Source organism: Flavobacterium sp. ZB4R12, from assembly GCF_048276375.1.
GTDB lineage: Bacteria > Bacteroidota > Bacteroidia > Flavobacteriales > Flavobacteriaceae > Flavobacterium > Flavobacterium gawalongense.
This window is the reverse complement of record NZ_JBLNKS010000010.1, coordinates 57,672-115,172: the sequence shown is the minus strand read 5'-3', so window position 1 is coordinate 115,172 and position 57,501 is coordinate 57,672. Positions and strand designations below refer to the sequence as shown.

Below are 57,501 nucleotides of genomic sequence, written 5' to 3'. Positions count from 1 at the left end.
AATAGCAGTAAATTTTGTGAAAGTATTTAGTCTTCTCTTTTTCTAATTTTGAAATAGTAATAACACTAAATATCCGAACAATGGAAAAGAATGATAAATCAATGACACCAACAATGGTTCCTACAATGACGCAAAATAATGCCCATAAAGATATCCCAGGGAATCCATCAACAGCAAAATCCAGTACATCAAAATTAAATGATCGTTCCAATGGTAAACCTTTGCGGTTGCTTACAGAGGAAGATTGGAAATTTTGGATTGAAAATGGATACATTGTAATAAAAAATGCTGTACCAAAAGAAAATGCTAAAAAAATGGGTGATTTTTTATGGGAATTTGAGGAAAAAAATCAAAATGATCCTGAAACTTGGTACGCTCCGCCGAGAGCCGAAATGCAAATGAAAGAGCTTACTAATAGTGGCATGGTTGAAGTATACAATCATCAATACCAATGGGATAACCGACAAATGCAAAAAGTGTATGATGCGTTTGTTGACATTTGGGGAACCGAAAAATTATGGGTAACTATTGATAGAGCCAATCTCAATTTGCCAATTAGACCCGGTTATGATTTCAAAGGATTCATACATTGGGATTATGACCCGGAAACAAAACCTCAAAATGTACAAGGAGTTCTTGCATTGGCAGATCAAACTGATGAAAATATGGGAGGTTTTCAATGTATTCCTGATTTATATCGAAATTATGACACTTGGAAATTAACGCAGCCCGAAGATAGAAATCGTTTCAAACCGGATGTTACAGGACTGGAAGATAAATTTGTAAAAGTAAAAATGGAAGCCGGTGATTTATTAATTTTTAATAGTACACAACCTCATGGTATACGTCCAAATATTACAAAAGATAAAGTAAGAATGGCACAATATATTTCCATGATGCCCGCTGAAGAGGATAATGAAGAATTACGTCAATGGCGTATCAATTCTTGGCAAAACCGAATAGCACCGGAAGGATATGCATTTCCTGGAGATCCTCGTAATTGGGAACAAACTAAATATGAAACAGCCAAACTGACTGAATTAGGTAAAAAACTATTGGGAGTGACAAAATGGTAATAAAAAAGGGATACTTAGTATCCCCTTTCATTTTGTAATTATATTTCTTTAGAATATTATATTAAGTTTTTTTCAATATAATTAAAACTTATGGCTGCGGATTCTATTGGATTGGGTTTGTAATTACTCTCATGTTCTAAAAAGAAACGTTTCATTCCAGAAAGTTCAGCTTCAGCAAAAATAGCTTTAAAATCTATCGAACCAGTTCCAATTTCTGCATTAAAATTTGGATTAATTTTATCCATATCTTTCACATGCCACATTTTAAAACGTCCTGGATGTTCTTTGAATAATTGTAATGGATTATTTCCAGAACGAACTACCCAATACAAATCCATTTCAAAATCCACTAAGTTTTTATCTGTATTATTTAATAAAATCTCATAACCCGTAGTAGACTCAAATTTTTCAAATTCAAAATCATGATTGTGATACGCTAATTTTAAACCCGAAGCTTTGCAAATTTCAGCTGCTTGATTTATTTTTAACGCTAATTTTTTATAATCATCAATACTTTTTCCTCTTAAGTTTTGTACTATATAAGGTACTGTAACGTATTCGCTTCCTAAAATATTAGCAGTCTCAATATAAGACTTAAGAGATTCTGTTGAACCGTTTTCTATATATCCATTGAAATCAAAATGATTACTGGTCGCCTTTAAACCATTATCACACAGCATCGATTTAAAATCCTTTACAGAAGTACCAAAAAAACCATTCTTTGGGGAATAACCAAAAGTTTCTACTTCATTAAATCCCACTTTTCCAACTTGAGCTAATACCCCTTTGACATCTTTAGGTAAAGTGTCTCTTAGTGTCCATAATTGAATTCCAATTGGTCTCTTTTTTGTAGTAAATGCAAATGAAGGAGCAATAACTAATGCTCCCAATGCCAAACCGCTGTTTATTAAAAAATCTCTTCTTTTTATCATCAGTTATTTTTTTAAATTAGTTAAATATCACATATTATAATAGCCTGTTTTAAGGAAGCTAGTTTGTTTGGATTTTTAGGAATAAATTCTTGGCCTACAAATCCTTTGTAACCTGTTTTGGCAATCGCTTTCATTATTGCCGAGTAATTTAATTCCTGTGTTTCGTCTATTTCATTTCTACCAGGAACGCCTGCAGTATGATAATGCGCGATATAATGATGGTTTTCATTTATGTTTCTAATGATGTCACCTTCATCAATTTGCATGTGATAAATATCGTAAAGCAGCTTGAAATTTTCAGAATTCAAACGCTTTGCCAATTCCACTCCCCATTGTGTTCTATCACATTGGTAATCTTTGTGATCAATTTTACTATTTAAGAGTTCCATTACCAGCGTTACATTATGTTTTTCAGCCAATGGAATTAGTTTTTGCAAACCAATTATGCAATTATTCCAGCCTTCTTCATCCGTTTTACCTCTTCTGCTCCCGCTAAAACAAATTAGATTTTTATAACCTGCTTTTGCCACAAGCGGAATCATTTCCGTATAATTTTTTATGAGTGTCTCATGAAATTGGATATCATTAAAACCATCAACCAAATTTATTTCCGCTCCGTTGCACATAGTAGAAACAAGATCATATTTCTTCAATGTTGGCCAATCTTTAGGACCAACTAAATCAATTCCGGTGATTCCTATTTTTTTTACTTCGATGCAAAGAGTTTCTAGATCAAAATCGTTAAAACACCATCGAGCAACAGAGTGATTTATATTTCCTTTTAGCATACCTAATTGTGTTTCTGTTTCGTTTTTTGGCATAGCCAAAGCAGAAAACCCAGACGGAATCCCTAAAGCCGCTGTTCCGGCGAGAATTCCTTTTATTGCAGATCTTCTATTTAAGTTAGTACTCATTTTTTTGTTTTTAAATTGCTGAAACTTCTTCTTTTTCAATTTCAGTTTTACTTTTATCATTAAATAAAAGAGCAAAAAGTAAAAATACCCCGAATGCAATACCTGCTGGGATGATCCATACCATTTCCCAGTTTACAGTTTTTTCATTAATTCTGTAATTATCAGTAATCCAACCTGCAATAGCAAAACCAATTAACATTCCTACACCATAAGTAGCTAGTGTAATCAAACCTTGTGCAGCACTTTTATATTTTTCTCCTGCTTTTGAGTTGGTGTATATTTGACCAGATACAAAAAAGAAATCATAGCATATACCGTGTAACGCAATACCAATAATAAGCATAAAGCTCAAATCACTTCCGTTACCATAAGCAAACAATACATAACGAATAGCCCAAGCCAACATACCTACCAGAATAGTTTTCTTAAATCCAAAACGAGTAAAAAACACGGGAATTAGTAATAAGAATAATGCTTCCGATATTTGACCAATAGCCATTTTTCCTGTTGGATTTTCCACTCCCGCTTCTGTTAAAAATGGATGTGCATTTTGATAATAGAAGGCTAGGGGAATACAAATAAGAATCGATGATATAAAAAAGACAGCGAAATTTTTATCTTTCAAAAGTTTTAAAGCATCAAGACCGATAATATCACCAATTTTAATTTTTTCGGTTGCAGCAACTTTAGGTGGTGTTTTAGGTAATGAAAAACTAAACAGCCCTAAAATTAAAGCAGCAATTCCTGCCAAAAGAAATGTATTTTTCAGTAATCCCTGTGTAACACCTTCTGCAGAATCCCAATGAAATAAGAAGCTTATCGATAATCCCGCTAAAATCCAACCAATAGTTCCCCAAACTCTAATATTTGCAAATTCTTTTTCAGGATCATTCATTTGATTGAAAGAAACTGAATTCACAAGTGCCAATGTTGGCATATATAAAATCATATACCCTAAAACATAAGAATAAAAAATGCTAACATCATCCGAAACATACATTTGATACATCAAAAATGCTCCAATAAGATGAAGAATACCTAAAATTTTCTCGGCATTAAAATAGCGGTCTGCAATCAAACCAATAATAAAAGGAGCAATTATGGCACCCCAAGATTGTGTTGAAAAAACAGAAGCAGTCTCTGAACCTGAAGCATGCAAATTACTGGATAGAAAAGTGCCTAGTGTTACAAACCATGCGCCCCAGATAAAAAATTCTAGGAACATCATTACAGATAATTTAATTCGGATTTTGGTATTCATTGGTTATAGGTTAGTTAATATAAATGGTTTAATAGTTTTTATTTTTAAATTAATTCGGAAGAAATAATCTCGTCGAATTACAATTCTTTAATGACAATATTTCTGTACCAAACAGTATCGCCATGATCCTGTAAGGCTATTTTTCCTGTTTTGAATGTTGCAAAATCTTTCCAGGCTTTGAATTTACTTCCTGCAACAAGTGCTTTCCAGTTGTCATCCCAAAGTGTCGTTTTTACAACTATAATACCATTCAAAATAAAAGTTAATTCGCCATTATCACTGATTATTTCAGCTGTATTCCATTCGCCAACAGATTTTACGGGCTCAATATCGCTTTTTATCAAATCATATAAATTTCCTGCTCTGTGTTTGGTTATTTTTCCGTCAGGATGTCCGTCATTATCCAAAACCTGCATTTCCAAACCTGTTTCATAAGTGTTTTTGTATTTTTTAGGATCTTCATGAATATAGAAAATAATTCCACTATTAGATTTTGGTGCTACTTTCCAATCTATTTTTAAATGAAAATTAGAATATTCTTTATCAGTCACAATATCGCCACCTTGACCGTTTTCTTTTGCGGTTGGATCAAAATATAAGGTTCCGTCTTCAATTTTCCATGCTGCGCCTACAGTAGTTTTTCCGTATGTATGCCATCCCTCGGTAGTTTTACCATCAAATAGTGGTTTAAATTCTTTTTGGGCATTTGCTATATGTACCATCGCAATGAGAATTAATAAGGTTACAATATTTTTTATCATTATTTAATGTAATTAATTATAAAGTTAAATTTTTCCAACCTTGGCGGTATTCGCGTTTTACAAATTGATTTACGTCATCAAAATTGGTGATTTTCATATTGTCATTATCCCAAAGTAATTTTACTGATCGACCTGGATATTTAGTTTTTCCGATTACTTCTTTTTTAATATCATACCCTCTTATGGCCAAATTTGCCATTAATAATGCCTCGGTCAATGGACCGGCAATTTCAAAAGGAGAACTTAATTCATGTTTTCCATGTCCGGCAATAGAAGCTTCAACCCATTGTTTATAATGACCATTAGATCCGTCACTTACTCTCGCGTATTTTTGTGCCACATTGATGTTTTCATTTCTGCTAAGAGGGAGTAAACGAGGATTTAAACCGTAAGTATCACACACCATTTTTCCTTTTGTGCCAATAAATAAAGTGCCATTTCCTCCATCTCCAAAAATTTCGTTTGCCCCTAATTCTAAAGGTCTTTCAGGTTGAATACCCCCATCCATCCAATGTAAAGTCACATCACCATTGGTTTTATTTGTTTTGGGAAAGGTTAAAGTTACATGACTAGAAGGCGGACAACTTTCAGGGAAATAACCGCGTTTAAATTCGTCAACATATACAGACCCAACACTACATTGTACATCTTTAGCATATTTTAAGTTCAATACACTAAAAGGAGCTTCTATGAGGTGACAACCCATATCTCCTAGTGCACCTGTGCCATAATCCCACCATCCACGCCAGTTGAAAGGTACCAATTTATCTACATAATCTCTTTGAGGAGCTGTTCCCAACCATAAATCCCAATCTAATTCTGCAGGAATTTCTGCTTTTGTAGTAGGCCAGGGGATACCTTGAGGCCAAACTGGGCGATCTGTCCAAGTATAAACAGTATGTACATCTCCAATTAAATCGGCTTCATACCATTCTTTCATTATTCGGGTTCCATCGTTTGAAGCACCTTGATTTCCCATTTGGGTGACTACCTTGTATTTCTTTGCAGCCTGAGTTAAAATACGGGCTTCATAAATATCATGCGTTAATGGTTTTTGAACATAAACATGCTTACCCAATTGCATCGCAGCCAAAGTCTGTATAGCATGATTGTGGTCTGGAGTTGCTACTGAAACTGCATCAAATTTTTTGTGTTCTTTGTCAAACATTTCTCGCCAGTCTTTGTAATATTTGGCTTTAGGAAATGCAGTTACACTTTTTGCAGCTCTTATATCATCAACATCACATAAAAAACCAATATTTGCTTTTCCACTCTTATCAAACATGGCAATATCAGATTGTCCTTTACCACCCACACCAATACTGGCAATTATTAAACGATCACTGGGAGCGACAAAACCCCTTCCTAGAACATGTCTGGGAACAATCATAAATGCAGCAGCAGCCAAAGCACTTGTTTTTATAAAATCACGACGATTCGTTATGATTTTATTTTCTTTATCGTCTTCTTTTTTCATACTCATTATAAGATCTTTATTGTGTTTTATTATGAAATACAGAAATTTGCTATTGGTGCTCTAGATTTTACTAATGTCTAAGTTGAGTGAGGCCTTGGATTGTTTTTATAATCCAAGATTCTTCATATTAAAAGCTTTATTTGTTTCGACGGCTGCAAAATCATCAAAAGCTTTGTCTGTTACTTTTATGATATGATTTTTTATAAATTCAGCTCCTTCACGGGCTCCATCTTCTTGATTTTTAATACAACATTCCCATTCCATAACGGCCCAACCTTTATAATCGTATTGTGCTAATTTGCTGAAAATAGTTTTAAAATCAATTTGACCATCGCCTGGTGAACGATAGCGTCCTGCACGATTTGCCCAACTTTGGTAGCCTCCAAAAGTACCTTGTTTTCCTGTTGGGTTAAACTCGGCATCCTTAACATGGAAAGCTTTTATTCGTTCATGATAAAAATCGATATATTGAATGTAATCTAATTGTTGTAAAACAAAATGCGAGGGATCGTACAGGATACAAGCTCTGGAGTGATTATTTACAGCTTTTAAGAACATTTCATAGGTTTCACCGTCAAATAAATCTTCTCCGGGATGAATTTCGTAACAAAGATCAACACCATTTTGATCGAATTCATTTAAGATGGGTAACCAACGTTTGGCTAATTCCGCAAAGCCATCTTCAACCAAACCTGGTGGTCGCTGAGGCCACGGATGGAAATATTGCCATAGTAAAGAACCGCTGAAAGTTGCATGCGCATTTAAACCTAAATTATTAGATGCTTTCGCAGCATATTTCAACTGTTGAACAGCCCATTCTTGTCTTGCTTTTGAATTTCCATGCACGTTTTTGGGTGCAAAAGCATCAAAAAAATCATCATAGGCAGGATGAACCGCTACTAATTGGCCTTGTAAATGTGTTGATAATTCCGTGATTTCTAATCCGTATGATGCAATTGTGCCTTTTAATTCATCGGCATATGTTTTGCTTTCTGCTGCTTTTTGTAAATCGATGAATCGAGTATCTAATGTTGGCATTTGAATACCTTTAAAACCTAAATCAGCCGCCCATTTGCAAATTCCATCCAAGGAGTTAAAAGGAGCTTCATCGCCAATAAACTGAGCTAAAAATACTGCAGGACCTTGTATTGTTGTCATTTATTTATTTTAATTTTTTTATGAATTACCTTTTACTACAAAACGTAAGGAGTCCATTTTTTATCTGAATGTGCTGAAGTTACTACGTTATCAATAAACGCCATTCCTCTTAATCCATCTTCAATAGAAGGGAAGTCTAACATTTCAGGAGTAGGTTCTTTACCTTCTAATTTACAACCAAGTGTTAATGCAAAATTGCGATAGATATTAGCGAATGCTTCTAAATACCCTTCCGGATGTCCTCCCGGAGTCCTGCAATTATGCGTGGCAAATGATGATAAATGTCCGCCATAATTACTACCGGCTCTTAAAATTTGTGTTGGTTCATCTAACCATCTTACAAGTAAAGTATTGGGGTCATGTTGCAGCCATTCGATACCCCCTTTTTCACCATATACTCTAATTTTTAAAGCATTTTCCTCACCAGCAGCAACTTGCGATGCCATTAAAACACCTTTAGCCCCATTATCAAATTTCAGCATTACTGCTCCATCATCATCCATTACACGTCCTTCAACTAATGTATTTAATTCCGCACAAACATCTGTAATGTTAGCTCCAGTAATATATTCCGCTAAATGAGCTGCATGAGTTCCAATGTCTCCCATTACGGAACTTTTTCCTGCCTTTGTTGGGTCTGTTCTCCAAGCCGCTTGTGCATTTCCTTCTCTTTCTGATAATTTACTCAACCATCCTTGTGGATATTCTACCCAGACTTTTCGAATCTTTCCCAGTTTTCCCTCTCTCACCATAGCTTTCGCTTGCTTTACCATTGGGTAGCCAGAATACGTATGTGTCAAACAAAGTATTAATCCTGTTTCGTCTAATTTTTGTTTTAATAACTTCGCTTCTTCCAATGAAAAAGTAATTGGTTTTTCGATTACAACATTAAAACCATAATCCAAAGCCATCATGGCTGGTGCAAAATGCGCAAAATTTGGGGTAACAATAGTAACAAAATCGATTCGTTCGCCAGCAGGTAAAGTTGCTTCAGCTTTAATCATTTCTTCATAGGTCAAATAAGTTCTTGATTCAGGAAGAAACAAGGCTTTCCCCGATGCTATCGCTGTTTCTGGTTTTATACTCAATGCACCACAACTTAATTCTATTAGTCCATCCATATTGGCGGCTAAGCGGTGAATGGCACCTATAAAAGCATCTTGGCCACCACCAATCATACCCATTTTTAATTTTCTAATCATCTTTTTATACTAAATATTTCCTTTATTTAATTCTTTTACAGCATAATCACATGCACGTGCCGTCAATGCCATAAAGGTCAATGATGGGTTCTGACAAGCAATTGAAGGCATACAAGAACCATCTGTAACAAATACATTATTTACTTCATGCATTTGATTCCATTTATTTAAAACTGAAGTTTTAGGATCATTACCCATTCTGGCAGTTCCCATTTCGTGAATTGCCATTCCAGGATAACAGTCATTATCATACGTTTGTACATTTTTAATTCCTGACGCTTCAAGCATTTCTGCAGCATCATTCATCATGTCAATACGCATTTTTTTCTCATTTTCTTTATATTCGCAATCAATGGCTAATACCGATTGACCCCATTTGTCTTTTTTATTATGGTTGATATAAACCTTATTTTCATAATAAGGCAACATTTCTCCAAAACCGCCCAATCCCATATTCCATGTATTAGCCGGAAGACTCATTTTATCTTTAAAATCACCACCAAAAGCTAATTCAGCAACTTCTTCATGCCAAGGATTTCTACTGGCTCCACCTTGATAACCAAAACCTCTCAAATAATCTCTTTTATCACCGCTGACATTTTGATATCTTGGAATATAAATACCATTTGCTCTTCGTCCATAAGTGTATTTATCTTCAAAGCCCTCTGCACTTCCTGAAGCACCACAACGGAAATGATGATCCATCAAATTATGTCCCAATTGACCACTAGCATTACCTAATCCTTCCGGATGTGCTTCTGAAGTTGAATTTAATAAAATAAATGTTGAGCCTAAAGTAGAGCCATTTACAAAAACAATTTTAGCATAAAACTCCATTGTTTCATTTGTTTCAGCATCAATCACCATAACCCCTTTAGCTTTTTTGGTATCTTTATCATAAATGATATGATTGACAATAGAGTAGGGTCTTACAGTTAATCGTTTAGTTGCCATAGCAGCAGGAAGGGTAGCCGATTGTGTACTGAAATAAGCTCCAAACGGGCAGCCACGGCTGCATAAATTTCTATATTGACAACTCCCACGACCATTATGAGGGATCGTTAAGTTTGCGGTACGCCCAATAGTAAGAATTCGTGTTCTGTTATAATGCTTTTCCATTCTTTCCTTAACTGACTTCTCCACACAGTTCAAATCCATTGGTGGTAAAAAAACACCGTCTGGCAAAAGAGGCCAGTTTTCTGCCTGTCCGCTTATTCCTGCAAATTTCTCTGCATAATCATACCATGGAGCGATATCTTTATAGCGAATAGGCCAATCGTTACCATGACCATCTTTGGCATTATCTTCAAAATTATGGTCACTAAAACGGTAACTTTGGCGCCCCCACATTAAAGACTTTCCACCTACATGAAATCCTCTGTACCAGTCAAAACGTTTGTCTTCGGTATAAGGGCATTCTAAATCATTTACCCACCATTTTTCGGTTGCTTCATTATAAGGATAATCTCTTGTTTGAACTGGGTGCGTTCTTTTTTGTTCTTCTGTAAGTTTACCGGCATGTTTAAACTCCCAAGGGTTTTTCATCGCGGATTCATAATCTTTGATATGTTCTATGTTCATTCCTCGTTCTAACATCAAAACTTTTAGTCCTTTTTCAGTCAGTTCTTTTGCGGCCCAACCACCACTTATTCCTGAACCTACAACAATCGCGTCATAAGTATTTTCTTCTTTTAAATTTGAATTTATATTCATTCTAGGTGCGTTCTATTTGGTTAATTTGAAGATAATATTTCGAAAAAATTAATGCGATAAAGTCCCATAATAATTTATAAAAAAGGATTTTATTTCGCCAATTGATTTCTTAAGTAGCCCAAGCTTTTTGTCCAGGTTTGTAATCAGCATTGCCATCGTATCTACCAGGGACAGGAAGGTATTCACGCGCTTGTGTACAACCAATTTCTGATGAGAAATACCCCAATATAGTTAAATCTCTGGCGAGAATAAAAAAGGAAGGCTTTTTAATATCGACAAGTGATTCGGTTCTTAGTTCTTCCATTATTTTAACACGTAGCTCGGGAGACAATGCGGTAAAATTCTTATTATATTGTTCTTGACATTTTTCCTCCATTTCTTTCATTCCCGTTGCAAAAGTCTGTTGCAAATCGGCAGGATAGCATTCTTTAATCATCATAGGAATAAAAGCTCCCAAACCAGCCGCTTTAGCTCCTGGTGCTGCTTTTGTAGTAGGAATAATAATATCAGCAAATTCGGCTAAAAGTTCTTCGTCGGTAGCTGAAAATGATACATTACTATTTTCGTTGTCAGGAATTATAATGTCTTTAATTAAAATTCCAACTGTTGTTGCTGAGATGACACCTCCTAGCACCAACGCCAAGTTTTTGATTGCTCTACGTCTATCCATTTACTAAAATTATTAAAAGTATTAATGATTATTGAATATTATGCATTTATTATAACAATACAATAATAAATAAAAATAAGATAGATTCTTTTTTTTAATGTTAAATTATTGATAGAATTCAATAATTTGCAAATTATTAAGGGAATCACTTTTAAAAATTCATTAAACACTATCTGTTATCAATTAAAACAAGAAAAAAAATAGAATTTGAGATTAACAGTAAAATAAAAAATACTTCTAAAAGTTATTTTAATGTTAATTTAACATGTTTTATACTACAAATTAAAATTAGATTTTCATTTCACAGCATGTCAATGCGTTAAAATGACATTTTATAAAAAAACTAATCATAAAAAATGTTTTAAATATTGGAAATAATATCAATGCAATTTATTGCAAAAAGATGTTTCTACAATAAGTAATGGAATTTAAAAATTCAATGGTTTGAAATCAAAAAAGATTGTATTGATAGAAATAAACATGAAGTGACATTCTATTCTATAAAAAAATACTATCTACCTTTCAAATAATCCAAGTGTCCCGCCAACCCAATCCTTATCTTTATTGAATTTTACGCCGATCATTTCACCGCGACTCAATCGGACTAAGTTACAAAGTAGAGTAGGAGCGGCATCATCTTTTTTCCAAACACAAAGCACACGAACTTCTGCTTTTACTTTTCCATCAGGAGATTGTACAATAGGAATATAGTTTACCTTTTTTTGGAGGATATAAAGTTCTTTTTCAATTACCGCTTCAATATCTTCTTTTTTTACATGGAAAATAACACCCGTTCCTGAAAAAGAAAATAAAGGTTTCAAAACATAATTTTCTAAATCCTCTGGAATTTCGGTTAATTCACTCAATAATGTAGTTTCTATAAAATACTTCCCTTTTAAGAAAGGCAAAATAAATTTACTTATTCTGAAAAACCAATTAGGATGCCCTGCCCATTCTACATCAAGTTCATCTGAGAAATGGAAATTTAATTTTAAATCGGTTCGCAAATCTAATTCATCAAAAATAACCCGATTATAGATTCGTTTTACTAAAATTTCATCGCCTTTTTCGTTTTTATAAAATAATTGTTTGCCTTTTTTTATGAGTTCAGTAACGCAAACTATCGGAATACCAATATCTCTTCGGCAATAATAAAAATCGATTTTTGTATTTTGTTTTTCTGGTTCAATTTCAAGAAGAATAACATTTTCTTTGGGATGATTATTACAAATCGCTTCTTCAAGAATATTGAGATATTCTTGTGGTTCAATGTTATTGATGAATGGTGTTAATTCGCTGAGAAAAGGATACTGATTCTTAAACTTTTCATACAAATTAACTTGATAATTATATAAAGAGGGAAATCCTTGCACTTCAATTAGTTTAGGAATAATCACTCCGTCTTCTTCGCAAATTCCAAAATCAATAGCTAAAAAAGTGGTGTGTTCATCTTCATTTGGAACTTTGTAATTTAGTTCTAATGATTTATTTGTAAGGGATTTAAAGTCTTCTTTTTGAATTAAAGCTATAACCTCATTACTACCTTCAATCAATTGTGATTTTAGTTCATTGGAAATAAAAAGTGGAGTTTCACCTAATCGAAAAGTAGGTATGTAATTAAAATCGGAAGCAATATCATCTTTAAGTTCTTGATATTTTTTTTCTGTAAATTGAGTATTAAATAACTCCCGATATTTTGAAATCATCTCGAAATGAATTTATTAATTAGAAAGCATTTTCTTTGTTTTCATCAAGTCATTAATCGCTATTCGAAGGAAATTTGGAATCAACGTTTCATTAGTTCTGTATATTTTGTCATCATCCAATAAATCTTCGAGCATATTCCTAAACTTTCTTTTCCCTTTCATATTTCTGATTTTTTCTTTTGCCTCTTTATTTCTCAAATGAGAGACAAAGCTTATCGGATCAGCTTCCGGGTGAAATTGAGTACCAACAAAATAGTCCGTAAAACGAACAGCCATGATAGCGCGTTCATATTGTATATGATCTCTTATTTTCTCTAAAGAAATAATTTTGGCTCCTTTTTTAGCAAAAATACTCAGCTTTGGCTGAATAACTTGATAATCCCTGGAGTCGATAGCATAAAAAGGATCCGCTAATCCTTCGAAAAGAGGATCAGTAAGCCCTTCTTTAGTTTTATGAATGGTCATAACGCCAAAAGAAGTATCGTTTCTTTTCGTAACAGTCGCTAATCCAAAATGCAGGCAAGCCATTTGAAAAGAGTGACAAATAAACAATACATGTTTTTTAATTGCATTTTCATTATTCCATTTGTTCAATGAATCGATAAATTCATAATATTTTACATCCCAATTCCCATCTCCAATTAATGGATTCCCGGGTCCTCCAGTTGAAATATAAATATCAAACTTGTTAATATCCGGCAATTCACACTTTACCCGAACATCAAATATTTCGAAACTCACAACCGGACTAAACCTATTGACAACATCAATGATACAACGCATCCCTTGATTAGGTTCACCGTTATACATATCTAAAAGGGCTATTTTTATAATTTTACTGGACATAAACTATTTTTAAAAAACAATGTACAAAGGTAATTTATATTTTATAATCCCTTGGTAAATTCACCAGTTATAAAGTCTACGACTCTGCAAAGATCTCCCGTTTCTTCAAAAACAGCTAATTGTTTATCTGCTCCAGTTCCGTTTTTCAAAATTTTATGCACATAATTAATATCCTCGCGACTTCCTAATTCATCTACAACATCATCAATGAAATCAAGTAATTCCAGGATAAGCATCTTAGTTTCCACTTCCTTTTGCAATCCAAAATCAATCATATTATTATCAATTCCATAGCGAGCTGCGCGAAATTTATTCTCTTTTATCAAAGCCAATCGATAGATGTTAAAACTGGTATTATTCATGTTCAATTTGTAGAGTTTGGCTACAATTGCCTGAATAATTGCAACAATACAAATTGTCTCATCAACCGTTAAACACATGTCACAAATCCTGAATTCGATAGTATTGTAAAAGGGATGCAAACGTAAATCCCACCAAATTTTCTTTGGATTATCGATACAATTGGTCTTTACCAAAGTCTCTAAATAATTCTCATACGATCCCACCGAATCAAAATATTCCGGCAATCCCGTTCTTGGAAATTTATCAAAAACTTTCGTTCTAAAGGATTTATATCCCGTTTGTCTGCCTTCCCAAAAAGGGGAATTCGTAGAAAGCGCAAAAATATGAGGCAAGAAATACGTTGCCTGATTCATTAATTGCAACCCAATTTCACGGTTTTCAATCCCCACATGACAATGCATTCCAAAAATTAAATTCGAACGTGCCGCATCCTGCAATTCATTTACAATATCGTGATAACGGGGATCATCAGTAATAGGCTGGTCCTGCCATTTCGAAAAGGGATGCGTTCCGGCGCCACCCACAATCAAATCTTGTTTATCGGCTAATTCAACGATTTTGGAACGCAAAAATTTTATTTCGTTTTTAGCATCATTGACACTATTACAAATATTTGTCCCCACTTCAACTACTGATTGGTGCATTTCGGCCTTCACCTGTTCATTTAAAATTATTTTGGCACCATCTACAATTTTAGACAAATGCGAACGCAAATCCCTTGTTACAGGATCAATAATTTGATATTCTTCTTCTACACCAAGTGTAAAAACTGGTAATTTTTTCATTATTTTTTTTTTAGGAGCTATTTCCAGCTTTTCGTTTCAATCTTTCTATTCCTGAAAAAAATCAGGAATAGAAAGGATTTTCTCTACAAACGAAGTTCACTGAACTCCGATGAAAATGAAAATTAAGTGAAGTAATCGGGGCTAGGCAATTCCATTGATCTATAATTTTTATTTTACAGCTACGGCGTCTTTAATAAAAGTTCCCCAAGTAAGATTGATTTTACCTGGCTTTTGTTTTTTTGCGGCAGCGATAGCCATTTTTGCCGCTTCTTCAACCACCCATTCAAAATTTTCAGCACCCACCGAAGTCAATTCAGCGTCAGGAGCAGGATTTCCAAAATCTATCGCATAAGGAATTCCATCACGAACGGCAAACTCAACTGTGTTGAAATCATATCCCAATCCTTTACAAAGGCGTAAAGTGTAATCTTTTATAGTTGCTAATAGCTTTTTATCAACCGGCGGTCCATCAATTACATAACGCAAATGATGTGGATTTCTTGGTTCGTATTGCATAATCCGAACCGCTTTACAACCCAAACAATACACTCTGAAATATTCCGTAAAGACAATTTCTTCTTGTAACATCATCACTAATTGCCCAGTTTCCTGATGTTTATCCCAAAATTCTTCTTTGTTTTCCAATCGGTACACATTTTTCCAACCACCTCCGGCATACGGTTTCATATACGCTGGAAATCCAATGTATTCAAAGATTCCTTCCCAATCCATTGGGTATTTTAAGTTGCGGAATGATTTTTCGGTGGTATCCGTAGGATGTTCCGCTGAAGGAAGAATCACTGTATTTGGTAATGGAACTCCAAGCGTATCCGCCAAAGCATTATTGAAAAACTTATCATCTGCACTCCACCAAAAAGGATTGTTAATAACGTTAGTTCCTGTTAAGGCAGCATTTTTTAAATAAGCACGATAAAAAGGAACATCTTGTGAAATTCGGTCAATAATTACAGCGTATTCGCCATCTTGATTTTGAACTACTTTATCAATAGCAACTGCTTCGGCAATGATTCCTTTTTCGTTTTTTGAATTTACGCGATCTATAAATGCTTGTGGAAAGGTGTCTTCCATTCCAAATAAAATTCCTATTTTTTTCATCTTGATACGTTTATAATTTTAAAAAAATTTAATTCTTGATAAATAATGTGGAAACATTTCTTGCCAAACAGACCAATCGTGTTTTCGCTCCTGACGAATATCCAGCCAGTGATGTATATTTCTGTCACTTAAAACTTTGCTTAATTTTAGATTCGCATCAAAACAAATATCCCAATTTGAAGTTCCAAGAACGATATCCATATTCCACAATTCATGATCATCGAGTCCGTATAAATAATCTTCAGGACTGTTGTAAAACACATCATCATTATGAAAACCATCCAAAAAACTCTTAATGTTGAAAGCGCCACTCATGGAGAACATATGACTTACATAACCAGGATGACGAAAAGCGAAATTAGCGGCATGATACCCGCCAAAACTGCAACCAGCAACAACAACTTTTCCGGAAGAGGTATTGTTTTTTACTTTTTCAACGATTTCATGACAAATCATTTTGTCATATCTAACATGATTTTCTATGCGATGTACGGGGTGGATTTGTTTATTGTAAAAACTGTCTTTGTCGATACTGTCTGGACAAAATATTTGGATTAAACCTTGTTCAATATACCATTTTGCAGAATCAATCAACCCCATATCCTTATTTTCATGGAAACTCCCCATAGAAGTAGGAAATAAGACGACAGGATATCCTGCATGTCCAAAAACCAGCATTTCAATATCCCTGCCCAGATTTGGTGAATGCCATTTGAAATATTCTTCCTTCATAACTTTATTTTTAACAATTATAATGAAAAAATCCGAGCAAATAGCATAAATAATTTTACTTAACCAATATTTATTATAAAAAACATTGCGATTATTAAATCGTAATTAAATTGTAATATTTATATCAATAAGCGTCTATTTTTTCAATTATACACAACAAAACAAGTTGATTTAACATATCGTCATTTTTAAAAAAAGTATTTGAATTAACTAAAAAAAATCCAAATCAGACTATATACTTTGATTAATTTCAAACAATTGGACTTGACTTTTTAATCTTTCAATAAGCATACTCATCATCCTTTTGTTGATATTGGAGGAATTTTTTATATACTCAGCATATTCATCGGCTGTAAATAATGCGATTATCATTCCTTTTAAAGCATTTCTAAACTTGATGTCTTTTTGAATAGCATTTTCTATAACCGATAATTTTTTTTCGACACTATGACTATAAAAATCCGCTTTGTTTTTTGCAACATAATTAATAAATGAAGCAATAAATAAATCGTTTTGTAATTTCAAAATTGGCCTAAGCACTTCATTTTGAAATGATTCCTCCGATGAGGATTGTGTTGTTACTGAGCCTATGGTTTGTCCTCGGAATTCTTTTAAGAAAGTATCTCTTTGATTCATCTTTTTTTTCTTAAAAATAAAGAAAATAGCCATAAGAAAAGTTTATTTTTGCAGATATAAAGAAAAATTATGAGATTTCACACTAGAAAATGGGTAAAACCGGAAGATTTAAACCCAAACGGAACCTTATTTGGAGGTAAATTATTAGCTTGGATTGATGAGGAATTGGCTTTGTACACTATCATTCAATTAGAAAATGCAAGAATTGTCACTAAGCATATGTCTGAAATCAACTTTAGAAGTTCAGCAAAACAGGGGGATATTATAGAAATTGGTATTGATGTTGTAAAATTTGGAAATTCTTCGCTTACGCTAAAATGTGAGGCTAGAAATATGATGACACGGGAGACAATTATCACAATTGATCATACTACAATGGTAAGTTTGGGTGAAGATGGAAAACCAAAAGCACACGGGAAAACTGAAATTGAATTTGTTAAGGATCGTTTGTAATTAGAGTAGATTTTTGCTTTTAATTTGAAAATTAGTTAGGAGCGGATTTAAATTCCTTTATTTTTATTTATATGACAGTCCGCAATATGTTCCAAAGGATAAAATATGGCACACAGATAACACGGATTGAACGGATTTTGCACAGATTTAAATAACAGTTTGATTCACCAAGTAAAAAAATCCGTGTAAATCGGCATAATCTGTACAATCTGTGGGCTAATATTTATGCTTTATAAATGTACAAACGACGAAAATTGTATTCGAAATGATTTTAGTCCGCATTACGGATAGTCATAATTTATTTATTACACTTTCATTGATTCCTTCAAAAATTTCCAAATCGAAATATTTTACTGAAGCAATGATATGATCAAATATGTCAGACATTATGTATTCATAATTTTCAAATCGTTTGTCATGAGAAAAAGCATAAACTTCAAGAGGAACTCCATGAGAAGTAGATTGCAATTGACGACAGAGTGTAATCATATCTTTATTTAATCCCGGATAATGATGAAGATATTGCGTAATGTATTTTCTAAACAAACCTAAATTAGTCAAATTCCGACCATTGATTGCCAATGACTTATCGATTTTATGACTAGAATTAAAATTGTCAATTTCTAATTTTCTAGTATCAATATAATCCGAAATCAGTTGTATTTTCTTTAACTCATTTAATTCCGCTTCTTCTAAAAACCGAATACTGCTTGTTTTAATAAGGATGTGTCTTTTTATACGTCGTCCATCAGAATTAAGCATTCCGCGCCAGTTTTGAAACGAATCAGAACTCAAACTGTACGTAGGGATAGTGGTAGTGGTATTATCGAAATTTCGAACTTTTACTGTGGCGAGATTTATTTCGATTACATCTCCATCAGCTCCATATCGATCCATTGTAATCCAATCACCTATACGAACCATATCGTTTATAGCGACTTGAACACTGGCAACAAACCCTAAAATAGTATCTCTGAAAATCAAAATAACCACAGCAGAAACCGCTCCCAAAATGGTTAGAAGATCTTTTGTTTTAATGCCAAATATTTCAGAAATAATAACAACGACTCCAACCATCCAAAACACGATCATGATAATCTGAATAAAACTATCTATGGGCTTATCACTGTATCTTGGGATTTGTTTAAAATAATCACGTAACGCATTGAATATCGTGCGAATAATCCACAAAATTAGCAATACAATATAGACTCCTACGGCTGGTCTAAAAATGTCTTCCCAATATTCGTAGCGGTCCAGAATTATGGGTACTGATTTGTAAATAAATAAAAACGGAATTAAATAGGCGATGTATTTCGCTGTTTTATTGGTAACTAGTAAATCATCAAATTTAGTTTTGGTTTTTTTCGCAACAATGGCCATAACCGTTACTAATACAAGACGGAAAATTACATAAATAACATATGCAAGTACACACAGCAAGGCAATATTTATAATCAAACTCAGATAAGAAGCAAAGCTGCTTCCCAACCCCCATTTTCGGAAGATAGGATATAAAAAAGTGAATATTTTTTCTATGAATTTATACATTTTTCAAGTATTTCTTTTCCATGTAAAAAGTCCCAAAAGGAATTATTGATGCAAGACAAATAATTCCAAATTTTTTGTAGTCCCAATTTTCTTTAAATTTTAATAGTACTGCCAATATAATATAGGTAATAAACAACACTCCGTGAGCCATTCCTATTGGAAATAAAAGTGTTTTGTAAAGAACTAAATTTGTAGGTTTTACAATAAGCATATTTGAAAATAAAACCAAATAGGAAATTCCTTCGAGAATAGCAACAATCTTAAAAAATCTAAGCATAAAAATTAAATTAGTGTATAAAAGTAAAAAAATAGGTTTTGAAAAACTGATTTGCCTATTTATTTATGCCAAAATTAAGGATTATCATTGATTAAGGATGTATTCATTCCTAAAGTAATTTACTTTTGTATTCTTAAACTTTGATAATGAGCAAACGTGATTTAAAAAAATATTTGGCTGAACTTAATAAAGAACAACTCGAAGAACAGATTATCGAATTGTACGAGAAATTCAGTCCCGTAAAAGTCTATTATAATTTTGTTTTTAATCCAAAGGAAGAAACACTTTTGCAGGAATGCAAACTCAAAATTTCAAATGAATATTATCCTTTAAAAAAGGCAGGAAGACGCAGCAAACCAAAAATGAGGCGTTCTGTTGCTCAAAAATACATCAAGCATTTCACGCTTTTGGGAGTAGATCCCTTTATAATTGCAGATGTGATGCTTTATAATATTGAAATTGCACAAACATTCTCATCGGAACATATTATAAAACAAGACTTATTTTTCAAAAGTATGTTCAATTCTTTTGAACAAGCAATCATTTTCTTGATTGCAAATGGAATCCTTAACGATTTTAAAACAAGAATAGTAGCGATTTATAACGAAACTATTCTGCAAAAATGGTATAATGAACCCGAATTCAATGCCATTATAGAGCGATTTGAATATTAAGTTGCTGTATAATTCAATTTTATTTAATCAATCGTATTTTTTTTAATTAAAATTGACAATTAAACTGTTTTTTAGGCGTATTTTTGCAAAAATCCAACAATAAGCAATGTCCCAAAACACTTTAGAAATAGAAATAGAAGACAAAAAAGAACTTTATGCATATCAAAAAGGCGACATCGACGCCATATTTGAACGCATAGATAATGCTCCGCCACAACATCATTTGTTATACCAATTGCCTACTGGTGGTGGGAAAACAGTAGTGTTTTCAGAAATCGTGCGTCGTTATTTATCACAACACGATAAAAAAGTGGTTGTTTTAACGCACCGAATTGAGTTGTGTAAGCAAACTTCAAAAATGTTGAAGGGTTTTGACGTGAAAAACAAAATTATCAACAGTAAAGTAAAAGAACTTCCGGATCAAAACGATTATTCTTGTTTTGTTGCCATGGTGGAAACTTTGAAAAACCGAATCAATGATGAAAAATTACATTTAGATAATGTAGGATTGGTAATCATCGATGAGGCGCATTACAATTCATTCAGAAAATTATTAAGCTCATTCAAAAATGCCTTTATATTAGGCGTTACAGCAACGCCTTTAAGTTCGAATATTAAATTACCAATGCATGAAAGCTATGATGAATTAATCGTAGGAGACACCATTAGCTCTTTGATTGAAAATGGATTTTTGGCAAAAGCAATTACCTATAGTTATGATGTTGGTCTGACCTCATTAAAAGTAGGTATCAATGGTGATTACACCGTGAAATCATCAGATGATTTATACACCAATATGGCTATGCAAGAAAAATTATTGCATGCCTATACCGAAAAATCTTTAGGCAAGAAAACCTTGATTTTCAATAATGGTATCAATACCTCTTTATATGTATATGAAACTTTTAGAGAAGCCGGTTATGCGATTCGTCACTTAGACAATACCAGTAATAACGAGGAAAGAAAAGATATTTTGCATTGGTTTAAACATACGCCTGATGCTATTTTAACTTCGGTTGGGATTCTTACAACCGGTTTTGATGAACCTACTGTAGAAACCATTATACTGAACAGAGCGACAAAATCATTGACATTATATTATCAAATGATTGGTCGTGGTTCAAGGAAACTACCTAATAAAGATATTTTTAGCGTTATTGATTTAGGAAATAATGCAGCACGATTTGGACTATGGAGTGAACCGGTAAACTGGCAACACATCTTTAAATCCCCTGAGTTTTATCTGGAAAATTTACGTGACGATACCGAAATTGAATTGTATTTCAAATACAACATGCCACCGGAAATACGCGCTAAATTCAGTAAAACGGAAGTCGTAACTTTTGATGTCGATGAAGAACATAAACTCATCATTAAACAAAATTTACGCTCAAAAGAAGTGCTGGAAAAATCGTTGGACCAGCACGCTGCCATGTGTGTTGATAATTCTGAAACCTTACAAGAAGCTAAAGCATTAGGGAAATTGTTAGATGATGATATCGATTGTCGCATCAAACGCTATTCAAAATGTTTGAGCCAATGCAGTAAAAATTACCGCGAGTGGCTTGTTGACGATTACAAATTAAAATTAGTATTGTTAACCGGGAAAAAATATCGTGAGAAAATCATGAACGAACCTGATGAAGAATAAAATTTCTTTTTTAAGGAGCTAATCCCGCTGTACACTATATCTGTTGTGGTGGCTCCGAAGCTTCGGTTTCGAAACTTCGGGACGCCACAACAGGATGCCTCCCGAAACTTCGGGATCATCGGGGCTAAAAATTACGTTTACAAAACAACTATTTTTATAAAAATATAAAATCCAAAAAAATGCCAAAACAATTCTCTGATTTAGGAATTTCAGCACCCATACTAAAAGCGATTACCGAATTGAAAATTGTTGTACCAACAGAAATTCAGTTAAAAACAATTCCGTTACTATTATCAAATACAACGGATTTAGTAGGACTTGCCAAAACGGGTACTGGAAAAACTGCGGCATTTGGATTGCCAATTTTACAATTAATAGATACCAATTCCCCTGTTGTACAAGCAGTAATTCTTGCGCCAACACGAGAACTGGGACAACAAATATTCAAGAATTTAGAATCTTTTGCTAAATTCCTACCTGAAGTTTCTATTGCAGCAACTTGCGGAGGAATTCCAATCAAACCACAAATAGAACGCCTTTCATTGCCTACACATATTGTGGTGGCAACGCCTGGACGTTTAATCGATTTGATTCAGCGCAAAGCCATAAACTTAAAAGAAACCAAATTCCTCGTGCTCGATGAAGCCGATGAAATGGTTACAATATTGAAAGAAGGCTTAGAAGAAATCATTGCCGAATTACCTAAAAATCATAATACTTTTTTATTCTCGGCGACCATGCCTGGAACCATAAAACAGCTGATTCAGAACTACTTAAATAAAAACGTGGTTCAAATTAGTGCAAATATGGAAACGATAGGGAATCAAGGAATTGACCATGAATATATTGTGGTAGATCCAATTGAGAAGCTCGATGTTTTGATGCATTTCTTAAATACTAAAGAAGGAGAACGCGGAATTATCTTTTGTAAAACTAAAGCTGCTGTCAATAAATTAGCCAAAAATCTTGCCATCAATAGATTTTCATCAGGAGCATTACATGGTAGTTTATCACAAGGAATTCGGGACAGAATCATGGAGCAATTCCGTGAAGGGCATATCAATATATTAGTCGCAACAGATTTAGCAGCAAGAGGAATCGATGTAAAGGAAATCTCTTATGTTGTTAATTATCATTTGCCGGATGTTTATGAAACTTACGTTCACCGTAGCGGAAGAACAGCAAGAGCGGGAGCAAAGGGACTTTCTCTAACGGTTTTACAACCAGAAGAAGTAATAGAAATTGCTGATTTCGAAAAGGAATTAGGTATTAAATTCACTCAATTTAAAAAACCAACTGTTGCCAGCATCGAAGAAAACAACACTTTGTTATGGGCAAAACAAATTTTCAAGACAAAACCCAATCACGAAGTTGACCCAGAATTGAAGACCAAAATAAAAACAGTTTTTCATCATTTGACTAAAGATGAATTAATTGAAAAATTATTGGCAAATTATTTGTTGCAAAACAAAAATGAACCTTTAGAAAAACCAGTTAAAAAACTAAAAAAGAACTAATATTTAACCCGTTGGGTGTAATTATTCAAAACGTCAGTTCGAGTGTTTTTTGTGGAGTAAAACGGAACAAAAAATGTATCGAGAACCGTTTTTAATAATAATTTTCTAGTTCTCGATATAATTTTCTTCCCGAGGCTTCGGGAGAAAATCACTCGAACTGACGAAAATTATCATCAAAAACTAATTACACCCAATGGGTTAATATTTAAAATTTTTTTAATAATTGCTATTTTAATAACATCCCTTAATAGTGTATATTTATGGATGTTTTTTTAATTTTGCACTATAAATATACGATATGGAAATTATAATAATAGGAGGAGGATTCGCAGGGTTGAATCTTGCTAAAGAACTAGTAAATGAAAAAGGAATTAATGTAACGCTCGTTGACAAAAACAATTATAATTTCTTTCCTCCACTTATTTATCAGGTTGCTACCGCTTTTTTAGAACCCTCAAGTATCAGTTACCCTTTCCGAAAGTTTTTTTCGGGTAAAAAAAATCTACAATTCCGTCTCGGAAACTTACTAAAAGTAAATCCTTCCGAAAACAAAATTATTCTCAATAATGGGGAATTAAAATACGATTACTTGGTTTTTGCAACAGGTGCTGAAACCAGTTATTTTGGAATGGAAAACGTAAAGAAAAATGCGATTCCAATGAAAACGCTGAATGATGCCATTGTAATGCGTAATACATTGTTGAAAAATTTAGAAAAAGCAGCCATTTGCAAAGACATTCGCGAACGCAGAAAGCTTTTAACCATTGTAGTTGCCGGTGGTGGTCCTACAGGAGTTGAAGTTTCGGGAATGTTTGCTGAGATGAGAAAAAACATTTTACTAAAAGAATATCCGGAATTAAGTACTACAGCAAGTAATATTTATCTGGTTGATGGGTCTAATGCCTTATTATCTCCAATGAGTAAAGCTTCACAGGAAGATACTCTGGAAGCGCTAACAAAATTAGGCGTTGTAGTAAAATTAAATACTACAGTGGTGGATTATATTGATGATACGGTATATTTTGGAAATGGCGAAACGATTCAAACCAAAAATTTAATATGGGCTGCAGGAGTTTCGGCAAAAGTTTTCGAAGGAATTCCAGCTGAAAGTTATGGTCGCGGAAAAAGAATGGCCACTGATGCTTTTAATAAAGTTAATGGTATTGAAAATATCTTCGCTATAGGAGATACTTGCATTCAACTTACAGATACAGATTTTCCTAATGGACATCCACAAGTGGCACAAGTTGCCATTCAACAAGGAATAAATTTGGCTAATAACTTTAAGCTAATGAACCAAAACAAGCCATTAAAACCCTTTAAGTATAACGACAAAGGATCTATGGCTATTATTGGAAAAAATAAGGCTGTAGTTGATTTACCTAAACCAAAAATGCATTTCAAAGGATTTTTTGCCTGGGTGATATGGCTATTTATCCACCTCATTTCATTGATAACGTATCGCAACAGGATAAAAACATTCTTCAATTGGATGATCGCTTATTTTGCAAAAGATCAATCTTTACGTATGATTATCAGACCTGATAAAAAAGTAAAATCAGAAGCAAAACAAGAATAAATTAAACCCATAATTAACCCGTTGGGTGCAATTATTCAAAACGTCAGTTCGAGTGTTTTTTGTGGAGTAAAACGGAACAAAAAATGTATCGAGAACCGTTTTTAATAATAATTTTCTAGTTCTCGATATAATTTTCTTCCCGAGGCTTCGGGAGAAAATCACTCGAACTGACGAAAATTATCATCAAAAACTAATTACACCCAACGGTTATAATTAATGAACTATTGCAATTCCTTCATCATGAGAAGTTGCAATAGTTTTTTTTATGGTTCGTTTTCCAAAAATCAAAATGATTAATGCCAAAATTGTTGTAACGGTCATAATCACCACCATAGGCAACATAGAGTCTTTTACAAAAACCCCCACTGCAAAAGATGCCAAAGCTCCCAGTCCTAACTGAATAGCACCCATCAAAGCCGAAGCACTTCCCGCATTTCTTGAGAAAGGAGCAAGAGTAAGTCCTGCTGTATTAGGATTTGATATCCCTAAACAACCTAAGAATAAGAATAGCATAGCAATCGTTTCATATAATCCCAAAAGATCATTCATTGCCAAAATAAGGAATAAAATACTAACAATTGATTGCGTAATCAATGCCCCATAAATCATTTTCTCACTTGTGAATTTTTTTAATAATAATGAATTAAGCTGACTGGAACCTATAAAGCTTAACGACATAAAAGCAAATATCCATCCGTACGTTTTAGCATCCACTTTGAAAATATCCATAAATAAAATAGGAGAAGCAGCAACATAAGTAAACAACCCTGAGAAAGCTACAGCACCTGTAAAAGCATACGTGTAAAACTGAGGCTCTTTTACAATACTGATAAAATTTGTAATTATAGGTTTTGGTTTTAATGAAATTGAAGTGTCTGGTTTAAAAGTATTTGGCAAGCCCATTTGAGCTGCCAAAAGAATTAAAACACCCATACACATTAATATAAAAAAGACAGTATGCCAACCATAATCAGCTGTGATATAACCTCCAATTGTAGGTGCTAACATTGGCGAAAGTCCAACAACTAACATCAATAAAGAAAATACTTTAGGAATATCTTTCACAGGAAATAAATCCCGAACCATAGAAACTGAAGCTACGGTCGCTGCACAACTGCCAATAGCCTGAATAAAACGCAAACCTATAAAAGTATCAATATCTGTTACAAAAACACAACCTAATGAAGCCAAAATGTAAACTATCAATCCTATGAATAACGGTTTTTTTCTGCCAAAACGGTCTAATAATGGACCATAAAGTAATTGTCCCGCGGAAATCCCAATAAAATAACTGGATAATGTCATGGAAACATTGGCAACCGAAGTATTCAAATCCTTTGCAATTCCGGCAAAACCAGGCAAATACATATCAATTGAAAATGGACCGAGTGCTGTTAATGAACCTAAAATTAGAATTAATTTTATATATTTTGTTTTTGTGATTGATTTATCGGCCATCAAATTACTTTTTTTAATTTTTTGCAAAGGTAAATATTTAAGATGCCAATCGAACCACTTTCTTAGGTAATATTACTTATTGAACCCAATCTATCATTTATTAAAAACAGCAATCTAAATATTGATTAAGTACGTTTCTTTATAAATTTTTTGGTAAACATCTTTACTAAACATAAAGAGTTGCGAAGGTCTTTTTGAAACTCCCACTTGTTTTTCATCTAATACAATAATGTATTTCTTTGTTAGCAGTTTTCTCCTAAAATTCCGATTATCTATTCCATTTCCAAGTATAGATTCATACGTGTCCTGTAACTCTTTGAAGGTGAATTTATCCGGTAAAAGTTCAAAAATGATAGGTTTGTACAATGCTTTTTCTTTTAAATCTGCATACGCTTCATTGATTATATCCCTGTGGTCAAATCCTAATTCCGGTAAATCATTTACGGGAAACCATTGCGGATTATGTTGATTATTTTCTAAAGTAACCTCTTGCGTTTTCAATAAAAAATAATAAGCTATGGTTATCGTCCGTTGATTAAAATTTTCGTTTTTGGCCCAAATAAGATCTTTTTCATTAATTAACCGATTTGGGTCTCCAAAAACTTTAAATTGTTTTTTATATACATTATCAAGTCCTGTTAACTCCTTCAAGACTCTGGCAGCAGTTTCATCAATAGTTTCATTTTCAAATGTATGATATCCGGTCAAAACATAATCGTTAACCACAGGTTCATGATTATCCTTAGATTCTAAATAACGTTTTATCAACAATACGTTTAGTGATTTTGTATTTGCGTCAAACCCAAAAACGACGCAGTCTACAGATATATTTGGAATTATTTGAGGCATCATAAGATAACAAAGAATATAATTAGTTTTTTTAAAGATTGTACTGTTTTATACAATCTTTTAATACTACAAAACTAATGATTTATTTGTAATAATATATTCGTCAAAATACACTTCATGTTTCTAATTAACCGTCACTATTACGGTTTATGCATTTTTATAACAAATTCATTTTTATTTATTAAAAAAGCATCGTATTAAGGTTAAATTTATATATATGTTAAATTTATTTACTTTTTTTTATTGTAAATTAAAAAAATATAATACATTTGAAAAATAATATTCAAAATGACGCTTAATAATTAAAAACAATAATGATAATCCCAAACCCGAATTTTATATAACAAGTCGATGAGAGTAGTAAATACTTTATAAGCACCTAAAAAACAAAACTATTTAATAAATCTATTAGATGATTTATCAACTTTTGAAATACTTAACAAACCTTTTTAATACTAATTTTTTTAATCTGCGCCTAATGCAAAATTATCCATCCGATAACGGCTGGGTAGCTGGAATTAAATATAACAATCCAATTGAAACGGCTTTACGGGTTCGTTTAATCAGTTTTCTGTTCGATATGGTTCCGGAATTGCAAATGGAGGTGATAATGGAAATACTTTTACTTGGGCAACCTATGGAGCGCTAGATTCAGAAGGAAAAAAAGACCCTTGGAGTCGCCCTCACATTCGTCTTGTTTACACGCTGGCTCACTACAACGATTACGCCCGCGATCATAATTACTCTCCTTATTTACAAGTGAACCAAAAAAGTTGGGGTTCTTTTATTGGAGTAAAAACAGAATGGTGGCTTTTTTAAAAATGCAAATCTATAAAATAGAAATAAATTTAAAATTATATAAATATGCCAATTTTTGGAACAACAATTTTATCATTTATCCCCGGATGGAGCGCCGAAAGAGGTCATTTTGCAATAGAAAAGACAGCTGAATATGGTTTTGACATGCTTGAAATTATTTTGCCAGCTTCATTAGATTTCGATGCTAAAACAACAAAAAAACAACTTGACAACAATGGCATTTTAGGACGTTGCACGTTGAATTTACCAGCAAACTGTCATATCCCTTTATATCCCGAAAGAGCAGCATCACTTATTAAAACGGCACTTGATAAAGTGGCTGAGATGGATGGTGATTTTTTAGGAGGTGTATTACATTCAGCCATAGGGACATTCACTGGGAATCCTTGTACAAAAGAAGAAAAAGTAATTATCAAGCAAGTATTTACCGAAGTTGCCCATTACGCGAACAAACGTAATATCACGATTGCTCCCGAACCAATTAATCGTTACGAAAGTTATGTATTTACAGCCGCAGATGAAGTTTTGGATATAATTGAAGCTATTGGCACTATAATATTGGTTTGCATCTAGATACATTTCACATGAATATTGAAGAAAGGAATTTCTACGACCCAATTATTCGTGCAGGAAACAGGTTGAAACACGTACATATAACCGAAAGTGACCGCGGTATGACTGGCGAAGGCAACGTTCATTGGGATGATTTTTTCAAAGCTTTAGCAAAAATAGACTATCAAGGCCCGCTAGTTCTTGAAAATTTTTCTTCACAAATTGCAGCATTAGTTGGCCCAACTTCCTTGTGGAGACCTTCTAAATACAATTCAGAAGATCTTGCTAAAGGCAGCCTCTCTTTCATGAGGAAAATGGTCGATAAATGGCACCTTTAATCATTAAACGATACTAAAATTAATTACCTAAATATATTGTTTTAAACAAAAAATAAAAAAAATGAAAAAGAAATTAAACGGTGTTTGTTTTGGAGAAATCCTTTTTGATGTTTTTCTTGAACACAAAAAAATTGGCGGAGCGCCACTAAATGTAGCTTCAAGACTAAATTCGCTAGGAGGGGAGGTTTCCGTTATCAGTGGAGTAGGGAACGATGCGAATGGTAAAGAATTAATAGATTATTTAAATTTTTCGGGTATTAACACCGATGCTATTCAGATAAAGGATAATTATCCAACGGGTTTAGTCAACGTCATTTTAAATGAAAAAGGAAATGCTTCTTATGATATCAATTATCCTTCAGCATGGGACAAAATTGAAACTTCAAGCGAGAATATTTCAATAGTTGAGAAAGCAGACTTTTTTGTTTATGGAAGTTTATCTTCAAGAGATTTAGTTTCCAGAAATACGCTGGAACAACTTTTAGATGTTGCAAAATATAAAATATTTGATGTGAATTTAAGAGTGCCTCATTATACTAAGAAAAATGTTTTGGATTTATTACATGCAGCTGATTTCATAAAGTTTAATGATGATGAGTTAAATGAAATTTGCGAAGATTTAAATTCAAATAAAAAGTCATTAGAGCAAAATATTAAATTCATTGCAAAGGAAACCAATACCGATACGGTATGTATTACTTTAGGATCTCATGGAGCGGTATTGTATTCTAATGATACCTTTTATCACAATTGTGGATTCAAAGTAAATGTAGTTGATACTGTGGGTTCCGGAGATTCTTTTTTAGCTTCATTAATCATCATGTTACTCAATGGAGAAGACCCTCAATACGCAATTAATTTTGCCTGTGCTGTTGGCGCTATTGTCGCTCAAAACGAAGGTGCTAACCCCGTAATTTCACAATCTGAAATAGAGGATTTTTTATGTGGCTTTGAACAAGTAAACTGTAAAACCAAGGAATCTACAACATTTTTAATTAAATAAGTAAAACAATGACTCAATTCAAAAAAATCCCCGTAGTTAGCAAAGAATTTGTTTTTCAATTTATAATAATAACCATATTATTTGCCCTTTGGGGGATAGCTAATGATTTAACAACCCCGATGGTTTCTACTTTTAAAAAAGTGATGCCAGAACTTTCAAATACACAAGCATCATTAGTGCAATTTGCTTTTTATTTTGGATACTTTTTTATGGCTTTACCGGCTGCATTATTCATTAGAAAATACAGCTATAAATCTGGAATAATATTAGGACTGCTATTATATGCTACAGGTGCTTTTTTATTTTATCCAGCAGCACATTACCAAAGCTACACTTTCTTTCTTGTTTCACTATGGGTAATTACTTGTGGTTTAGCCTTTCTTGAAACAACTTCAAATCCTTTAATTTTATTCTTAGGCAATAAAGAAACAGCAACGCAACGTTTAAATTTAGCACAGGCATTTAACCCCATTGGAGCAATAACTGGATTGGTCATGGCTCAGTTTTTAGTTATTAAAGAAATAAAATCAGATGACTACACACAAGAAGCCTATAAAGCTTTAAATTCAAATGAGTTAGCCAGTATTAGAGAAAATGATTTAGGTATTATTAGCATTCCTTACATTGGATTAGGAATTTTTGTCTTAATAATTTTAATTATTATTATTTTAATAAAAATGCCTAAAACGGCACACGAAGATAAAATGTCTGTATCTGAATCTTTCAAAAAGTTATTTTCTAATAAAAATTACAAACATGGCGTTATAGCGCAGGCTTTTTATGTTGGCGCACAAATTATGTGTTGGACCTTTATTTTCCAATACGTAGATAACATCAATAAAACATTTGGATTAGAATTAACTGCCACCTATTACAACATAACTGCCATGATTTTATTTTTATTAGGCAGATGGATTGGAACTGGTTTGATGAAAACCATAAATCCTTCAAAAATATTAATGGTATTTGGTATTGGAGGAGTATTATGTGCAGCTGGGGCAATTGTATTACAAGGTATGCCTGGATTAATTTCTCTAGTATGTATTTCTATTTTCATGTCTATTATGTTCCCAACTATCTATGGCATAGCACTAAAAGACATGGGAGACGAAGCAAAAATTGGATCTGCTGGTTTAGTTATGGCTATCGTTGGTGGAGCATTGATGCCTGTTATTCAAGGAAGTATTTTGGATTTAGGCGGTACAGGTTTCGCTGATATTAAATTATTTGGCTATATTCCTGAAGTAAATTTCTCATTTATATTGCCATTAATTTGTTTATCTGTTGTGACGTATTATGGTTATAGCACTTATGAATTATCAAAAAGTAAAATCAAAGAAGTCATGGATATTGCTGATGTGGTAGTTTAACTTGATTAGAATTTTTAATTTTGAAAAGAAACGAACAGTTAATCATATTGTTCGTTTCTTTTTTGTTTTAAACAAACTACTAAATGACTCAAATTTCAATGTTATAAAATGCACTATAATTTATATTATGTAAAATGGATATTTTGTTTTTAATGGTTAATACAATATCTATTCATTGATTTAGTTTTAATCACTTCTGTTGATGACATCTTAAAATCAATAAAAGTCTATAAATTTAAAAATTAAGTATAATGAACTACATTCCTTTCACTATGATTTCATTGTAATTATTTAATTTGCTATTTTTACAAACGATACTTTATTTATTTGCCGAACTATGAATACAATTGCTGAACACATTGCTGATTTTTTAAAAGAATACCCACCATTTAATCACTTGACATTTCAAGAATTATCTGAAATAGCTACAAGCATTCGCGTTGTAAATTTAGAAAAGCACAAAATATTATTTCAAATTAACGATGTTCTACACGATAGTTTTTACGTTGTGGCTTCAGGAGTTATCAATTTATCTGTCATAGCAGATGCTGAAGAAACCCTATTGAATAAATGTAATGCTGGTGACATCTTTGGTTTGCGTCCATTTTTTGCCAAAAACAATTATATGATGACGGCTAAAGCCAGAGAAGAAAGTATTGTTTACGCTATTCCTATAGCTACTTTCCGCCCTTTTGTTGCCAATAATTCTGAGGTTTTAAATTTTTTATTAGAAAGTTTTGCCGTAAATACTCGCAACCCGAAGGATAAAGAAAATTTAATTGGAAAATTAATATCTGACAATGTATTCTATTCGGATCAGCAATCAGAAATGCAATATTTTCAATCTTTATCCTATAACAATTCTCCTTTAAAGACAACAATTACAGCTATTGTAAAAGATGTAGCGCGATTGATGACAGAAACGTTAAAGAACAATGTTGTTGTTTGTGAGAATAACATTCCTTTAGGCATTATTACAGATACTGATATGCGTTCGAAAATTGCTACTGGCCGTTATCCTGTCACAGTTTCAGTAGATAAAATAATGTCATCTCCCGTTATAACTGTTGTAGAGAATATTTCGCTGGCAGAAGCGCAATTACTTATGTTGAAGTACAATGTGACACATTTATGTGTAACACAGGACGGAACTGATAAATCTGATGTAAAAGGGATCATTTCTGAACATGATTTGATAGTTGCTCAGGCCAATAACCCTGGTGTTTTGATAAAAGAAATTAAGCGTTCTCAGATCCCAAAAGAATTAAAACAAATTCGCGAGCGTTTAACCGATCTGATTCAGACTTCCATTTCTAAAAATATACCCCTTTCTCATGTTTTCAATATTGCCAGTGAAATTAATTTGGCTATTATTAAACGTTCTGTTGAATTATCAATTTTGGATTTAGGCTCACCTCCTGCCCGTTTTGCTTGGTTAAGTATAGGTAGTCAAGGAAGAAAAGAACAATTGTTGTTAACCGACCAAGACAGTATTTTGATTTTTGAAGATGTTACCCCTGATAAATATAGAGATGTGAAAGACTATTTTCTTAAACTTGGAAAAAGAACTACTGCCACGCTTGAAAAAATTGGTTATGAATTATGTCCAAACGGACACATGGGAAGCAATATGCTTTGGTGTAAATCACTGACTGACTGGACTAAACAATACGACAGCTGGATGAATACTCCAGGTGAAAACAGTAATGATTTGAGTAGTATTTTCTTTGATTATGAAATTACTTTTGGTGAACAAAGAATTGAAGATGCTATTGGAAATGTAGTTTTTAAAAACGCAAAAAACAATACTTTGTTTTTTGACTTCTTAGGAAATGATGCCTTAAGAAAAAATTCTCCGTTGACTTTTTTCAAAAATTTCAATGTAGAAGAAGAAGGTCCGAACAAAGATAAATTTGATATAAAAACACGTGCTTTGATGCCACTGATTGACGGTGCGCGTTTGTTTACAATGAGTCATGGTATAAGAGGAATTAATAATACATTACAACGATTCAAGCAATTAGCAATTTCAGATCCTAAATATGCCGAAATTTATCTTAATTGTGCCGAAGCCTTTTTGACTTTGTCAAAATTCAGAACCTTAGAAGGCTTAAAAAATGACAATTCTGGTCAGTTTATAAATTTAAATGAATTATCAAAAATTGATAAAGAAAAATTGAAAAATGCTTTGGCTCCAATGAAAGAATTGGAAGAGTTAATAAAAAGTAAATTTCAACTCACTCAATTTTCATAACTATGTTAGACTGGCTGAAAAATATTAATAAAGAATACCCTGAATTTTGGAAAACCTATCTGTCTAAATTTGATAAAAAATCAAAGCGATTTGTAATTTTATCAACAGAAACTTCGGGTTTAAATCCTGTGAAAGATGTTATTTTATCAATTGGATCCTTTGCTGTAAATGACAACAGTATTGTTATTGGAGATAGTTTTGAAGCAGTTTTATTGCAATATAAATTCCTACACGATAACGGACTTTCGAATGAATTTATAGTCGAAAGTAAAATGAAAAAACTCGCAGAACCTGAAGCAATCCAATCTTTAATAAATTTTATAGGCAATGCGGTTTTGGTTGGACATCATATTGATTTTGATGTTGAAATGATCAATGCAGCCCTTGAAAGATTAGATTGTGGCCGATTAAAAAACGAAGCTTTAGATGTTGATGTCATGTATCGAAAACTTCAAGACATCAACGATCGACAATTTTCACTGGATGAATTATGTGATATTTATAAAATTCCAAAAAGCGATAGAAATTCTTCTTCTGAAGATGCGTATAAAATCGCTTTGCTCTTTTTAAAATTAAAATCCAGACTGGGGATAAAATAATTTTATTCCCAGATAAATTATTTATTTATTGATTGAACAACGTTACACCTTCCCAAAAACGCCCATGATGACTTATGGAAACGGGTTTTATATTTTTGGTCCGTTCATCAATTATAAAAGGAATCCCGTTAGTTTTACTAATTTTATCATTATAATCTAAAGTCTTTATTGCATTTAAATATTCCTTTTTTAAGACAGCAATCGAGTGTATGAATTCATCCGTAATAACCGTTTGTGTGAAATACATATTTCCATTACAGGAAACTGTTCCAAAATTTTCATTCCCATAATAACACTCTAACTGCAAAGGAATATATGCTCTTATTTTAGTTTCTCTATTGTAGATTTTGTAGGCAGCTTCCTTTCTGCTCCATAAATTCCAAACCATCACTTCTGGATTTACAGCATTAGAAATCAATAATTGCTCTTTTGGAGTAAAGATTTTATTTAAAAATCCTTTCCGTCTCCAGTTGCTTTCTTTTTTGGCCAAAACCAAATCTACAATATCATTTCCTATCACTTTTCGGATAATTTGGTTTCAATAATATCCATTGCTGATTTTACATTAACCATTCGTTCCATCGATTCATTGTCAATTATTATATCAAATTTTTCTTCAATGTCTAAAATCACATCCACCAAATTGGCAGAATTTATTTTCAAATCGTTAATAAAATCAGTATCTTCCGTAAGAACATCAAATGCTTCTTGGTTTTGAATGTAAGGTTTTACGATGGTTTTTAATTGCTCGATTGTTTGTTCTTTATTCATAGTTTGTTTATTTCTTACCGCTAATTCGCAGATTTTTTTTAAATTTATTCCAATATAGTGATTCAATACGAAATTATTATACTAATTCAACCTGTTGGGTGTAATTAAATGATTTGTGATTTAGTATTATTTATTAGTATGTCAAAATAAGTTTATTTGAATCAATGTTAACGCTTTTACTTTTGCCAAAATTTTTGTTTTAAAACCTTCAATTCTTTTTTCCTGTTCTTTCAAACATCCAAAGGATCCATTCTTTTCGGCTTTCTTGTGGATTATCTTCAATAATTTTCAACATTTTTCTTGATGTAAATCCTTTAAAATCTCTTATTAAACCGGAAGGATCATTCAAAAAGGAACGAAAAATCAAATGCACATGACTTGGCATGATGCAATAGCCATAAAGTTCCATTCCTTTGTTTTTACGACAGTAATCTAAGGATTCTAATTACAGCAAAAATAGGCGTCTTTCGTGAATACATCTATCCAATTTACGGTCGCAAAACTTATAAAATAAGCACCAGATTTCTCTCCAAACTTATATTTTCTACTCATTTATAATTTTTACTATTGTTTGCGGGTACGAGCTAGAAGCTCGCACGAGCGATTAAAGAGATGCTCGGACCAGCGGGGGGTATAATTATTTAGTACTAAAAAAGTCCATTGCGATTTGACTTATTAATTCAGGTTTTTCCCAAAACACATCATGAGAAGTATTTGGTAAAATACAAAATTGTGATTTTTTGATTGCTTTGTGTAATTCTAATCCAAGTTCGGGCGTGTACATATCTCTATCTCCATAAACAAGTAATGTAGGTATATTTATTTCCAACAAAATGGACTTTTGAAAATAAATTTCTTCAAACCACATTTTTTTTGCTTCGGTTATATATCTTTTCCAATTTCCCGTAGGGGATTTTTCTTTATATTGTTTTATCCAAGGTTTTAGTTCTTTAGAAACCCAAACTGTGTCTGAAAATTTATTTATTTCTTCCAATGACGCTTTTGTAGTTCCTTCTAGTTTGTATGTTGCCCCAGAAACCGCAATTTTCTTAATTTTATCAGGTCTCATTTTTGCAAGAAGTAATGCTACATTTCCACCATCGCTCCAACCAATTACATAAGTGTTATCTAATTTTAATAAATCTATTGTTTGGAATAATAATCAGCCATAAGTTTATAAGTCATTATACTATCAGCGAATTCAGAACGTCCAAGTCCAGGTGCATCAAAAGCAATTACTTTGTATTTTTTTGATAGATTTGGAAGACATTTTTTAAAATCAGTAATACTTCCTAAACCTCCGTGAAGTAGAAGTAAAGGAATTCCTTTTCCATATTCTTCATAATAAAGTTTAGTCCCGCGAATTGTCAAATATTTCCCATTATTTGAGCCATATTTTATTTGAGCTATTCCACTCAAAGAGAAAGTCAATGTAAAAAGCAAAATTAAAATCTTAAATCCCATATTTTTATACGTTTCGTTTTTTGGATACTAGCACACAACTTGTATATATGTCTAACAAAATCATACCAATCCACCTATTTTAGGGCAACTTTGTATGATAAAGCTCAGCCTTTATACTTTCACGAATTTATAAAAAAACAACTGCAAATAATCAAATGCCCTTTTTATTTTCTGAAAACTTTTCTTACCTAAGTAGTAGTTATAAAACTCAATCGTTCTAGCAACTGCGTGAGGGATGGAAGCGGCATCCTTTTTCGTGTTCTCGATACTTCCGTAAAAACGGAAACTCGAACTGACGAAAAAGATACAGCGCACAGCCCGACCCAGACGGAGTTTACGGAGAATGGGGCACGCCCGGAAACAATTTCAAGATAAAAAATTCTTATCTTTGTTTAGCGACAAGGAGAACTATTGCGCGAAAAATTATCATAATATTAGCAACTAACCGTTGCGAAAAACAGTAAATTGGCACTTTCAATTACTACTTTTGAACACTTGTTACTACGACTTATGGATAAAATAAAAATACTTTGGGTGGATGATGAAATCGACCTTTTAAAGCCTCACATATTATTTCTGGAAAAGAAAAATTACGAAGTTACTACCTGCAATAACGGTCGTGATGCGGTTGATATTTTTGAGGAAAATAATTTTGATATTGTTTTTCTGGACGAAAATATGCCCGGAATGAGTGGTCTGGAAACACTTTCGGAGATGAAAGAGAAAAAATCTTCGGTTCCCATGATTATGATTACCAAAAGTGAGGAAGAATACATCATGGAGGAAGCGATTGGTTCAAAAATTGCCGATTATTTGATAAAACCCGTGAATCCAAACCAGATTTTGCTGAGTTTGAAGAAAAATTTGGATCATTCCCGATTGATTTCGCAAAAAACAACGTTGGATTACCAGAAGGAATTTAGAAAAATTACCATGGAAATGGCGATGGTGAATTCCTATGAAGACTGGATTGAATTGTATAAGAAATTGATTTTTTGGGAACTGGAATTAGAGAATATCAACGATCAAAGCATGGTTGAAATTTTAGAATCCCAAAAAACGGAAGCCAATTCGCAATTTGGAAAATTCATTGAGCGTAATTATGAAGATTGGTTTAAACCAAAAGCGGATAAACCAGTGCAATCGCATACTTTATTCAAAGAATTAGTGGTTCCTGAAATTGTAAAAAAAGATAAACCGGTACTTTTTGTGGTGATTGATAATTTACGTTACGACCAATGGAAAGCCTTTGAAAGCGTTGTTGGAAATTATTATAAACTAGAAAAAGAAGTGCCGTATTACGCTATTTTGCCAACGGCTACGCAATACGCACGAAATGCTATTTTCTCAGGTTTGACACCACTTGAAATGGAAAAACAGTTTCCGCAATATTGGAAAAATGATCCAGAAGAAGGAGGAAAAAACTTGTATGAAGCGGAGTTTTTGTCGGCACAATTGAAACGATTGGGATTGCATATTAAGGAAGATTATTTTAAAATCACCAATTTAGCCGGAGGTAAAAAGTTAGTTGAAGGTTTTAAAGCTTTAAAAAATAATGACTTGGTTACCGTGGTTTACAATTTTGTAGACATGCTTTCCCACGCCAAAACTGAAATGGATGTGGTGAAAGAACTCGCCTCAGATGATAAAGCATATCGCTCGCTGACGTTGAGTTGGTTTAAAAATTCTCCGCTGTTGGAAATTATTCAACAAGCTCAAAAATTAGGTTTCAAATTGATTTTGACTACGGATCACGGAACCATAAATGTGAAAAATCCATCGAAAGTGGTAGGTGATAAAAATACCAGTTTGAATTTGCGATACAAAACAGGACGCAGTTTGACTTACGAACACAAAGATGTTTATGCGGTGAAAGAACCAAAAAATATTGGTTTGCCAACGATAAATATGAGTAGTTCTTATATTTTTGCAAAAAATGATTTGTTTTTAGCCTACGTGAACAATTACAATCATTATGTGAGTTATTACAAAAATACGTATCAGCACGGTGGAATTTCATTAGAAGAAATGATTATCCCGTTTTTAGTTTTTAATCCGAAATAAAAAAGTGATCAGTTTGTAGTGTTCAGTTTGCAGAAAGCCAAGATAACTGAATACTAAAAACTGAACACTGAATACTTAAATTATGAATGTTATTTTTTCTTTAGACCAACTCGAAGAAGTTGCGCAAAAAATCATAGCCGAAAAACCGAATAAAGTGATTCTTTTTCATGGAGAAATGGGTGTTGGAAAAACCACTTTGATTAAACAATTATGTAAAACTCTTGGAGTTATCGGTGCAACAAGTAGTCCAACTTTTTCTTTAGTTAATGAATATCAAACAATTGATAATCAAATCATTTATCATTTTGATTTTTATAGATTAAACAATGAAGTTGAAGCTTTGGATATGGGTGTCGATGATTATTTATATTCCGGTAATTGGTGTTTTATAGAATGGGCGGAGAAGATTCCGAATTTGATTCCTGATGAACATTCAGTGATTACGATTGCCTTACTTTCAGACGGAAAACGTTCTTTAGAATTAAGTTAAAATAATACGTATGAGTTTAGAAAATAAAGTTGAAATTATTCCTTTTACAACAGCTTTAACGGAGTATATAAAAACCCTGAATATAGAATGGCTTGAAAAATATTTCAAGGTGGAGCCCAAAGATGAAATCGTATTATCAAATCCTCAAGGTGAAATTATAGATAAAGGCGGAATGATTTTTTATGCAAAATACAATGATGCAATCATTGGCACGGTTTCGTTAATAAAAATTGACAATTTAACATTTGAATTAAGTAAAATGGCGGTTAAAGACGGCATTCAAGGACTGGGAATAGGAAAAAAACTGATGGTTCATTGTCTGACTGTTGCTGAACAGAAAGGCATAAAAAAGCTTATTTTATATTCGAATAGAAAATTACTGCCGGCGATTCATTTGTATGAAAAGTTTGGTTTTGTAGAAGTGTCTTTAGAAGATGGTGCTTATGAAAGAGCCGATATAAAAATGGAAAAAAGCATCAGCTAATTTAAAGTTTACACTTCAATATGCTTTCCAGTAATTCAATTGTCTTTTTTTAAAACTTTTTCCGTAAATTGTACCCTAAATTTTACAACACTAATGTCAATAACAACTACACCATTTACTAAGCAGCAGTTATTACCTCAGGAAGAAAAACTTGAGATAAGAAGACGAAAAAGTGAGCTTTTTATTGGTATTCCAAAAGAAACCAGTTATCAGGAACGCCGTATTTGCCTGACACCTGATGCTGTAAATACGTTGACCTATCATGGCCATCGGGTAATGATTGAGGCGGGTGCTGGTGAAAGTTCAAGTTACGCCGACAAAGAATATTTTGAAGCGGGAGCCGAAATCACTAATGATACCAAAAAGGTATTTAGTTGTCCCATGATACTGAAAGTAGAGCCCGCTACCCAAGCCGAAATTGGAATGATGAATCCTGAAACGATTCTGATATCAGCAATTCAATTGAAAACCAGGAAAAAGACCTATTTTGAGGCTTTAACCAAAAAGAAAATCACTGCGCTTGCTTTTGAATATATTAAAGATGAAGATGGTACCTATCCTGCAGTCAAATCCTTAAGTGAAATTGCCGGAATTGCATCCGTTTTAATTGCAGCCGAATTAATGATTACCAACGAATTTGGGAAAGGATTATTATTCGGTAATATTACTGGCGTTCCTCCTACTGATGTTGTTATTTTGGGAGCAGGAACCGTTGGAGAATTTGCTGCTAAAACAGCAATTGGTTTGGGTGCTAATGTGAAAGTTTTTGATAATTCCATTACAAAATTACGCCGATTACAAAATAATTTGAATCAACGCATTTTTACTTCCACCATACAGCCTAAATCTTTATTGAAAGCCCTGAGACGTTGTGATGTTGCTATTGGCGCAATGAGAGGCCAAGAACGTTGTCCTGTTATAGTTACAGAAACTATGGTAGAATACATGAAAAAGGGAGCTGTTATTGTTGATGTCAGTATTGATACCGGCGGCTGCTTTGAGACTTCGGAAGTGACTTCACATGAAAAGCCAACCTTTATAAAGAATAATGTTTTGCATTACTGCGTACCTAATATTCCTTCCCGATATTCAAAAACTGCTTCGTTGTCCATAAGCAATATAATAACTCCCTATTTATTACAAATTGCTGAGGATGGTGGAATTGAAAGCGCTTTACGATGCAATAAAGGATTGAAAAACGGAGTTTATCTCTATCATGGAATCCTTACCAATAAAGCTATTGGTGATTGGTTTGATTTACCTGTTAACGACATCAATTTAATTGTTTTTTAAGCAAACTTTCTTTTACCTTTGCCAAAAATTTAAAACATGAAATTCGTACATCGTTTTGCTTATTATCTTATTGGTTTAATATTAGGATTGTTTTTTGTAGCCGCTATTTTTAGTGGAAAAGATACCCGTTGCAATTATTTTCCAAATGCAAGAGTATTAAATGATTTAAGAAATAAACCTTTTGATTATTCAGAAAAAGCATCCCAAATATTAGCTGAAAAGTGGATTGATACCGTTGACATAAAAAACACGTTACAATACGGCGATATTGATTTTGATAAAAGCAATATCGAACTCAAAAAAGGCAAGTTGTATATTATTGAAGGGAAAACCACTAAAAACGAGGAAATCACACTAAAAGTGATCAATTATTCGGACAAAGCGGTTTTAGAAGACATCATAAAAGAATAGGCACTATTGTTATTTATGGCTTAATTCTGCGAATAACAGTGTTTTAATTCGGGCGTGACCCTACGTAAAAACTTCGGGTCGTGCTGTACGTTCCCGCTTTTTTTTGAGAGGCTGAAACGCCTCTCAAAAAAAGAGCTCCACTACCATCACTCACGCGGAGCAATGTAAAAACCAAACATTTACAACTTTAAACAACATAACTAATCTGCTGAAATCCAGTTGATTATTTCTATCCCATTTTGTTTCAAATAGTCGTTTGTTTTGCTAAAATGCTTATTCCCAAACCATTTTCCCTGATTGGCGCTCATAGGCGATGGATGTCCGGATTCTAATACCAAATGTTTGTTTCGGTCAATTTTAAGCCCTTTTTTATGAGCAAAACTGCCCCAAAGTAAAAAGACGACATGCTTTTTTTCTTCGGAAATTTTCTGGATGACAGCATCGGTAAAGACGTTCCATTTTAAATGTTTATGGCTGTTTGGATTGTCTTCTCTTACAGTTAACGAAGCATTCAAAAGCAAAACACCCTGTTTCGCCCAAGCTTCTAAATTACCCGAAACGGGCATAAAAATAGTTCCTAAATCATTACTCATTTCGCGAAAAATATTGCGCAAAGAAGGCGGAATTTTAACACCTTCATTTACAGAGAAACACAAACCATTGGCTTCTCCTTTTCCGTGATACGGATCCTGACCAATAATAACCACTTTTACATCTTTGAATCTGCAATAGTTAAAAGCAGCGAAAATCAACTCTTTTGGAGGATAACAGGTGTGATTTTTATATTCATCAGTAACGGTTTCCATTAGGTCCTGAAAATAGGGTTTCTGAATTTCGTCTGATAAAATGGATTGCCATTCCGGATTGAGATTGATTTGCATACTATTCAAATTTGCCTAATTCAGTTTTCAAAACTATTTCCAATTTAGGTAAATAATTTTCGCATATTTGGTAAACAATCTCATAATCTAACATTTCATAATGATGAGAAATAAAATCTCGAAAACGAATAATCTGGTTCCATTCCATATCTGGATAATTGGTTTGTAACAAGTCATGTTTTCTAGAAGTATTTTTTAAGTTTTCTCCAATAGCCTGAAGACGAGTGACAATAGCATCTAAGAGTGTTTTTCCGTATTCTGTTGAAACAAAATCAAATGGAGTTTTAATTTCAGAAAATCTTTTATTACAAATATTGATAGGTTCTAAAATAGTCTCTAATGAATATTTATAAACATCATCATACATAAATTAAATCATTTTTAATAGTATTAAGAAATCGTTCTGATACATGCGGATCTTTTCTGACGATCTCAATTTTAGAATTTAATTTATTTTCTAAATAAGAATATAGTCCCATCAAAAAGCTATAAGATGGTTCTTTAAACTCAACAAAAAAATCAACATCACTATCAGGATTTTCAAGTCCTTTAGCATAGGAACCAAACAAAGCAATCGTTACAACCCCGTAATTATCTTTCAGGAATTGCTTTTCCGTTTGTAGAGTATTGATTATTTCATCTTTTTTCATGCGAAGCTTCTATTTGTTTCTTATTGGAACATGGTATCGCCATTTTTTCTTCTATTTGAGTTTGAATTATGGCGATTTCATTTAACAAATATAAAAATTAATTGTTTTAGATTATTACAACTTAACAAGTTTGTAACTTTGTATAAAATTTCTACTTAATTAAATGATATCCATCACCGAAAAAACATTACAAGACCTACAATTTCCAACCGTTCTCGAAACCATTTCGGCGATTTGTAATACCGATATTGGAAAACAAAAAGCATTAGAAATCACTCCTTTTAAGGATAAGGAAACCTTGATGCAAGCATTAATGCAAACATCTGAATATGTTTCCTCTTTCCAGAATAACAATGCCATTCCTAATCATGGTTTTGATGCCATAACACATGAAATTAAATTCTTGGCTATCGAAGACAGCTTTCTTGAAGTAGGCAGTTTTAGAAAAATTGCCACCATTTCATCAACTGCGAATTTTCTGTTGAATTTCCTGAAAAAATTTGAAGATTATTATCCTAACTTATACGCAAGGGCTTTACAAGTCGAATTTACCAAAGATATCATCACAATGGTAGATGAAGTAGTCGACAAATATGGTGAAATAAAAGACAATGCCTCACCTGATTTATTGGATATTCGTCGGAATATGAATCTGGTTCGTGGCAAAGTCAATCAAAGTTTTGGAACTGCGTTAACGCAATATAATACCTTAGGCTATTTAGATGACATTAAAGAAAGTTTCGTTCAAAACAGGAGGGTTTTGGCAGTTTTAGCCATGTACCGTCGTAAAGTAAAAGGATCGATTCTAGGCAGTTCTAAAACTGGAAGCATTGCGTATATCGAACCTGAAACTACACTAAAATATTCTCGTGAACTAAGCAATTTAGAATACGAGGAAAAAGAGGAAATCACCAGAATTTTAAAGCAATTATCGAATAAAATTCGCCCTTTTTTACCGTTGCTTATTGAATACCAAGATTTCCTAAGTGATATTGATGTGATTGCTGCCAAAGCAAAATATGCAAATAAAATCAATGGAATTTTACCCACAATTACAGAGAATCGCCGGCTCTATTTTAGAGATGCCTTCCATCCTATTTTGTATTTGAATAACAAACAGAAAAATGAAATTACGCATCCGCAAACTATTGAATTAAATCAGGAAAGTAGGATTATCGTGATTTCAGGTCCAAATGCGGGAGGAAAAACCATCTCATTGAAAACGGTTGGATTACTCCAATTGATGTTGCAATCCGGGATGTTGATTCCGGTACACGAACGCAGTGAAACATTTTTATTTGATCGTATTTTAACAGATATTGGAGACAATCAATCAATTGAAAATCATTTGAGTACCTATAGTTACCGATTAAAGAACATGAACTACTTTCTGAAGAAATGCAATAAAAAAACCATGTTTCTTATTGATGAATTTGGTACTGGTTCTGATCCTGAATTGGGTGGCGCATTAGCCGAAATTTTTCTGGAAGAGTTCTATCATCGGGAAGCCTTCGGGATTATTACAACGCATTATTCGAATTTGAAAATATTAGCTAACGAATTGCCTTGCGCAACTAATGCTAACATGCTTTTTGATGAAAAATCATTAGAACCTTTGTATAAATTGGTTTTGGGACAAGCGGGAAGTTCTTTCACGTTTGAAGTAGCATTAAAAAACGGAATTCCATTTAGTTTAATAAACCGTGCGAAAAAGAAAATTGAAGTAGGAAAAGTACGTTTTGATAAAACGATTGCTACACTTCAGAAAGAGCGATCCAAAATGGAGAAAACTTCGCAAACGCTGAAAGAAGAAGAAACAAAAGCGCATGAAGAAGGCAAGAAAATGGAAACCATCAATGTAAAAATCAAGCAAAAACTGGAAAGCTATCAGGAATTGTATGACAGCAATCAGAAAACAATTTACATAGGTCAAAAAATTGAAGATATAGCCGAGAAATATTTTAATAACAAAAACAAAAAAGACCTAATTGGGGAGTTTTTGAAAATTATTGAAATTGAAAACTCCAAACGCAAAAAAGCCACTCCAAAAGAGGCCAAAGCTATTATTGAGAAGAAAAAAGAAGTTATACAAGAAATCACTGTTCATGTAGAAGAAATTCGCCAGGAAAAGAAAGAAAAAAAACTAAAACCCGTAGTTGTAAAACCAAAAGCCATTCTTAAAGTAGGTGATCGTGTCCGAATGCTGGACGGAAAATCAGTGGGAAGTATTGATAAGATTGAGAAGAACAAAGCAGTAGTGAATTACGGCGTGTTTACTTCGAAAGTAAGTTTAGAGGAATTGGAATTCGTAGAAGCGGGTAAGAAGTAAGCAATAAATCATTTCGAGGAACGAAGCAATCACACTAACAGGAGTAAGCATTCTTGGAATTCCAGATTTAGATTATTTTGTACCTTGCAAAGACAAACATAACCAACATAAATAAATAACTGTGAAACCGGGATTCATCTATATCATCACTAATAAATACCAAACGGTAGTATATACAGGTGTGTTACTTCAAATCCTCCACAAAGAATTTTGGAACACAAAGAGAAAAGATATCCTAATTCATTTTCTGCTCGTCATAATGTGAATGTATTAGTATATATGAGCAATTTCAATGGATTGGTGATGCTATAGCAAGGGAAAAAGAAATAAAAGCAGGTTCGAGAAGCGAAAAATACTTTAATTCGTTCTATGAACCCAACTTGGAAAGATTTATTTGAAGAAATTAAAGAAATAATGACGGAATAACTCTCGCAATGACAAAAAAATGGAAAATTTACCTAAAGACAAAAAAATAATCCTCTTTGATGGCATTTGCAATCTCTGCAATTCAGCGGTACAATTTATAATTAAGCATGATAAAAAAGATCTTTTTAGGTTTGTGGCACTACAATCTGATTTAGGCCAGGAAATCATTAAACACATTGGAATCGATGCTAAAAACATTGACAGTATAATTCTCTACCAGCCCGGAATCGCTTATTATTATAAATCGGAAGCCGCTTTAGAAATTGCAAAAAGTTTAGATGGGATTTTTTATTTTGGAAATATTTTTAAAATAATTCCAAAAAAAATTAGGGATTCTATTTACGATTATGTTGCCAGAAATCGCTACAAATGGTATGGCAAAAAAGAAAGTTGTATGATGCCAACGGCAGCATTAAAATCTAAGTTTTTGTAAAACTAAATTTTCTAATAACAACAAATGCCATAGCCCTGATAGCAACGAAAATCCTTTATGGTTTTAAAGAAAAACCATAAAGATTGTAGTGAATAGCAGGAAATAGCTCCTTAAAAAATTAGCGCCAAAAAAAGCCTCAAATTCTACAATTTGAGGCTTCGAATTTTTTGATCTTCTTTTAACTTCTAATCAATTTTCTGTATTTCAATCGTTTCGGAGTTAAATCACCACCCAAACGTTTCTTCTTATTTTCTTCATAATCAGAGAAACCACCTTCAAAATAATATACTTCAGAGTTTCCTTCGAAAGCTAGAATGTGCGTACAAATTCTGTCCAAGAACCATCTGTCGTGAGAAATTACTACCGCACAACCTGCAAAATTTTCCAAACCTTCTTCCAAAGCACGAAGCGTGTTGATGTCCAAATCATTTGTTGGCTCATCCAGTAAAAGTACGTTTCCTTCTTCTTTCAAAGTCATGGCAAGGTGCAAACGGTTTCTTTCACCACCAGAAAGCATTGAAACTTTCTTGTTTTGATCGCTTCCGCCAAAGTTAAAACGGCTTAAATAAGCTCTTGAATTTACTTGTCGGCCACCCATCATAATCAATTCCTGACCATCACAAAAGTTTTCCCAAATAGATTTATCAGGATTAATATTGGAATGCGATTGATCTACATAAGCGATTTTTACTGTTTCACCAATTAAAAATTCTCCTGCATCTGGCTTCTCTTCACCCATTATCATTTTGAAAATAGTCGATTTACCAGCACCATTTGGTCCGATAATTCCAACAATTCCTGCTTGAGGCAATTTAAAATTCAAATTGTCATATAATAATTTATCTCCAAATGCTTTCGAAACATTTTTAGCTTCAATTACATTCGTTCCTAAACGAGGTCCGTTAGGAATATAGATTTCCAGATTTTCATCCAACTGTTTTTGATCTTCGTTCAAAAGCTTGTCGTAGTTTTGCAAACGTGCTTTTTGTTTGGTCTGACGCCCTTTTGCACCTTGACGAACCCAGTCCAACTCGCGTTCCAACGTTTTTCTACGTTTAGAAGCCACTTTTTCTTCTGATGCCATGCGTCCAGATTTTTGCTCTAACCAAGAGGTGTAGTTTCCTTTCCAAGGAATACCTTCTCCTCTATCCAGTTCAAGTATCCAACCAGCAACATTGTCCAAGAAGTATCTGTCGTGTGTTACCGCAATAACAGTTCCTGCATATTGTGCTAAATGTTGTTCTAACCAAAGTACACTTTCTGCATCCAAGTGATTCGTAGGCTCATCCAAAAGCAAAACATCAGGTTGTTGCAACAACAAACGACATAAAGCCACGCGACGGCGTTCTCCACCTGATAAATTCTTAATTGGCGTATCACCTTCTGGAGTTCTTAAGGCGTCCATTGCAATTTCCAGTTTAGTATCAATTTCCCAAGCCCCAAGTGCGTCAATTTTATCTTGTAAATCAGCTTGGCGATCCATTAATTGTTGCATCTTGTCCGCATCTTCATAAACTTCAGGTAAACCAAAACTATCGTTGATTTTGTTGAATTCATCTAATACTGCCATAGTTTCGGCAACACCTTCTTTTACAATTTCAATTACAGTTTTAGAATCATCTAAAATTGGTTCTTGTTCCAAATAACCTACGGTGTAACCTGGTGCAAAAACCACGTCTCCCTGATAATTTTTATCAGCTCCGGCAATAATCCTCAAAAGAGAAGATTTCCCAGAACCATTTAAACCCAAAATACCAATTTTAGCTCCGTAGAAGAAACTCAAATAAATATCTTTTAATACTTGCTTGTTACTGCTTGAATACGTTTTACTCAATTTCGACATTGAGAATATCACTTTTTTATCGTCTGCCATATTTTTTTGTTTAAAGTTTTTTTGTTTAAAATTTCCTAGTAAGACTGATCACTAAAATCTGATTGCTGTTTACTGTTTTAAAGTCTGCCCTTAAGCGAACTAAAAACCCATGCATTAGCCAAAAAGCCAACACCTACGGCTGCAAATCCCCAACCTGCTACGTCATCATATCTGAAAGCGCCTAATGCGATAAGCAATAAACCCATTACAATCATTATTAAAGTAGCCCAACCTAAGATAGTATTTTTATTCATTCCCATATTTAGGTAAATTATATTTTATCCCGAAGTTTCGGGAGTGCAAATATCGGTAATTTTAGTCGCTAATTAAATATTTTATAAAGCATTTCTCTTAACAAATCAGATTGTGACAACGCATTGGCACCAACACCTTTACTTTTTACATCAATATCTCTTAAAGCACCAATAATTTGACTCACTTTTTTCATGGGATAATTCTTCAAAGCCACATCATATTCTTTCAAAAAGAAAGGATTCACACCTAATACTGCTGCGACATTTTTTGGGTTTTTGTCTTTCAATCCATGGTATTTCAACAATTGTATAAAAAATCCAAAAACTAAACTCGTAGTAACCACCATTGGATTGTCTTTTGGATTTTGGGCGAAATTTTCGGCAATGGTATATGCTTTTAATTGATTGCGTTCTCCTAATGCTTTTCTCAATTCAAATACATTAAAATCTTTACTGAAACCTATATTTTCCTCGATATGCTTTGGAGTTATTGTACTTCCAGCAGGCAGGATAATCTGTAACTTTTCGAGTTCGTTGTTTATTTTACTCAAATCAGTTCCAAGAAATTCCACTAACATGGCGCTTGCCTTTGGCTCAATCGCATATTTTTTACCTGATAAAACACGTTTAATCCAGTCGCCAACTTGATTTTCATACAATTTTTTACTCTCGTAAACGACACCATTCTTTGCTAATAACTTGGTAAGTTTTTTTCGTTTATCCAAAGTTTTATATTTGTAACAAAAAACCAAAACCGTTGACGGCATTGGGTTTTCGGCATAACTTTCCAATTTATCAATCGTCCGAATCAAATCCTGAGCTTCTTTTACAATCACAACTTGACGCTCCGCCATCATCGGATACCGTTTGGCGGTCGAAATAATATCTTCTATTGAAACATCTCTTCCATATAGAACGGTCTGATTAAAGCCTTTTTCCTCTTTGGTTAATATTTTTTCTTCTATATAATCAGATAGTTTGTCAATATAATACGGCTCTTCTCCCATCAAAAAATAGATGGGTTTGATGTTGCCACTTTTTATATCATTTACAATTTTTACAACCTCGTCCATTTCTTTTTGTTTAAAGTTTGAAGTTTAAAGTTTGTTGCTTCGAATGAAACTTTAAACTTTAAATTTTAAACTTATTTAATACTTTTGCTTTATGCAAAAACTAAATTTTCAACTTTATAACTTTCGGTTCAAAAATAGCGAAAATAAAGTCTCCATTTTTGATGAAATCAGGAAAAAATTTATCATTCTTACTCCGGAAGAATGGGTTCGTCAGCATGTAGTCCAGTTTTTATTGGAAGAAAAAAAATACCCCAAATCATTGATTAATGTAGAAAAAGTTTTGAAAGTCAATGGCTTGCGCAAAAGATACGATGTTGTTGTTTTCAATCCTGATGGTTCTATTTTCATTTTAATCGAATGCAAAGCACCTGAAATAAAAATTGCACAAGCTACCTTCGACCAAATTGCCCGTTATAATATGACGATGAAAGCCCAATTTCTAATGGTAACCAATGGATTGAATCATTACTTTTGCCAAATGGATTTTGAAAATGAAAAATATCAGTTTCTGACCGAATTACCAATATATCAAATCCTATAATCAAATAATCTAAATGAAAATAGCTGTTGTCATACTCAATTGGAACGGAGTACAATTATTAGAACAATTTTTGCCTTCGATTGTAAAATATTCGCCTGAAGCTACAATTTATGTTGCTGATAATGCTTCGACAGATGATTCCATTTCATTTGTGTTGGCTAATTTTCCATCCGTTAAAATTGTAAAAAACGACATTAATTTAGGATTTGCAGGTGGTTACAATGAAGTATTAAAACATATTGATGCCGAAATTTACGCTTTGGTCAATTCCGACATTGAAGTTACCGAAAATTGGCTTCAGCCTATCCTAAAAACTTTCGAAAAGGAGCCTGAAACTGCCACCATTCAACCTAAGATATTAGATTACAAAAACAAGGAATACTTCGAATACGCAGGTGCTGCGGGAGGTTTTATAGACCAATACGGTTATCCTTACTGTCGTGGACGTATTTTTGAAACTTTAGAAAAAGATAACGGACAATACAATGATAACTGTGAAATATTCTGGGCTTCCGGAGCTTGCTTTTTTATACGAAGCTCGGTTTATAAGGAATTAAAAGGTTTTGATGCTGATTTTTTTGCCCATCAGGAAGAAATTGATTTATGTTGGCGTGCAATCAATAAAGGATATAAAATAAAATACAATTCAGAATCGGTTGTTTATCATGTTGGTGGAGCCACTTTGCAACAAGGAAATCCAAAGAAAACGTATTTGAATTTTAGAAACTCTTTATTAATGTTGACTAAAAATTTACCTAAAGATAAATTGTACTGGATTCTGTTTTGCAGAATGATCCTGGATGGAATTGCCGGATTACATTTTCTTTTACAAGGAAAATGCAATCATTTTTTAGCAATAGTAAAGGCACATGGTTCATTTTACAGTCTGTTTTCGAGTAATTTACACAAAAGAGACAAATTTCAAACTAAAAAATATTACAATACGAAAAGCATCGTTTTTTCTTATTACATTAACAATGGTAAGGTTTTTGTAAAATAATTTTAACATTAATTTATGTATAATTTCTAACTTTTAAAAACTAAATTTACAAATCAAATCTTAAAAAAAAAATTATGAGAAAAATAGTAATTGCCTTATCAGTATTGGCTGTTTTAACTTCTTGTGTTTCTAAAAAGAAATACACCGATTTAGAAGCCAGAAACAAAGAAACCCAAGATTTATTGAATTCTGCTACTGTAAAATTAAATTCTTGCTTAGAAGAAAAAGCGGGACTTTCAGCAACTGTAGCCGGTTTAAAAGAACACAATCAAACACTGATCAATACGTCTAAAGACATGACGGTATTGACCACTAAAGGGGCTGAAAATATTGAGAAAGCTTTAGAATCTATCAAAGAAAAAGATTTGAAAATCAGCAGAATGCAAGATGCATTAACTAAAAAAGACAGTGTTACCCTTGCTGTAGTTACCAGTTTGAAAAGCGCTGTAGGAATATCTGATCCGGATATTGAAATAAATGTTGAAAAAGGAGTTGTATTTATATCTATTGCTGACAAGTTGTTGTTTAAAACAGGAAGTTACGACGTAACTGATAAAGCAAAAAGTGTTTTGGCTAAAGTAGCTAAAGTGGTAAATGACAAACCTGATTTTGAATGTATGGTTGAAGGACATACTGATAACGTCCCTTACAATGGTTCAGGAGTCTTACTTGACAACTGGGATTTAAGTGTGAAACGTTCAACTTCAATAATTCGTGTATTGACAAATCAATTAGGTGTTAAACCAGAACAATTAATTGCTGCAGGAAGAAGTTCTTACGTTCCTTTAGTTGCCAATGATTCAGCTGAAAACAGATCTCGCAACAGAAGAACACGTATCGTTGTTTTACCAAAAATCGATCAGTTCTATGAAATGATTGAAAAAGAAATGAAAAAACAAAAACAATAAGAAAGTGGTCAGTTTTCAGTGATCAGTTCAGATTGCATAAAAAAAACGTCTTGAGAAATCGAGACGTTTTTTTATGTGCATTACAAATTAATATTTTTTTTTAACAAATTAAATTCGTCTTATTTTTTTACTGAAACCTGTCATCTGCCATCTAAAGAATATCCAAACTCCCTTTTCCTTCTCTTACAACAATAGGTTCATCACCAGACAAATCTATAATGGTAGATCCCATATTGTCACCATAACCACCATCGATAACCAAGTCAACAAGGTTTTGCCATTTCTCGAAAATAAGTTCCGGATCTGTTGTATATTCAATCACATCATCATCATCATGAATTGAAGTAGAAACAATTGGATTGCCTAATTGACGTACAATTTCCAGTGCAATCGAATTATCGGGAACCCGAATCCCGACTGTCGTTTTCTTTTTGAATTCTTTAGGCAAGTTGTTATTTCCCGGTAAAATAAAAGTATATGGTCCTGGCAAAGCTCTTTTTAATAGTTTAAAAGTAGCCGTATCAATTTGTTTCACATAATCGGATAAATTACTCAAATCGTGACAAACAAAGGAAAAATTAGCCTTTTCCAGCTTAATTCCTTTTATCTTGGCGACACGTTCTAGTGCTTTCGTATTGGTAATATCACATCCCAATCCGTACACGGTATCCGTTGGATAAATCACTAAACCGCCATCTTTTAAAACCTTAACTACTTTGGCAATTGCTGCTTCGTTTGGTTTGTCCGGGTATATTTTTATAAATTGAGCCATAGTTTTAGTTTAAAGTTAAAATATTTAAAGTTTAAAGTTCTTCTAACAGACAACTTTAAACCTTAAACTTGAAACAAATTTTTATCCGATAATATCCAATTTTGCAAATCGCAATAACAATTTCTTTATTCCGCCCACTTCAAATTTGATTTCGGCTTTTTTATCAGCTCCCACTCCTTCCAGATTGATCACTTGTCCTTTTCCAAAGCGTTCGTGCATAACCACATTACCTGCAACCAGTTTGTTATCAAATAAATTGGCGCTTCCAGCCGAAGGATTACCTGCAGAGACTGGTTTTAGTTTCCGAATATTTACATCCGGTTTAGGTTCGTTATCGGTAATGGATTTTGGAGGTGTTCCTCCTATTGGTTTTGCCAGACGCAATTTGGATTTATCTACATCACCAAAAACATCACTGTCAATCATAGGTTTATAACGGTAATTATTTTCAGGAGGTGTCATATATTCTAAATACTGACTGTCGACTTCCTCAATAAAACGCGAAGGTTCGCTATCCGTTAATTTTCCCCAACGATATCGGGATTGTGCGTACGTCAAATAGGCCTGATGTTCGGCTCTTGTCAAAGCTACATAAAATAAGCGACGTTCTTCTTCCAGTTCGCTTCTGGTACTCATACTCATGGCACTCGGAAATAAATCCTCTTCCATTCCTACCACAAAAACATGAGGGAATTCCAATCCTTTGGCTAAGTGAATCGTCATTAAGGCCACACGATCTTCATCACTGGTATCTTTATCTAAATCCGTTGCCAAAGCCACGTCCTCCATAAACTCAGATAATGCACCTCTAGCGCCTTCAACTTCTTTTTGACCTTCGGTGAAATCCTTGATACCGTTTAATAATTCCTCAATATTCTGGATTTTAGCCATTCCCTCAGGAGTCGCATCTTTCTTTAATTCTTGAACCAATCCCGTTTTTTTAGCAACGTGATCAGCAAGATAAAAGGCATCCTGATTTTCATTTATGGCTTGAAAACTTTGAATCATAGTCACAAAATCAAGTAGCTTTTGTTTGGTTCCCGAATTCAGTTTTAAATCAATTCGCTCAATATTCTGCATCACTTCAAAAATGGAACGTTTGTAATGATTGGCGGCAATGGTTAATTTCTCGATGGTTGTATTCCCAATTCCGCGAGCTGGATAATTGATTACTCGCACTAATGCTTCTTCATCTTTTGGATTGATAACCAATCGCAAGTAGCACAATACATCCTTAACTTCTTTTCTTTGATAAAATGAAAGTCCCCCATAAATTCGGTAAGGGATATCTCTTTTTCTCAATGCATCTTCCATAGCACGAGATTGTGCATTAGTACGATACAAAATCGCGAATGAGCCATTATGCAACTGGTTTTGCATTTTTTCTTCCCAGATAGTACTGGCTACAAATCGACCTTCCTCGTTATCGGTTAAACTGCGGTGCACTTTTATTTTTGGACCAAAATCATTGGCAGTCCAAACTATTTTATCAAGCTTGACTTTATTTTTATCGATGATGGTATTTGCCGCTTCAACAATATTTTTTGTCGAACGATAATTCTGTTCCAATCGAAAGGTTTTTACCCCTTCATAATCTTTCTGGAAATTCAGGATATTATTGATGTTTGCTCCACGAAACGCATAAATACTTTGCGCATCATCACCTACCACACAAATATTCTGAAATTTATCAGACAACGCTCTAACAATCAAATATTGAGAGTGATTCGTATCCTGGTACTCATCCACCAATATATAACGGAAACGGTTTTGATATTTAGCCAAAACTTCCGGAAAACGAGTCAGCAGCTCATTAGTTTTCAATAACAAATCATCAAAATCCATTGCTCCTGCTTTAAAACATCGGTCTACATAATTCTGATAAATTTCACCCATTCGAGGTTTTTTAGACATGGCATCGGCTTCTTGCAAATCAAGATCGTTGAAATAGGCTTTTACTGTAATCAAACTATTTTTGAAATTGGAAATCCTAGTTAAAACCTGTTTTGGTTTGTATACATCCCTGTCCAATTGCATTTCTTTGATAATTCCTGAAATTGCACGAAGTGAATCTTGAGAATCATATATGGTAAAATTCGAAGGATAGCCCAAATGTTCTGCTTCTGAACGAAGAATTCGAGCAAAAACAGAGTGAAAAGTTCCCATCCAAAGATTTTTAGCTTCGCCAGCACCTACAATATCAGAGATACGCTTTTTCATTTCTCGAGCTGCTTTGTTGGTAAAAGTTAGAGACAAAATGCTAAACGCATCCACTCCCTGATGCATCAAATAAGCAATTCTTATGGTCAACACCCGCGTTTTACCAGAACCTGCTCCTGCAATAATTATCATAGGACCGTCTTTTTGTAAAACGGGTTCGCGTTGCGCTTCGTTAAGTTGATCGATATATTTATGCATGGAAATTTTTAAATTATATTATGCAAAAATAGTGATTTTGAATGAGGTTTTAAGTACCAAAAAATAACAATTGGCTAATTCATTTTGCCATTCATTTTAATAAGATATTCTTGTATTTATTATTTGAAAAACACATCGTAGGCAAATCGGATTAATGTCCCGATTACAACAACCAAAAAGAAAATTCGAATAAAATTATTTCCTTTGTTTATGGCTAGTTTTGCCCCAATCCATCCGCCAAAAGCATTACTGGCCGCCATTGGTATTGCTACTGCCCAAATAATTTTGCCTTTCAAAATAAATAGACAAATGGAACCAAAGTTAGTCGACAGATTCACCATTTTAGCATTTGCGGAAGCATGCAAAAAATCAAAACCTATAATAGCAATAAAAGCTACCACTAAAAAACTTCCTGTTCCTGGACCGATAAATCCATCATATAATCCAACAACAAAACTGATTGCAATCGCATTTAAGATTTGTGTTCTAGGAGAGTGATTCTTTTCAATATGCTGACCAAAATTCTTCTTTGCATACGTGTAAATAACTAAAAATGAAAGAACCACTAATAATAACGGTTTCATAAAATCATTACTCACATACGTCAATAATGTAGAGCCTAAAAAAGCGGAAGGAAAAGCCAAAAGTATCATAATCCCTAACAATTTCCAGTTCATATCTACTTTTTTAAGATATTGATAGGCTGCAAAAGAAGTACCACTAAAAGCAGGAACTTTTAAGGTTCCAATAACTGTTGAAACTGGCAAATTAGGTAATAATATCAACCCCATAGGCGTTTGTATCAGTCCGCCGCCACCTACAATAGCATCTATAAATCCTGCGGCAAAAGCGGCAAAACAAAGTAAAACCAATACGTAAGTTTCCATTCTAAAAATCGATATTAAATATTCAAGTATAAATGGTAAAAATACTATTCGAATTGATTTATTGCTAATAAAATCAAGTTGATTTATAATCAAAAAAGTATATTTTTGCTTTTATAAATTTTACAAAAAAATGGAATCAATACAAATCATAGAATTACTAAGTTATACTTTACCAGCTGTTGTTACAGGGGTTGTGGCCTATTATTTTTTTGATCTTCATACCAAAAATGAAGAAGGAAGACGCCGTTATTTATTAAGCAAAGAAGCCCAGAAAAACGCATTGCCTTTACGCTTACAAGCATTTGAGCGCATGACGTTGTATATGGAACGCATCAATCCTACCAAATTATTGATTCGTATTACTCCTCTTTCGCAAGATAAAAACGATTATGAAAATCTTATAATTGCACAAATCGAACAGGAATTTGAACATAATTTGACACAACAAATTTATATGTCTGATGAATGTTGGACCATTATTGTGACAGCTAAAAATGCTACCATTCAAATGATTCGTAAAGCAAATAGGAGTGATCGTGTGGATAGCGCTGATAAATTGCGTGAAGTGCTTTTGAATGATTTAATGGAAAAACAATCCCCAAGTAATGCGGCTTTGGCTTATATTAAAAACGAAGTGGGGCAATTGTGGTAGATTATTGACACCATCAGTTTTGTTTTACTCCTACAAAATTCAATAATAACACCATTTCTTAAATGAACTTATATTCCTTATATGGTTTGTATTTATAACCATATAAGGAATATAAGTTCATTTAAGTTAAAAAAATAGTACAGTAAATTCTATGTTTAATTGACATAAACTGCTATTCCTTCAATAACCGATTCAATTGAAATTGCTCGGTTACATTTAAATTTGGAAGAATTCTTTCGAAAGAAACTCTCATCGTCGCATTCTTCAATAACCTTCTAATATTGTCTCTTCCAAATTTCGAAAATTGCCACATGTGATGTGTTGTTGCTTTTACCAAATTTTGTAATACTTCATCATTGATTATATTAAAAGCAAGCAGTTTTTCTAAAGCATCTTGACGAATAGTTGCTTCATAATTAGATGATGAATAATTAATCAATTCCTCGATTAACTGTTCTTTATTTATTGAGTAATTTGCTGTCGACAATGCTAAAGACAACCATAATGTTCGTAGATTATAATCACTGAAACCGATCCAACCTTTTGATTTATCCAAATATCGAGAGCGTTGTTCCGGAAAATTATTCCATAAATTACACAACGCTATTTCTTGTGTTTGATAGGATTTATCATCCAGTAAAGTTTCATATTGCACTCTAAAACTTTCAGGAATTTCATTTAGTGTAGTCGCAACCGCTTGACGAACTTGTACGTTTTTAGTATCCAAGGCCAAGCTTAAAAGTGTGGCTTTGTCTTCAAATTTTTGTTCTTTTAATTGATTGACTATCGCTTCTTTTACGGAAAAATAAACATTAGATTGTACTATTTTAGTAAAAAATTCTTCTTTCTCAGACAACGGTTTATTTCTTAATTTTTCTACTTCAAATAATATCCGAATTGCTTTATTTTTATACAATAAAGTATTAGCCTCTTGTGTATTAAAACTAGTTGTTTCAAGCCATACTTTACTAAAATTATTCAAATCATAATCAGATACTTTTTTAATTTCAGCAAAGAAATCCTGTGTATTTACCGTTTGAAACGAATGCTTTTTCAAATAGCATTTTACTGCTTTTTTAAAAGCCTTATCTCCTATTGTTTCATGTAAAACATGCAACGCCCAAGCGCCTTTTTG

Annotated in this window: 58 protein-coding genes and 1 pseudogene (1 of these 59 cut by a window edge); 25 read left to right on the top strand and 34 right to left on the bottom strand. The window is 33.2% G+C overall.

Annotation, left to right across the window (positions count from 1 at the left end; translation table 11 throughout):
* The first annotated feature begins 80 nt into the window (after positions 1–80).
* A complete protein-coding gene (locus ACNO7W_RS09045; RefSeq protein WP_417937900.1) occupies positions 81–1,076 on the top strand; it encodes a phytanoyl-CoA dioxygenase family protein in 996 nt (331 codons plus the stop codon).
* Between the two features lie 56 nt (positions 1,077–1,132).
* Here the strand turns inward: ACNO7W_RS09045 and ACNO7W_RS09040 are convergent, their stop codons facing one another.
* From ACNO7W_RS09040 to ACNO7W_RS08970, 15 genes are all read right to left on the bottom strand, one after another.
* A complete protein-coding gene (locus ACNO7W_RS09040) occupies positions 1,133–2,008 on the bottom strand; it encodes a sugar phosphate isomerase/epimerase family protein (protein ID WP_417937899.1) in 876 nt (291 codons plus the stop codon).
* A gap of 20 nt (positions 2,009–2,028) precedes the next feature.
* Positions 2,029–2,922, bottom strand: coding sequence for a hydroxypyruvate isomerase family protein (locus ACNO7W_RS09035; protein ID WP_417937898.1), 894 nt, complete (start codon positions 2,920–2,922; stop codon positions 2,029–2,031).
* A gap of 10 nt (positions 2,923–2,932) precedes the next feature.
* Positions 2,933–4,183, bottom strand: a complete 1,251-nt coding sequence (locus ACNO7W_RS09030; RefSeq protein WP_417937897.1) for a nucleoside permease — start codon at positions 4,181–4,183, stop codon at positions 2,933–2,935.
* 77 nt (positions 4,184–4,260) lie between these two features.
* Entirely contained in the window at positions 4,261–4,944 is a 684-nt protein-coding gene (locus ACNO7W_RS09025) for a 3-keto-disaccharide hydrolase (protein WP_417937896.1), read from the bottom strand.
* A 16-nt stretch (positions 4,945–4,960) separates the two neighbouring features.
* The gene (locus tag ACNO7W_RS09020) at positions 4,961–6,421 is read right to left on the bottom strand and encodes a Gfo/Idh/MocA family protein (RefSeq protein WP_143388283.1); all 1,461 of its coding nucleotides are present in this window, start codon (positions 6,419–6,421) and stop codon (positions 4,961–4,963) included.
* A gap of 105 nt (positions 6,422–6,526) precedes the next feature.
* Entirely contained in the window at positions 6,527–7,579 is a 1,053-nt protein-coding gene (locus tag ACNO7W_RS09015; protein WP_143388284.1) for a sugar phosphate isomerase/epimerase family protein, read from the bottom strand.
* 35 nt (positions 7,580–7,614) lie between these two features.
* A complete protein-coding gene (locus ACNO7W_RS09010; RefSeq protein WP_417937895.1) occupies positions 7,615–8,781 on the bottom strand; it encodes a Gfo/Idh/MocA family protein in 1,167 nt (388 codons plus the stop codon).
* Positions 8,782–8,790: 9 nt separating this feature from the next.
* Positions 8,791–10,494: a GMC oxidoreductase gene (locus tag ACNO7W_RS09005; protein ID WP_417937893.1), complete on the bottom strand. Its 1,704-nt coding sequence runs from the start codon at positions 10,492–10,494 to the stop codon at positions 8,791–8,793.
* 109 nt (positions 10,495–10,603) lie between these two features.
* Positions 10,604–11,164, bottom strand: a complete 561-nt coding sequence (locus tag ACNO7W_RS09000; RefSeq protein ID WP_143388287.1) for a gluconate 2-dehydrogenase subunit 3 family protein — start codon at positions 11,162–11,164, stop codon at positions 10,604–10,606.
* Between the two features lie 515 nt (positions 11,165–11,679).
* Entirely contained in the window at positions 11,680–12,870 is a 1,191-nt protein-coding gene (locus ACNO7W_RS08995) for a hypothetical protein (RefSeq protein WP_417937891.1), read from the bottom strand.
* 15 nt (positions 12,871–12,885) lie between these two features.
* Positions 12,886–13,716 (bottom strand): type 1 glutamine amidotransferase, encoded by an 831-nt coding sequence (locus ACNO7W_RS08990; protein ID WP_143388289.1) that lies wholly within the window; start codon positions 13,714–13,716, stop codon positions 12,886–12,888.
* A gap of 41 nt (positions 13,717–13,757) precedes the next feature.
* On the bottom strand, positions 13,758–14,864 hold the full coding sequence (locus tag ACNO7W_RS08985; RefSeq protein WP_035672581.1) for a carboxylate-amine ligase: 1,107 nt from the start codon (positions 14,862–14,864) through the stop codon (positions 13,758–13,760).
* A 168-nt stretch (positions 14,865–15,032) separates the two neighbouring features.
* Positions 15,033–15,980, bottom strand: coding sequence for an ATP-grasp domain-containing protein (locus ACNO7W_RS08980; protein ID WP_417937889.1), 948 nt, complete (start codon positions 15,978–15,980; stop codon positions 15,033–15,035).
* An 18-nt stretch (positions 15,981–15,998) separates the two neighbouring features.
* On the bottom strand, positions 15,999–16,712 hold the full coding sequence (locus tag ACNO7W_RS08975; RefSeq protein WP_417937887.1) for an esterase family protein: 714 nt from the start codon (positions 16,710–16,712) through the stop codon (positions 15,999–16,001).
* A 231-nt stretch (positions 16,713–16,943) separates the two neighbouring features.
* Positions 16,944–17,348, bottom strand: coding sequence for a glyoxalase (locus tag ACNO7W_RS08970; protein ID WP_417937885.1), 405 nt, complete (start codon positions 17,346–17,348; stop codon positions 16,944–16,946).
* A gap of 69 nt (positions 17,349–17,417) precedes the next feature.
* On the opposite strand from ACNO7W_RS08970, the gene ACNO7W_RS08965 reads away from it, so the two are divergent.
* Positions 17,418–17,801 (top strand): acyl-CoA thioesterase, encoded by a 384-nt coding sequence (locus ACNO7W_RS08965; protein WP_417937883.1) that lies wholly within the window; start codon positions 17,418–17,420, stop codon positions 17,799–17,801.
* Between the two features lie 291 nt (positions 17,802–18,092).
* Here the strand turns inward: ACNO7W_RS08965 and ACNO7W_RS08960 are convergent, their stop codons facing one another.
* Positions 18,093–19,352, bottom strand: coding sequence for a mechanosensitive ion channel family protein (locus ACNO7W_RS08960; protein ID WP_417937881.1), 1,260 nt, complete (start codon positions 19,350–19,352; stop codon positions 18,093–18,095).
* On the bottom strand, positions 19,345–19,629 hold the full coding sequence (locus ACNO7W_RS08955) for a DUF3817 domain-containing protein (RefSeq protein WP_417937880.1): 285 nt from the start codon (positions 19,627–19,629) through the stop codon (positions 19,345–19,347). Before ACNO7W_RS08955 ends, ACNO7W_RS08960 begins: the two co-directional genes overlap by 8 nt.
* A gap of 146 nt (positions 19,630–19,775) precedes the next feature.
* Here ACNO7W_RS08955 and ACNO7W_RS08950 point away from each other — a divergent pair, with 146 nt between their 5' ends.
* From ACNO7W_RS08950 to ACNO7W_RS08935, 4 genes are all read left to right on the top strand, one after another.
* A complete protein-coding gene (locus ACNO7W_RS08950; protein WP_417937879.1) occupies positions 19,776–20,303 on the top strand; it encodes a DUF6155 family protein in 528 nt (175 codons plus the stop codon).
* Between the two features lie 106 nt (positions 20,304–20,409).
* Complete coding sequence (locus ACNO7W_RS08945) at positions 20,410–21,954, top strand: DEAD/DEAH box helicase (RefSeq protein WP_417937877.1); 1,545 nt, start codon at positions 20,410–20,412, stop codon at positions 21,952–21,954.
* 179 nt (positions 21,955–22,133) lie between these two features.
* On the top strand, positions 22,134–23,471 hold the full coding sequence (locus tag ACNO7W_RS08940) for a DEAD/DEAH box helicase (protein ID WP_417937875.1): 1,338 nt from the start codon (positions 22,134–22,136) through the stop codon (positions 23,469–23,471).
* 298 nt (positions 23,472–23,769) lie between these two features.
* Positions 23,770–25,050 (top strand): NAD(P)/FAD-dependent oxidoreductase, encoded by a 1,281-nt coding sequence (locus tag ACNO7W_RS08935; protein WP_417937873.1) that lies wholly within the window; start codon positions 23,770–23,772, stop codon positions 25,048–25,050.
* A gap of 213 nt (positions 25,051–25,263) precedes the next feature.
* On the opposite strand, the gene ACNO7W_RS08930 is transcribed toward ACNO7W_RS08935, so the two are convergent.
* On the bottom strand, positions 25,264–26,493 hold the full coding sequence (locus tag ACNO7W_RS08930) for a multidrug effflux MFS transporter (protein WP_417937925.1): 1,230 nt from the start codon (positions 26,491–26,493) through the stop codon (positions 25,264–25,266).
* 129 nt (positions 26,494–26,622) lie between these two features.
* Positions 26,623–27,360 (bottom strand): NUDIX hydrolase, encoded by a 738-nt coding sequence (locus ACNO7W_RS08925; protein ID WP_143388709.1) that lies wholly within the window; start codon positions 27,358–27,360, stop codon positions 26,623–26,625.
* 475 nt (positions 27,361–27,835) lie between these two features.
* On the opposite strand from ACNO7W_RS08925, the gene ACNO7W_RS08920 reads away from it, so the two are divergent.
* The 8 genes from ACNO7W_RS08920 (at position 27,836) to ACNO7W_RS08885 (ending at position 34,292) form a co-directional block, all read left to right on the top strand.
* Positions 27,836–28,006, top strand: a complete 171-nt coding sequence (locus ACNO7W_RS08920) for a hypothetical protein (protein WP_417937871.1) — start codon at positions 27,836–27,838, stop codon at positions 28,004–28,006.
* Positions 27,949–28,176: a carbohydrate porin gene (locus ACNO7W_RS08915; protein WP_417937924.1), complete on the top strand. Its 228-nt coding sequence runs from the start codon at positions 27,949–27,951 to the stop codon at positions 28,174–28,176. The genes ACNO7W_RS08920 and ACNO7W_RS08915 overlap by 58 nt, the downstream gene beginning before the upstream one ends.
* Positions 28,177–28,221: 45 nt before the next feature.
* Positions 28,222–28,749: a sugar phosphate isomerase/epimerase family protein gene (locus ACNO7W_RS08910; RefSeq protein ID WP_417937869.1), complete on the top strand. Its 528-nt coding sequence runs from the start codon at positions 28,222–28,224 to the stop codon at positions 28,747–28,749.
* Positions 28,740–29,066: a sugar phosphate isomerase/epimerase family protein gene (locus tag ACNO7W_RS08905; protein ID WP_417937867.1), complete on the top strand. Its 327-nt coding sequence runs from the start codon at positions 28,740–28,742 to the stop codon at positions 29,064–29,066. Before ACNO7W_RS08910 ends, ACNO7W_RS08905 begins: the two co-directional genes overlap by 10 nt.
* A gap of 61 nt (positions 29,067–29,127) precedes the next feature.
* Positions 29,128–30,069 carry a carbohydrate kinase family protein gene (locus ACNO7W_RS08900; RefSeq protein WP_417937866.1) on the top strand — a complete coding sequence of 314 codons (942 nt, stop codon included), beginning with the start codon at positions 29,128–29,130 and terminating at the stop codon, positions 30,067–30,069.
* An 8-nt stretch (positions 30,070–30,077) separates the two neighbouring features.
* Positions 30,078–31,439, top strand: coding sequence for an L-fucose:H+ symporter permease (gene fucP, locus ACNO7W_RS08895; protein WP_417937864.1), 1,362 nt, complete (start codon positions 30,078–30,080; stop codon positions 31,437–31,439).
* A gap of 337 nt (positions 31,440–31,776) precedes the next feature.
* Entirely contained in the window at positions 31,777–33,693 is a 1,917-nt protein-coding gene (locus ACNO7W_RS08890; protein WP_417937863.1) for a DUF294 nucleotidyltransferase-like domain-containing protein, read from the top strand.
* Between the two features lie 2 nt (positions 33,694–33,695).
* A complete protein-coding gene (locus ACNO7W_RS08885; protein ID WP_144065003.1) occupies positions 33,696–34,292 on the top strand; it encodes a PolC-type DNA polymerase III in 597 nt (198 codons plus the stop codon).
* A 25-nt stretch (positions 34,293–34,317) separates the two neighbouring features.
* Here ACNO7W_RS08885 and ACNO7W_RS08880 read toward each other — a convergent pair whose 3' ends face one another.
* The 5 genes and pseudogenes from ACNO7W_RS08880 to ACNO7W_RS08860 all read right to left on the bottom strand — a co-directional run bounded on the left by ACNO7W_RS08880 (position 34,318) and on the right by ACNO7W_RS08860 (position 36,527).
* On the bottom strand, positions 34,318–34,812 hold the full coding sequence (locus ACNO7W_RS08880; RefSeq protein WP_144065002.1) for a 4'-phosphopantetheinyl transferase family protein: 495 nt from the start codon (positions 34,810–34,812) through the stop codon (positions 34,318–34,320).
* On the bottom strand, positions 34,809–35,063 hold the full coding sequence (locus ACNO7W_RS08875) for an acyl carrier protein (protein WP_417937861.1): 255 nt from the start codon (positions 35,061–35,063) through the stop codon (positions 34,809–34,811). The genes ACNO7W_RS08880 and ACNO7W_RS08875 overlap by 4 nt, the downstream gene beginning before the upstream one ends.
* 179 nt (positions 35,064–35,242) lie before the next feature.
* Positions 35,243–35,615, bottom strand: a pseudogene (locus tag ACNO7W_RS08870) (transposase); the annotation flags it as partial.
* A gap of 85 nt (positions 35,616–35,700) precedes the next feature.
* Positions 35,701–36,177 (bottom strand): alpha/beta fold hydrolase, encoded by a 477-nt coding sequence (locus tag ACNO7W_RS08865; protein ID WP_417937923.1) that lies wholly within the window; start codon positions 36,175–36,177, stop codon positions 35,701–35,703.
* A 29-nt stretch (positions 36,178–36,206) separates the two neighbouring features.
* Positions 36,207–36,527: an alpha/beta fold hydrolase gene (locus ACNO7W_RS08860; protein WP_417937859.1), complete on the bottom strand. Its 321-nt coding sequence runs from the start codon at positions 36,525–36,527 to the stop codon at positions 36,207–36,209.
* A gap of 510 nt (positions 36,528–37,037) precedes the next feature.
* Here ACNO7W_RS08860 and ACNO7W_RS08855 point away from each other — a divergent pair.
* From ACNO7W_RS08855 to ACNO7W_RS08835, 5 genes are all read left to right on the top strand, one after another.
* Complete coding sequence (locus tag ACNO7W_RS08855; protein WP_143388711.1) at positions 37,038–38,591, top strand: bifunctional response regulator/alkaline phosphatase family protein; 1,554 nt, start codon at positions 37,038–37,040, stop codon at positions 38,589–38,591.
* 82 nt (positions 38,592–38,673) lie between these two features.
* The gene (tsaE, locus tag ACNO7W_RS08850; protein WP_417937858.1) at positions 38,674–39,081 is read left to right on the top strand and encodes a tRNA (adenosine(37)-N6)-threonylcarbamoyltransferase complex ATPase subunit type 1 TsaE; all 408 of its coding nucleotides are present in this window, start codon (positions 38,674–38,676) and stop codon (positions 39,079–39,081) included.
* 10 nt (positions 39,082–39,091) lie between these two features.
* On the top strand, positions 39,092–39,565 hold the full coding sequence (locus ACNO7W_RS08845) for a GNAT family N-acetyltransferase (protein WP_417937856.1): 474 nt from the start codon (positions 39,092–39,094) through the stop codon (positions 39,563–39,565).
* A 93-nt stretch (positions 39,566–39,658) separates the two neighbouring features.
* On the top strand, positions 39,659–40,858 hold the full coding sequence (locus tag ACNO7W_RS08840) for an alanine dehydrogenase (RefSeq protein WP_417937855.1): 1,200 nt from the start codon (positions 39,659–39,661) through the stop codon (positions 40,856–40,858).
* Positions 40,859–40,894: 36 nt separating this feature from the next.
* Complete coding sequence (locus tag ACNO7W_RS08835; protein ID WP_144064997.1) at positions 40,895–41,269, top strand: DUF4258 domain-containing protein; 375 nt, start codon at positions 40,895–40,897, stop codon at positions 41,267–41,269.
* Positions 41,270–41,469: 200 nt separating this feature from the next.
* Here ACNO7W_RS08835 and ung read toward each other — a convergent pair whose 3' ends face one another.
* From ung to ACNO7W_RS08820, 3 genes are read right to left on the bottom strand one after another with little or no spacing between them, the layout of a single operon-like run.
* Positions 41,470–42,150 carry a uracil-DNA glycosylase gene (ung, locus tag ACNO7W_RS08830; protein ID WP_417937854.1) on the bottom strand — a complete coding sequence of 227 codons (681 nt, stop codon included), beginning with the start codon at positions 42,148–42,150 and terminating at the stop codon, positions 41,470–41,472.
* Between the two features lies 1 nt (position 42,151).
* Complete coding sequence (locus ACNO7W_RS08825; protein WP_417937853.1) at positions 42,152–42,517, bottom strand: DUF86 domain-containing protein; 366 nt, start codon at positions 42,515–42,517, stop codon at positions 42,152–42,154.
* Positions 42,510–42,800 (bottom strand): nucleotidyltransferase family protein, encoded by a 291-nt coding sequence (locus tag ACNO7W_RS08820; protein ID WP_417937852.1) that lies wholly within the window; start codon positions 42,798–42,800, stop codon positions 42,510–42,512. The genes ACNO7W_RS08825 and ACNO7W_RS08820 overlap by 8 nt, the downstream gene beginning before the upstream one ends.
* A gap of 163 nt (positions 42,801–42,963) precedes the next feature.
* Between ACNO7W_RS08820 and ACNO7W_RS08815 the strand changes: the two genes are divergently transcribed.
* Together ACNO7W_RS08815 and ACNO7W_RS08810 are read left to right on the top strand one after the other, a co-directional pair.
* The gene (locus tag ACNO7W_RS08815) at positions 42,964–45,129 is read left to right on the top strand and encodes an endonuclease MutS2 (RefSeq protein ID WP_417937850.1); all 2,166 of its coding nucleotides are present in this window, start codon (positions 42,964–42,966) and stop codon (positions 45,127–45,129) included.
* A 445-nt stretch (positions 45,130–45,574) separates the two neighbouring features.
* Positions 45,575–45,988 carry a thiol-disulfide oxidoreductase DCC family protein gene (locus tag ACNO7W_RS08810; protein ID WP_417937848.1) on the top strand — a complete coding sequence of 138 codons (414 nt, stop codon included), beginning with the start codon at positions 45,575–45,577 and terminating at the stop codon, positions 45,986–45,988.
* A gap of 178 nt (positions 45,989–46,166) precedes the next feature.
* On the opposite strand, the gene ettA is transcribed toward ACNO7W_RS08810, so the two are convergent.
* The 3 genes from ettA to holA form a co-directional block, all read right to left on the bottom strand.
* Complete coding sequence (gene ettA / locus ACNO7W_RS08805) at positions 46,167–47,861, bottom strand: energy-dependent translational throttle protein EttA (RefSeq protein ID WP_144064994.1); 1,695 nt, start codon at positions 47,859–47,861, stop codon at positions 46,167–46,169.
* A 77-nt stretch (positions 47,862–47,938) separates the two neighbouring features.
* On the bottom strand, positions 47,939–48,121 hold the full coding sequence (locus tag ACNO7W_RS08800; protein ID WP_091169561.1) for a CAL67264 family membrane protein: 183 nt from the start codon (positions 48,119–48,121) through the stop codon (positions 47,939–47,941).
* 62 nt (positions 48,122–48,183) lie between these two features.
* On the bottom strand, positions 48,184–49,188 hold the full coding sequence (gene holA / locus ACNO7W_RS08795) for a DNA polymerase III subunit delta (RefSeq protein WP_417937847.1): 1,005 nt from the start codon (positions 49,186–49,188) through the stop codon (positions 48,184–48,186).
* A 91-nt stretch (positions 49,189–49,279) separates the two neighbouring features.
* Between holA and ACNO7W_RS08790 the strand changes: the two genes are divergently transcribed.
* The 3 genes from ACNO7W_RS08790 (at position 49,280) to ACNO7W_RS08780 (ending at position 51,637) form a co-directional block, all read left to right on the top strand.
* Positions 49,280–49,729 carry a type I restriction enzyme HsdR N-terminal domain-containing protein gene (locus ACNO7W_RS08790; RefSeq protein WP_143388677.1) on the top strand — a complete coding sequence of 150 codons (450 nt, stop codon included), beginning with the start codon at positions 49,280–49,282 and terminating at the stop codon, positions 49,727–49,729.
* A gap of 13 nt (positions 49,730–49,742) precedes the next feature.
* The gene (locus tag ACNO7W_RS08785; RefSeq protein WP_417937846.1) at positions 49,743–50,729 is read left to right on the top strand and encodes a glycosyltransferase family 2 protein; all 987 of its coding nucleotides are present in this window, start codon (positions 49,743–49,745) and stop codon (positions 50,727–50,729) included.
* Between the two features lie 74 nt (positions 50,730–50,803).
* On the top strand, positions 50,804–51,637 hold the full coding sequence (locus tag ACNO7W_RS08780) for an OmpA/MotB family protein (protein ID WP_143388675.1): 834 nt from the start codon (positions 50,804–50,806) through the stop codon (positions 51,635–51,637).
* 151 nt (positions 51,638–51,788) lie between these two features.
* Here the strand turns inward: ACNO7W_RS08780 and ACNO7W_RS08775 are convergent, their stop codons facing one another.
* From ACNO7W_RS08775 to ACNO7W_RS08765, 3 genes are all read right to left on the bottom strand, one after another.
* A complete protein-coding gene (locus ACNO7W_RS08775; protein WP_314896800.1) occupies positions 51,789–52,409 on the bottom strand; it encodes an L-threonylcarbamoyladenylate synthase in 621 nt (206 codons plus the stop codon).
* 81 nt (positions 52,410–52,490) lie between these two features.
* The gene (locus ACNO7W_RS08770; RefSeq protein ID WP_417937845.1) at positions 52,491–54,827 is read right to left on the bottom strand and encodes an ATP-dependent helicase; all 2,337 of its coding nucleotides are present in this window, start codon (positions 54,825–54,827) and stop codon (positions 52,491–52,493) included.
* 119 nt (positions 54,828–54,946) lie between these two features.
* Positions 54,947–55,714 carry a sulfite exporter TauE/SafE family protein gene (locus tag ACNO7W_RS08765; RefSeq protein WP_417937844.1) on the bottom strand — a complete coding sequence of 256 codons (768 nt, stop codon included), beginning with the start codon at positions 55,712–55,714 and terminating at the stop codon, positions 54,947–54,949.
* 130 nt (positions 55,715–55,844) lie between these two features.
* Between ACNO7W_RS08765 and ACNO7W_RS08760 the strand changes: the two genes are divergently transcribed.
* Complete coding sequence (locus ACNO7W_RS08760; RefSeq protein WP_417937843.1) at positions 55,845–56,366, top strand: hypothetical protein; 522 nt, start codon at positions 55,845–55,847, stop codon at positions 56,364–56,366.
* 172 nt (positions 56,367–56,538) lie between these two features.
* Here ACNO7W_RS08760 and ACNO7W_RS08755 read toward each other — a convergent pair whose 3' ends face one another.
* Positions 56,539–57,501 carry the 3' end of a M1 family metallopeptidase gene (locus ACNO7W_RS08755; RefSeq protein WP_417937842.1) on the bottom strand. It continues 1,101 nt past the right edge of the window, so the window shows 963 of its 2,064 coding nt (coding positions 1,102–2,064); its start codon lies beyond the right edge, outside the window; the stop codon is at positions 56,539–56,541.

What these genes read in the sequence shown, in the direction of transcription:
- ACNO7W_RS08855 (WP_143388711.1), top strand. Translation starts at nt 37,038, where the DNA reads ATGGATAAAATAAAAATACTTTGGGTGGATGATGAAATCGACCTTTTA.
- ACNO7W_RS08980 (WP_417937889.1), bottom strand. Translation starts at nt 15,980, where the DNA reads ATGAAAAAAATAGGAATTTTATTTGGAATGGAAGACACCTTTCCACAA.
- ACNO7W_RS08945 (WP_417937877.1), top strand. Translation starts at nt 20,410, where the DNA reads ATGTCCCAAAACACTTTAGAAATAGAAATAGAAGACAAAAAAGAACTT.
- ACNO7W_RS08840 (WP_417937855.1), top strand. Translation starts at nt 39,659, where the DNA reads ATGTCAATAACAACTACACCATTTACTAAGCAGCAGTTATTACCTCAG.
- ACNO7W_RS08960 (WP_417937881.1), bottom strand. Translation starts at nt 19,352, where the DNA reads ATGTATAAATTCATAGAAAAAATATTCACTTTTTTATATCCTATCTTC.
- ACNO7W_RS09005 (WP_417937893.1), bottom strand. Translation starts at nt 10,494, where the DNA reads ATGAATATAAATTCAAATTTAAAAGAAGAAAATACTTATGACGCGATT.
- ACNO7W_RS08950 (WP_417937879.1), top strand. Translation starts at nt 19,776, where the DNA reads ATGAGCAAACGTGATTTAAAAAAATATTTGGCTGAACTTAATAAAGAA.
- ACNO7W_RS08885 (WP_144065003.1), top strand. Translation starts at nt 33,696, where the DNA reads ATGTTAGACTGGCTGAAAAATATTAATAAAGAATACCCTGAATTTTGG.
- ACNO7W_RS08800 (WP_091169561.1), bottom strand. Translation starts at nt 48,121, where the DNA reads ATGGGAATGAATAAAAATACTATCTTAGGTTGGGCTACTTTAATAATG.
- ACNO7W_RS08920 (WP_417937871.1), top strand. Translation starts at nt 27,836, where the DNA reads ATGCAAAATTATCCATCCGATAACGGCTGGGTAGCTGGAATTAAATAT.
- ACNO7W_RS08965 (WP_417937883.1), top strand. Translation starts at nt 17,418, where the DNA reads ATGAGATTTCACACTAGAAAATGGGTAAAACCGGAAGATTTAAACCCA.
- ACNO7W_RS08875 (WP_417937861.1), bottom strand. Translation starts at nt 35,063, where the DNA reads ATGAATAAAGAACAAACAATCGAGCAATTAAAAACCATCGTAAAACCT.
- ACNO7W_RS08770 (WP_417937845.1), bottom strand. Translation starts at nt 54,827, where the DNA reads ATGCATAAATATATCGATCAACTTAACGAAGCGCAACGCGAACCCGTT.
- fucP (WP_417937864.1), top strand. Translation starts at nt 30,078, where the DNA reads ATGACTCAATTCAAAAAAATCCCCGTAGTTAGCAAAGAATTTGTTTTT.
- ACNO7W_RS08810 (WP_417937848.1), top strand. Translation starts at nt 45,575, where the DNA reads ATGGAAAATTTACCTAAAGACAAAAAAATAATCCTCTTTGATGGCATT.
- ACNO7W_RS08780 (WP_143388675.1), top strand. Translation starts at nt 50,804, where the DNA reads ATGAGAAAAATAGTAATTGCCTTATCAGTATTGGCTGTTTTAACTTCT.
- ACNO7W_RS09015 (WP_143388284.1), bottom strand. Translation starts at nt 7,579, where the DNA reads ATGACAACAATACAAGGTCCTGCAGTATTTTTAGCTCAGTTTATTGGC.
- ACNO7W_RS08935 (WP_417937873.1), top strand. Translation starts at nt 23,770, where the DNA reads ATGGAAATTATAATAATAGGAGGAGGATTCGCAGGGTTGAATCTTGCT.
- ACNO7W_RS08765 (WP_417937844.1), bottom strand. Translation starts at nt 55,714, where the DNA reads ATGGAAACTTACGTATTGGTTTTACTTTGTTTTGCCGCTTTTGCCGCA.
- ACNO7W_RS09030 (WP_417937897.1), bottom strand. Translation starts at nt 4,183, where the DNA reads ATGAATACCAAAATCCGAATTAAATTATCTGTAATGATGTTCCTAGAA.
- ACNO7W_RS08835 (WP_144064997.1), top strand. Translation starts at nt 40,895, where the DNA reads ATGAAATTCGTACATCGTTTTGCTTATTATCTTATTGGTTTAATATTA.
- ACNO7W_RS08940 (WP_417937875.1), top strand. Translation starts at nt 22,134, where the DNA reads ATGCCAAAACAATTCTCTGATTTAGGAATTTCAGCACCCATACTAAAA.
- ACNO7W_RS08825 (WP_417937853.1), bottom strand. Translation starts at nt 42,517, where the DNA reads ATGTATGATGATGTTTATAAATATTCATTAGAGACTATTTTAGAACCT.
- ACNO7W_RS08995 (WP_417937891.1), bottom strand. Translation starts at nt 12,870, where the DNA reads ATGATTTCAAAATATCGGGAGTTATTTAATACTCAATTTACAGAAAAA.
- tsaE (WP_417937858.1), top strand. Translation starts at nt 38,674, where the DNA reads ATGAATGTTATTTTTTCTTTAGACCAACTCGAAGAAGTTGCGCAAAAA.
- ACNO7W_RS08955 (WP_417937880.1), bottom strand. Translation starts at nt 19,629, where the DNA reads ATGCTTAGATTTTTTAAGATTGTTGCTATTCTCGAAGGAATTTCCTAT.
- ACNO7W_RS08760 (WP_417937843.1), top strand. Translation starts at nt 55,845, where the DNA reads ATGGAATCAATACAAATCATAGAATTACTAAGTTATACTTTACCAGCT.
- ACNO7W_RS09040 (WP_417937899.1), bottom strand. Translation starts at nt 2,008, where the DNA reads ATGATAAAAAGAAGAGATTTTTTAATAAACAGCGGTTTGGCATTGGGA.
- ACNO7W_RS08785 (WP_417937846.1), top strand. Translation starts at nt 49,743, where the DNA reads ATGAAAATAGCTGTTGTCATACTCAATTGGAACGGAGTACAATTATTA.
- ACNO7W_RS08925 (WP_143388709.1), bottom strand. Translation starts at nt 27,360, where the DNA reads ATGATGCCTCAAATAATTCCAAATATATCTGTAGACTGCGTCGTTTTT.
- ung (WP_417937854.1), bottom strand. Translation starts at nt 42,150, where the DNA reads ATGCAAATCAATCTCAATCCGGAATGGCAATCCATTTTATCAGACGAA.
- ACNO7W_RS08910 (WP_417937869.1), top strand. Translation starts at nt 28,222, where the DNA reads ATGCCAATTTTTGGAACAACAATTTTATCATTTATCCCCGGATGGAGC.
- ACNO7W_RS09025 (WP_417937896.1), bottom strand. Translation starts at nt 4,944, where the DNA reads ATGATAAAAAATATTGTAACCTTATTAATTCTCATTGCGATGGTACAT.
- ACNO7W_RS09000 (WP_143388287.1), bottom strand. Translation starts at nt 11,164, where the DNA reads ATGGATAGACGTAGAGCAATCAAAAACTTGGCGTTGGTGCTAGGAGGT.
- ACNO7W_RS09010 (WP_417937895.1), bottom strand. Translation starts at nt 8,781, where the DNA reads ATGATTAGAAAATTAAAAATGGGTATGATTGGTGGTGGCCAAGATGCT.
- ACNO7W_RS09045 (WP_417937900.1), top strand. Translation starts at nt 81, where the DNA reads ATGGAAAAGAATGATAAATCAATGACACCAACAATGGTTCCTACAATG.
- ACNO7W_RS09020 (WP_143388283.1), bottom strand. Translation starts at nt 6,421, where the DNA reads ATGAAAAAAGAAGACGATAAAGAAAATAAAATCATAACGAATCGTCGT.
- holA (WP_417937847.1), bottom strand. Translation starts at nt 49,188, where the DNA reads ATGGACGAGGTTGTAAAAATTGTAAATGATATAAAAAGTGGCAACATC.
- ACNO7W_RS08815 (WP_417937850.1), top strand. Translation starts at nt 42,964, where the DNA reads ATGATATCCATCACCGAAAAAACATTACAAGACCTACAATTTCCAACC.
- ACNO7W_RS08845 (WP_417937856.1), top strand. Translation starts at nt 39,092, where the DNA reads ATGAGTTTAGAAAATAAAGTTGAAATTATTCCTTTTACAACAGCTTTA.
- ACNO7W_RS08775 (WP_314896800.1), bottom strand. Translation starts at nt 52,409, where the DNA reads ATGGCTCAATTTATAAAAATATACCCGGACAAACCAAACGAAGCAGCA.
- ACNO7W_RS08860 (WP_417937859.1), bottom strand. Translation starts at nt 36,527, where the DNA reads ATGGGATTTAAGATTTTAATTTTGCTTTTTACATTGACTTTCTCTTTG.
- ACNO7W_RS08790 (WP_143388677.1), top strand. Translation starts at nt 49,280, where the DNA reads ATGCAAAAACTAAATTTTCAACTTTATAACTTTCGGTTCAAAAATAGC.
- ACNO7W_RS08890 (WP_417937863.1), top strand. Translation starts at nt 31,777, where the DNA reads ATGAATACAATTGCTGAACACATTGCTGATTTTTTAAAAGAATACCCA.
- ACNO7W_RS08985 (WP_035672581.1), bottom strand. Translation starts at nt 14,864, where the DNA reads ATGAAAAAATTACCAGTTTTTACACTTGGTGTAGAAGAAGAATATCAA.
- ACNO7W_RS08975 (WP_417937887.1), bottom strand. Translation starts at nt 16,712, where the DNA reads ATGAAGGAAGAATATTTCAAATGGCATTCACCAAATCTGGGCAGGGAT.
- ACNO7W_RS08900 (WP_417937866.1), top strand. Translation starts at nt 29,128, where the DNA reads ATGAAAAAGAAATTAAACGGTGTTTGTTTTGGAGAAATCCTTTTTGAT.
- ACNO7W_RS08970 (WP_417937885.1), bottom strand. Translation starts at nt 17,348, where the DNA reads ATGAATCAAAGAGATACTTTCTTAAAAGAATTCCGAGGACAAACCATA.
- ettA (WP_144064994.1), bottom strand. Translation starts at nt 47,861, where the DNA reads ATGGCAGACGATAAAAAAGTGATATTCTCAATGTCGAAATTGAGTAAA.
- ACNO7W_RS08990 (WP_143388289.1), bottom strand. Translation starts at nt 13,716, where the DNA reads ATGTCCAGTAAAATTATAAAAATAGCCCTTTTAGATATGTATAACGGT.
- ACNO7W_RS09035 (WP_417937898.1), bottom strand. Translation starts at nt 2,922, where the DNA reads ATGAGTACTAACTTAAATAGAAGATCTGCAATAAAAGGAATTCTCGCC.
- ACNO7W_RS08820 (WP_417937852.1), bottom strand. Translation starts at nt 42,800, where the DNA reads ATGAAAAAAGATGAAATAATCAATACTCTACAAACGGAAAAGCAATTC.